Here is a 41,892-nt window from a genome sequence, read left to right as displayed (position 1 = left end):
TCGCCTTCAAGCACATAGGAGAAGATTTCCATGTCGCGGTGGCCGTGGGTGCCAAAGCCCTGGGCGGCGGCAACGCGGTCGTCGTTGATCACCAGCAGGTCGGAGAAGCCTTGCTGGTTGGCATCACGGTAGCTGCCGAACGAGAAGGTGTGGCGCGATTGCAGCCAGCCATGGTTGGCGCGGCCGCGGTGGTCTGCTTTGCGGATTTCGATCATGATGTGTGCCCTTTCGTTCGATGAAATTCATGCAAGGTTTTCAGCGTTTTTGCTGCGTTCCTTGCTGCTATGAATGTAGTTTCTCGCTTTTGGGCCGCTTGTAGATTGAAGGTTTTGGCGATTCATCATCGATAATTTCGAATATGGAATTTTTGGAGTTGCCATGCTCAAACTGTCGCTGGAAGCCATAGAAATCGTCGATGCCATTGCGCGCCATGGCTCGTTTGCCGCCGCCGCCGAGCGCCTGTACAAGGTGCCGTCGACCATCTCCTACGCGGTCGCCAAGCTCGAAGACCAGCTCGGGCTGGCGCTGTTCGTGCGCAACGGCCCGCGCGTGACGCTGACCCCCGCGGGCCAGGAAATGCTCAAGGAAGGGCGCTGGCTGCTGGCCGCGGCGCGCCAGCTCGAGTCGCGCATGCGGCAGATCTCCACGGGTTTCGAGGCCGAGCTGCGGCTGGTGCACGACTCGCTGATTCCCACCAGCGCGTTCAACCCCGACATCTGCGCGTTCGAGGACCTGAACTGCGGCACGCGGCTGCGCATAGGCAGCGAAGCAATGACCGGCACCTGGGAAATGCTGCGCGAAGGCCGGGCCGATCTGATCGTCGCCGCGGGCGAAGGCCCGCCCGGCGGCGGCTACAAGGCCGTGGCCGTGGGCAGCCTGGAGTTCGCTTTCTGCGTCACGCCCACGCATCCGCTGGCAAAGCTGCAGCGGCCGCTGGTGCGCGACGATCTGCTCGAACACACGGCCATCGTCGTGGGCGACGGCGCGCGCTCGTCGGCCGACCGCACCGTGGGCCTGCTGATGGGCCAGCGGCGCATCACCGTGCCCAGCATGCAGGCCAAGATCGCGGCCCAGACCGCGGGCCTGGGCCATGGATTTTTGCCGCGCGCCTGCGTGCGCGCCGACCTGGAGCAGGGCGTGCTGGTCGAGCTGCAGATCGAACAGCCGCGCCCGCCCGAGACATTCTGGCTGGCCTGGAGCACCGAGCGCATGGGCGAAGCGCTCAAGTGGTGGATTCAGCGGCTGGACCGGCCGTTGCTGCCGGGCATACTGCCGTTCTGATCAGCGGCGCAGGCGCAGGATGAGCGCTGCCAGCGCCGTGCCGGTGGCCAGCGCGGTCACGGCCATCCAGCCGAAATGCGCGAACAGCTGGGCGGCGACCGCCGAGCCAACGGCCATGCCGATGAACATTCCCGTGAACAGCACCGCATTGAGGCGGCTGCGCGCCGCGGGGTCCAGGCCGTAGATGATGCTCTGGTGGGCAATCAGCGCGGCCTGTATTCCCAGATCGAAGCCTATCGCGGCTGCGACCAGCAGCCCCAGTTGCGCGCCCGCAGGAATGAAGCCGGCCAGCGCCATGGCCGCAAACGACAGTGTCACCAGGCCTGCGCCCAGCCGCGTCACGAGGGCGGGGCCGTGCTTGTCGGCAATGCGCCCGGCCAGCGGTGCGGCCAGCGCGCCGGCCGCGCCGGCCAGGCCGAACGCGCCCGCTGCGGCCGCGCCCAGATGGAAAGGCGCGCCATGCAGCATCACGGCCAGGGTCGACCAGAACGCGCTGAAGCCTATAGACAGCAGGGCCTGGGCCAGGGTTGCGCGGCGCAGCGCGGGGTGTGCGCGCCACAGCGCTCCCAGCGAGGCGAGCAGCGCAATGTAGGGCAGCTGCGTGGTCACGGCAAAGCGCGGCAGGCGCCGCCAGGCGGCCAGGCCCAGCAAGGCGATGCTCACCGCGGCGGCGGCAAACATCGCGCGCCAGCCCCATTGCTCGGCGACGAAACCGCTGACCACGCGCGACAGCAGAATGCCCAGCAGCAGGCCGGTCATCACCGTGCCCACGACCTTGCCGCGCCGGGCCGCGGGCGCCAGCGTCGCGGCCGCGGGAACGATGTCCTGGGCCAGCGAGGCCGACAGGCCTATGACCAGGCTCGCGGCCAGCAGTGTCGCCAGCGACGGCGCGAGGGCCGCGAGCAGCAGCCCGGCGCACAGCACGGCCGCCTTGCCCAGAATGATGCGGCGCCTGTCGTATTTGTCGCCCAGCGGGGCGAGGAAAAGAATGCCCAGCGCATAGCCCAGCTGCGTCAGCGTGGGCAGCAGGCCCACCGACTGCGTCGAAGCTCCCATGTCGGCGCCCAGCACGCCCAGCATGGGCTGGCTGTAGTAGAGCGTGGCGGCCGCGAGGCCGGCGCCGCTGGCGAGCAGCAGGGTCAGCGACATGGGCAGCGCGGTCGTCGAGGCTGGAGTGGGGTCTGGGCTGGATGCAGGTTGGGCGGACATGGTGGATTCCTGGAAATCGGTGGCGGGAGCCGACAACAAAAGTGTGCCTCGGGAAAACCCTTGTGTTGGCGATGCCCAGAGATTAATCTTTGCGTTCCCGTAATGGAATATGCTTTGTCTGCAATGCACGGTTGCGATAAACGCAAATATGAGTCATGGACAAACTTCAAGCCTTGCGCGCTTTCATAGATGTGGCGCAAACCGGCGGCTTCTCCAAGGCCGCCCAGCGCCGCGGCGTCGCGACCTCGTCGGTCACGCGGCTGATCGACGGCCTGGAGGCCTCGCTCGGTGTGTCACTGCTCACGCGCTCCACGCGCCAGGTCGCGCTGACCGATGCGGGCGCGGCCTATCTCGAGCAGATCACGCGGCTGCTCTCGGACCTTGATGAAGCCGACGCCAGCGTGTCCGACGGCGGCGTCGAGGCCGTGGGCCCGCTGCGCGTGTCGGTGCCGGTCACGTTCGGCCGGCTGTGCCTGGGGCCGCATATCGCCCGATTCCTGCATGGGCATCCGCGCGTCTCGCTGGAGCTGGTGCTGTCCGATGCCTATGTCGATCTGGCCGCGGAACGCATCGATGTCGCGGTGCGCATAGGCGTGCCGGACAACGCGCCCCAGCTGATCGTGCGCGAGCTTTCCGGGCATCACCGCTATGTGGTCGCGAGCCCGCAGTATCTGCGCTGCCACGGCATGCCCGCACAGCCCGCCGACCTGGGCCTGCACGAGTGCCTGCGCTATGCCTACCAATACCAGGCCGGGCCCCAGCGCTGGTCCTTCCTGCGCGCGGGCGAGGAACTGGGCGTGGAGGTCAACGGGCGGCTCGCGGCCAACAGCGGCGACATGCTGCGCGATGCCGCGCTGGGCGGGGCCGGCATTGCCCTGCTGTCGCACTGGCTGGTCGAGGACGACGTGCAGGCGGGGCGGCTGCAGCGGCTGTTCGCGGACTACGAGATCAATCCACGCGAGCACCGCGTGAGCATCCATGCGGCGTATCTGCCCAACCGCCGGCATTCGCGCAAGGTACACGCTTTCCTGGATTTTCTGCAGTCCTGCATCGCGGCCCGGCCGCAGGGCTGACGGCAGCGCCCGGCGTGCAAAGTCGCACGTTCCATGCCGCTATTGGCGGGCGGATATGCAGTGCCCGCCATATGTCGTTAAAGTCATATTCCGAGTCCGTTCCGGACTTCAAGGAATTGCATTATGGCGACCAAGCGTATGCCTGATCCCGCGTCGCTGCCGGCCCCTGCGCCGCTGGCCATGGTCCGTCTCAAGGACTTGCGCAAGAACGCAGGCAGGACCCAGGAAGACCTCGCGCTTGCCCTGGGCGTGGGCCAGGACACCGTCTCCCGGCTCGAGAAACGCAGCGACATGCTGCTGTCCACGCTGCGGCATTACGTCGCCAGCGTGGGTGGCGAGCTGGCGCTGGTCGCGCGCTTTTCCGATCGACCCGCGGTGGTCATAGACCATCTGGGCGAAGACCGGCCCGTCATCCGAGCGCGCAAGCGCGACCTGAGGTCCGCCAAGGACGGCGAACCCTAGCGTTAATCACCTTTGAAATGATCCCCACTCCTTACTATCTCATCGACAAATCCGCGCTGCTGCGCAACCTGCAAACGATAGACCATGTGCGCACCCATTCGGGCGCCAAGGTGCTGCTGGCGCTCAAGTGCTTTGCCACCTGGTCGGTGTTCGACCTGATGCGCGAACACATGGACGGCACGACCTCGTCATCGCTTTACGAGGTCAAGCTGGGCCAGCAGAAGTTCGGCGGCGAGACCCATGCCTACAGCGTTGCCTTTGCCGACCACGAGATCGAGGAAGTCGTTGCCCACAGCGACAAGATCATCTTCAACTCCATTGCCCAGCTCGAGCGCTTCGCGCCGCTGACGCGCGCGCTGCCCCGCGGCCTGCGCCTGAACCCCGGCGTGAGCTGCGCCGGCTTCGACCTGGCGGATCCGGCGCGGCCCTTCAGCCGGCTGGGCGAGGCCGATCCGGCGCGCATCCTGTCCGTGATCGACGCCATCGACGGCGTGATGATCCACAACAACTGCGAGAACCAGGACTTTGCGCGCTTCGATGCCTTGCTGAGCGAAGTCGAGCAGCGCTATGGCGCCATCCTGGGCCGGCTCCAATGGGTGAGCCTGGGCGGCGGCATACGCTTTACCGCGCCCGGCTATCCGCTGGACGCGTTCTGCGCGCGGCTGCGGCGCTTTGCGCAGGACCATGGCGTGCAGGTCTATCTCGAACCGGGCGAAGCCACGGTGCGCGAGACCACGACGCTCGAGGTCAGCGTGCTCGACCTGGGCTTCAACGGCAAGCCGCTGGCCATAGTCGACAGCTCGACCGAAGCGCACATGCTGGACCTACTGATCTACCGCGAGACCGCGGCCATGGGCGACGGCAAGGGCGAACATGTCTACCAGGTCTGCGGCAAGACCTGCCTGGCCGGCGACATCTTCGGCGACGCGCGCCTGGCCAGACCGCTGCAGGTCGGCGACCGGCTGTCGATTGCCGACGCCGGCGCCTACACCATGGTCAAGAAGAACTGGTTCAACGGCATACACATGCCGGCCATTGCCGTGCGCGAACTCGACGGCAGCGAGCGCCTGGTGCGCCAATTCACTTTTGAGGATTACGTCGCGAGCCTGTCCTGAGGCGGCCGACCAAAGCATGTGAACGAAACAGAGGGAGTGATTCAATGAAGCGTAATGTTCTGATCATCGGCGCGGGTGGGGTGGCACAGGTCGTGGCGCACAAATGCGCACAAAACAATGCCCGCCTTGGCCATATCCACATTGCCTCGCGCACGCTGGCCAAATGCCAGGCCATCATCGATTCCATCCATGAAAAGCACAGCCTGCAGCAGCCTGGAACGCTGCAGGCGCATGCGCTGGACGCCATGGACGTGGAGGCGACCAAGTTCCTGATCCGCGCGACCCACAGCCAGATCGTGATCAATGTCGGCTCGCCGTTTCTCAACATGTCGGTGCTCGCGGCCTGCCTGGAGACCGGTGCCGCCTACCTCGACACCGCCATCCACGAAGACCCGCTCAAGGTCTGCGAGACCCCGCCCTGGTACGCCAACCACGAGTGGAAGCGCCGCCAGGCCTGCCGCGATGCGGGCGTGACGGCCATCCTGGGCGTGGGCTTCGATCCGGGCGTGGTCAACGCCTATGCGCGCTATGCGCTGGACCACTGCTTCGACCGCGTCGACTCCATCGACATCATCGACATCAACGCGGGCCGCCACGGCCGCTATTTCGCGACCAACTTCGATCCGGAAATCAACTTCCGCGAGTTCGTCTCCACGGTCTGGTCCTGGGAAAACCGCGCCTGGAAGGCGAATGCGATGTTCGAGCACCGGCGCGACTGGGACATGCCGGTCACCGGTGTGAGCACCACCTATCTCACCGGCCATGACGAGCTGCACTCGCTGTCGCAGCATCTGGACGTGCCCGACATCCGTTTCTGGATGGGCTTTAGCGACCATTACATCAACGTCTTCACGGTGCTCAAGAACCTGGGCCTGCTGTCCGAGCAACCGGTGCGCACGGCGCGCGGTCTGGAGGTGGTGCCGCTGGAAGTGGTCAAGGCCGTGCTGCCCGACCCCGCGTCGCTTGCGCCCGACTACCAGGGCAAGACCTGCATTGGCGACCTGATCAAGGGCCAGCGCGGCGGCCAGCCGCACGAGGTGCTGATCTACAACAGCTGCGACCATGGCGAGAGCTTTGCCGAAGTGGGCAGCCAGGCGATCTCGTACACCGCGGGCGTGCCGGCCGTAGCCGCGGCGCTGCTGATTGCCAACGGCATCTGGGATGTGGGCCAGATGGCCAATGTCGAGGAGCTCGACCCGGTGCCGTTCATCGCGCTGATGAACCGCATGGGCCTGGAAACGCGCATCCGCGATGCGCAGGGCGACCGCCTGCTGGACGCCCAGCTGCCCGAGGAGAAGCTGCGCGCCAACGCGCGCTGAACAGGCCCGGCATGCAAAACGCCCTGACCCCTTGAAGGGGGCAGGGCGCTGCAGCCGGAGCAGAGGGCTTACTGGATCTTCGCGCCCGAGTCTTCGACGACCTGCTTGGAGGCCTTGTAGTCGGCCTTGAACATCTTGTCGAAGTTGGCCACGCTCATCGCCTGGGGCTCTGCGCCCTGGGCCAGGATGGCGTCGCGGATTTCCGGCATGGCCAGCAGGTGGTTGACTTCGGCGTTGACCTTGGCAACGATGGCCGCGGGCGTGCCCGCGGGCATGAACAGCCCGTACCAGGTGCTCACGTCAAAGCCCTTGATGCCGGTTTCGGCCAGCGTGGGGACGTCGGGCAGCGAGGTCGAGCGCTTGGCCGAAGTCACGGCCAGCGCGCGCAGCTTGCCGGCCTTGATCTGGGCAATGGCCGAAGGTACGGACGACACCAGCAGATCGACATTGCCGGCCAGCGCATCCATCAGCGCGGGGTTGGAGCCCTTGTAGGGCACGTGGGTCAGCTGCACCGAGGCGGCTTTTTCCAGCAGCACGCCGGCAATGTGGATGCTCGTGCCGTTGCCCGGCGAGCCGTAGGTGATCTTGCCGGGCTGGGCCTTGGCCGCGGCGAGCACATCGGCCACGGTCTTGTAGGGCGAGTTGACGCTGGTGGCGATCACGACAGGCGTGTAGGCCACATGGGCGACGGGCGTGAGGTCGCGCACCGGATCCCAGGGCAGGTTCTTGTAGAGGTAGGGGCCCAGGACCAGATTGTCCTTCTGGCCCATGACCATGTCATAGCCCGTGGGCGCGGACTTGGCGGCATCGCTGATGCCAATGGTGCCGCCGGCTCCGGCCTTGTTCTCGGGAACCACGGTCCACTTGGTGACTTCGGTGAGCTTGTTGGCCACGACGCGGGCCAGGATGTCGGTGCCTCCGCCCGGGGGGAAGGGAATGACCATGCGGATGGGCTTGGTCGGGTATTCGGCGGCAGGTTGGGCAGCGCTGGCAAAGCTCGCCGTGAAGGCGCAGGCCACGGCAGTGGCGGTAATCAGTGGGCGAAACATGGAACAACAAACTCCGTTGACGGATCGAGAAGAACAGCGGGCCGGACGCGCGCGACAGCTGGTGGCCATCGGGCATCGCAGCCGCTAGCTGAAACAAAATGGGCAGATTCGATGATCGGGGAGGGTGTTTCCGCCATCAATGGGTGTTTGTCTCTAGGTCGTAGAGGGACGGCAAGGCGCAAGGCCATTGCCGTCTCACAGCCCGTGCCATGCACAGCGGGGTTGCCGACTGCGCGATCACCGGCAATGCAGCCGATCTGGTGCACTGCCCTGTGTGGCCCACGGGACGCGGGCTGGGAGCAGGAGCTTACTGCATTTTGTTACCCCGGCGCTTGCAGGCGCGGGGTATAGCAGGCCACGTCAACGGGCCTTTGGTGCCTGTCTTTCAGGCCTGGCGCACATCGGCTACGGCTTCGGCGCCGAAGTCGGCGCGCTGCAGCCAGGCCAGCACCTTGGCCGCGGCCTGCTCGGGTGAATCCAGCTGGTCCTGGGACTTGAGCGCGGCAAAGCGCTGCAGATCGGGAAACGCCGCCGGATCGGCATTGCGCAGCTGGACCTGCATGTCGGTGTCGATCACGCCGGGTGCGAGCGAACACAGTTTGGCGCCATGCGGCTTGAGCGCTTCTTCGAGCGCCACGCAGCGCGTGAAATGGTCCATGCCGGCCTTGGCCGCGCAGTAGGCGGCCTGCGAGGCCATGGCGCGCCGGCCCAGGCCCGAGGAGATGTTGAGCACCTTGCGCTCGGCGGGCCAATGCTCCGTTGCGCCCAGGAAGGCCGCGGTGAGCAGCATAGGCGCCTCGAAGCCCACGCGCAGCGCGGGCGACAGTTCGGCCGCAGTGAGCGACGACAGCGGCGCGATCGGCGGCATCACGCCGGCGTTGTTGATCAGCGTGGCCTGCCGGTATCGGCCCGAAGGCTGTTGCTTGAGCCAGTCGGTCAGCCGCGCCGCGGCCTGGGCCGGGTCGCCGAGATCGACCTGCCACTGCGCCAGCGGGGCGCCCGCGGCCGCGGCTGCGGCGGCAAGATCGTCGTTGGTGTTTCGGGCCAGGCAGATGAGCTGGTGGCCGGGATGCAGCAGCTGCCGCGCCATGGCCAGGCCCATGCCGCGCGAGCCGCCGGTGAGGAAAATCAGATGGGATGTCATGGGGTAATGGTAATGGCGTGGGGGGAACGCAGGTGCAGTAGCGTGCGTCGAGAGGGCTGGGCACAAAAGGAGGACGGTTTCCTGAATGCCGGGGCTTCGACAGGCTCAGCCCGAACGGATTCTTCTCGCGCGCCCCCCATTGTCTTTTGCCATTGACAGGCCGTTCATCGTTTGACGGGCGCGCCCGGCCAAGCGCGGCATGAACGGTTTTCGCCGTTCGCCCTGAGCCCGTCGAAGGGCCGGTATTCCAGAGTCAAACAACCAGGCGACCTACGCCCCCAGATACGCCGCTCTTACCGCATCATTGCGCAGCAGATTGGCCCCGGTGTCCTGCAGCACCACGCGCCCGGTCTCCAGCACATAGCCGCGGTCGGCAATCTGCAGCGCGCGGTTGGCGTTCTGCTCGACCAGGAACACCGTGACGCCGGCCGCGCGTATGGTCTGGATGATCTCGAAGATCTGCGCGATGATCAGCGGCGCCAGGCCCAGCGTGGGCTCGTCCATCAGCAGCAGGCGCGGCTTGGACATCAGCGCCCGGCCTATGGCCAGCATCTGCTGCTCGCCGCCCGACATGGTGGCCGCGCGCTGGCGCGCGCGCTCGCGCAGCCGCGGGAACAGTTGGAAAACATGTTCCATGCCGTCGCCTATCTGCTCCTTGCTCTGGAAGAAGCCGCCCATCATCAGGTTCTCGGCCACCGTGAGATGGGGAAAGACGCGCCGGCCTTCGGGCGAGATCGCAATGCCCTTGCGCATGATCAGGTGCGTGGGCAGTTGCGTGATGTCTTCGCCTTCGTAGACCACGCGGCCGCTGGTCGCGCGCGGCGTGCCGCACAGCGTCATCAGCAGCGAGGTCTTGCCCGCGCCGTTGCAGCCGATCAGCGTCACGATCTCGCCCGGGTGCACTTCCAGGCTCACGTCGTTGACCGCGCAGATCGCGCCGTAGTGGGTGAACACGTTTTCAAGTTGCAGCATTGCCGCCATCAGGCCTCTCCCAGATAGGCCTTGATGACCCGTTCGTCGTGGCGTATGGCCTCGGGCGTGCCCGTGGCGATCGGCTTGCCGTACTCCATGACCAGGATGCGCTCGGAGACGCCCATGACCAGGCCCATGTCGTGCTCTATCAGCAGCACCGCGACATCGTGCTGCTGGCGCAGCTGGTCTATGAGGTGCTGCAGGTCTTTCTTTTCCTGCGGGTTCAGCCCCGCGGCGGGCTCGTCGAGCATCAGCACCTGGGGCTCGGTGATCATGCAGCGCGCGATTTCCAGCCGGCGCTGGTGGCCGTAGGCAAGATTGCCCGCGGGCCGGTTGGCGTAGGTGCGCAAGCCCATGTAATCTAGCCAGTGCAGCGCGTTGTCCAGCGCCTGCTGTTCGGCGCGCCGGTAGCCCGCGGTGTTGAACAGCCCGGCGAGAAACGAGGTGCGCATCTGGCGATGCTGGGCGACCAGCAGGTTCTCGAGCGCGGTCATGGACTTGAACAGCCGCACGTTCTGGAAGGTGCGCACCACGCCGCGGCGCGCGACGTTGTGGCTGCCCAGGCCTGCAATGCTGCGCCCGGCCAGCGCGATGCGGCCCGCGCTGGGCTGGTAGAAGCCGCTGATGCAGTTGAACACCGTGGTCTTGCCCGCGCCGTTGGGGCCGATGATGGCAAACACTTCGCGCGGCTGCAGCGCAAAGCCCACGCTGTCGACGGCCAGCAGGCCGCCAAAGCGCATGCTCAGCGCCTCGACTTCAAGCAGCGGCGCGCTCATGGGCCGACCTCCAGATGGTGGCGCTTCATCGGCAACAGGCCTTGCGGGCGCCAGACCATCATCAGAATCATCACCAGGCCGAAGATCAGCATGCGGTACTCGGAGAACTCGCGCGCCAGCTCGGGCAGCACGGTGAGCAGGATGGCGGCGATGATCACGCCCAGCTGCGAGCCCATGCCGCCGAGCACCACGATGGCCAGAATGAGCGCCGACTCGATGAAGGTGAACGATTCGGGGTTGACTATGCCCTGGCGCGCGGCGAAGAAAGCCCCGCCCAGGCCCGCGAACATCGCGCCCAGCGTGAACGCCGACAGCTTGATCTTCATCGGGTGCAGGCCCAGCGAGCGGCTCGCGATCTCGTCCTCGCGCAGCGCTTCCCAGGCCCGGCCTATGGGCATGCGTATCAGCCGGCTCGAGATCCACAGCGTGACCAGGGCCAGCGTCAGCGCCATCAGGTACAGCGCGATCACCATGTGCAGCGACTGGAACTCGAGGCCGAAGAACTGGTGAAAAGTGGTGCCGCCTTCGGTGCTGGCATTGCGCGTGAGTTCCAGCCCGAACACCGTGGGCTTGGGAATTCCCGAAATGCCGTCGGGCCCGCCCGTGAGCGTGGTCAGGTTGATCAGCAGCAGCCGGATGATTTCGCCAAAGCCCAGCGTCACGATGGCCAGGTAATCGCCGCGCAGCCGCAGCACGGGAAAGCCCAGCACGAAGCCGAACATCGCGGCCATGGCGCCGGCCAGCGGCAGCGCTTCCCAGAAGCTCCAGCCGGCCCAGTGGAACAGCAGTGCGTAGGTGTAGGCACCGACCGCGTAGAAGCCGACGAAACCCAGGTCGAGCAGCCCGGCAAAACCCACCACGATGTTCAGGCCCAGGCCCAGCATCACGTAGATCATTGCCAGCGTCGCGATGTCCACCGCATTGCGGCCGGCGAAGAACGGCCAGGAAACGGCGATCAGCAGCGCGGCCAGCATCAGGCCCTGGCGCTGGCGCTGCGTGGCCGCGGGCAGGGCCGGGCGCTGGATGCGCGGCGCGCGCGCCCAGCCGCGCGCGAGCCAGGGGCGCAGCAGCTGCACCACGAACACCAGCGCGCAGGCCCAGGCGACCGTGGTCCAGTGCGGCACGATCAGCGTGCGCCCGCCCGCGCGCTCCAGGTGCAGGCCGAAGATGGGAATGGTGACCAGCGCCGTGAGCACGGCGGCGATGACTGCGTCGCGCAGGTTGTGCCTAAGCAGGGAAGCCGTCGTCATCAAACTTTCTCCACCTCAGGTTTTCCGAGAAGGCCGGTGGGGCGCACGAGCAGGATCAGCACCAGCAGCGTGAACGCCACGATGTCCTTGTATTCGGAGGAGATGTAGGCCGCGGCCAGCGTCTCGGCCACGCCCAGCAGCACGCCGCCGAGCATGGCGCCGGGAATGCTGCCAATGCCGCCGAGCACGGCCGCCGTGAAGGCCTTGATGCCGGCCAGAAAGCCGATGAACGGGTTGAGCTTGCCCACGGCCAGGGCGATCAGCACGCCGCCCACGGCCGCGAGCACCGCGCCCAGGATGAACGTGAAGGAAATGACGCGGTGGGTGTTGATGCCCAGCAGGTTGGCCATGTGCATGTCCTGAGCGCAGGCGCGCGAGGCCCGGCCCATGCGCGAGTGGCGGATGTAGAGCGTGAGCAGCACCATCAGCACCACGGCGACGACGATGATCATGATGCGCGTATACGGTATGAAGATCTCGAAGCCGCCGCTGCCGCCGCCGAACTGCAGCGCGCCGGGCAGCAGCTGCGGCACAGCCATGTCGCGCGCGCCCTGGCCCAGCGCGACCCAGTTCTGCAGGAAGATCGACATGCCGATGGCGGAGATCAGCGCCACCAGCCGCGGGCTGTTGCGCACCGGTTTGTAGGCCACCTGTTCGACGACGAAGCCGTAGACGCCGGTGATGATGGCCGCAACCACCAGCATCAGGCCTATCACCAGCCATATAGGCACGCCGCCCTGGGTGCCCACGGCTGTCAGCGTGACCAGGCCTACATAGGCGCCGATCATGTAGATGTCGCCGTGGGCAAAGTTGATCATGCCTATGATGCCGTAGACCATCGTGTAGCCGATGGCGATCAGCGCATAGATCGCACCCAGCGACAGCCCGTTGAACAGCTGCTGCAGCAGCTGGGGCAGGAAATCATCCATCGGTCACCACCTTCCGGCAGAAATGACTGTCTGTACCAAGGGCCGCCAGCCCGGCTGCGCGGCCCTTGGTGTGCGTGGCGAAGGCCTTACTTGGCCGCCGCGGTCTTGCTGCCGTCCTTATGCCACTCGAAGACCTGGAAGTCAAAGGCCTTGAGGTCACCCTGCTTGTTCCAGCCCACGGTGCCCAGCGCGGTCTCGAAGTTGGTCTTGTGCAGATGGTCGGCGACCTTGGCGGGGTTGTCGCCCACGGCCTTGATGCTGTCGAGCAGCACCTGCACGGCCGCGTACGAAGTGAGCTGGAACGCGCCCGAAGGGTTGCGCTTCTGGTCCTTGAACGCCTTGACCACGGCCGCGTTCTTGGGATTGGCCGCGAAGTCGGCCGGCAGGGTCACGAGCATGCCTTCGACCGCATTGCCGGCGATGGCGTTGACCTCCGGGTTGCCCACGCCTTCGGGGCCCATCATGCGCACCTTGAGGCCTTGCTCGGCGGCCTGGCGCAGCAGCAGGCCCATTTCGGGGTGGTAGCCGCCGTAGTAGACGAAGTCGACGCCGTTGCTCTTGAGCTTGGTGATCACCGCCGAGTAGTCGCTGTCGCCCGCGTTGATGCCTTCGAACAGCGCGACGTTGATGTTGGCTTTTTTCAGCGCGTCGCGCACCGAGGTCGCAATGCCCTGGCCGTACGACTGCTTGTCGTGCACCACCGCGACTTTCTTGGGCTTGGCCTTCTCGATGATGAACTTGGCCGCCGACGGGCCTTGCTGGTCGTCGCGGCCTATGGTGCGGAAGATGTAGTGGAAGTTCTTGCCGTCGGTCAGCGCGGGCGAGGTCGCCGAAGGCGTCACCACAACCACGCCTTCATTGTTGTAGATGGGCGCGGCGGCAATCGCCGCACCCGAGCACACGGGTCCGACCACATAGCCGATCTTGGCGTTGACCACGCGGTTGGCCGCGACCGGTCCCTGCTTGGGCTCGCAGGCGTCGTCCACCGGAACGAGTTCTATCTTCTTGCCCTGGATGCCGCCCGCGGCATTGATCATTTCGACGGCCGTGGACGCACCTTCCTTGACCATGTCGCCGTACTGGGTCAGCGCGCCCGTGGTCGGAATGACCATGGCAATGCGGATGTTCTGCGCATGGGCCACAGGAAGCAGGCCCGCGGCGACCAGACCCGCAGAGGCGACCAGAACAGACAGGCGAAACGGTTTTTGCATGGCGATCTCCTTGAATGGCGTGTAGGAGTCCCAGCTTATGCGAGCCCGCAAAGCCTGCAATAGGGTATATGCCAGGGGACGAAGCGTGGTGTGTGCGCTTCAGCGTAAATCCGTGCGCCGAGCGCTCGTGTCAGAACGGCGCGGACAGCTCGAATGCGCGCCAGTCGCCCGTTTGCGGGTGGGTCAATCCGAGTTGCTGGGCGTGCAGCAGCAGCCGCGGTGCAGCCGCTGCGATCGGGCCGTCGGCGTAGAGCGCATCGCCCAGGATGGGGTGTCCCAGATGGGCCAGATGCACGCGCAGCTGGTGGGTGCGACCGGTGATGGGTTCGAGCTCGACCCGGGTGCAACCGGGCCAGCCCGGCGGATCGTGGGCCAGCACGCGCCAGCGCGTCTGGCTGGGCTTGCCCGCGGCGTCTATGATGCGCAGCGGCCGGCGCGGCCAGTCGGCCGCAATCGGCGCGTCTATGGTCTGCCATTCGTCGCTGCCGTGGGCAGTCAGGATTCCGTGGACCACGGCCACATAGCGCTTGTGCACCGCGCGCTGCTCGAACGCCAGGCTCAACTGGCGCTGCACCAGCGGCGACAGCGCCATCAGCACCAGGCCCGAGGTCGACATGTCGAGCCGGTGCACGACCAGCGCCTGCGGCCACTGCGCCTGGGCACGCGCGCTCAGGCAGTCCTGCTTGTCCTCGCCGCGTCCGGGCACGCACAGCAGGCCCGAGGGTTTATCGAGCACCAGCAGCGCGTCATCGGCCGCGATGCAGCGCAGTCCTTCGCACATCGCCATCACGTCAATCGCGCAGCGGCTGGTTCATGAGCTGGTCGACGGTGGTGCACAGCTCCTCGACATCGTTGGGCTTGTGGATCAGCGCGCGCGCGCCCGCGGCCAATGCCTCGGCCTCGATTTCGGCCGTGACATAGCCCGAGGCCAGCGCCACCGGCAGGTCGGGGCGGGTGGCGAGCGCGGCGCGCACCAGATCCACACCGCAGAAGCCGGGCATGTTGTAGTCGGTGACCAGCAGGTCGTAATGGGCAGGCGCAGCTTGCAGCGCGGCCATGGCCTCGCGCGGATCGGTGAAGCCGCTGACGTCGTAGCCGCGCCGGCGCAGCAGGCGCTGCACCAGGAACACCAGCGCCTGGTCGTCATCGACATACATCACATGGCGGCGCGGCACGCCGCCGGGCTGCGCGTCGGGCGCGGCAGGCGCGTTGAGTGCCGGGCGGCGCGCTACCGGCGTGGCGATCACCGGCGCCGAACCGCTGGCCACGGGGAAATAGAGCGTAAAGCGGCTGCCTTCGCCGAGAACGCTGGAGACGTCGACCGCGCCGCCATGGGTGCGCATCACGCCATGCACCACGGCCAGGCCCAGGCCCGTGCCCTGGCCCACGGGCTTGGTCGTGAAGAACGGCTCGAAAATGCGCTGCAGCGTGGCGGCGTCGATTCCCGGGCCGTTGTCCTGCACGCTGAGCGCAACATAGTTGGCCAGCGGCAGGCCCAGGCGGTCGCTCAGGCGCTGGTCGGCGAGCGTGAGGCTGGCCGTGACCTGCACCATGCCGCGCGCGTCGCCGATGGCGTGCACGGCATTGGTGGTCAGGTTGAACAGCGCCTGCTCGACCTGGGTCACATCGGCGAGCAGCGGTGGCAACTGGGGCGCGATATGCGAGTGCAGCGCAATTGCCGGCGGCAGCGTGACGCGCAGCAGGCGTTCGGTGTCGCGTATCACTTCGGCGGCCTGTACGGCGCCGCGCTTGGGCGGCTCGTTGCGGCTGAAAGTCAGGATCTGGCGCACCAGATCGCGTGCGCGCCGGCCGGCCTTCTCGATTTCGAGCAGGCTTTCGAGCATCGCGGAATTCTCGGGGCAGTCGGCGCGCGCAAGTTCGACATTGCCCAGGATGGCGCCGACGATGTTGTTGAAGTCGTGGGCAATGCCGCCGGCCATGGTGCCCACGGCCTGCATCTTGTGCGATTCGCGCAGCTGCGCTTCGAGCTCGCTGCGGTGGGCTTCGGCTTTCTTGCGGCTGCTCAGGTCGCGCGCGAACACCGTGGTGGTGGTTTCGCCGCCGCTGTGCTGCACGAAGGCCAGGCTCACCTCGACGGCCAGCTGCTTGCCGCTGGCGGTGCGTGCTTCCATCTCGCCGAGCACGGCCTGGGTGGTCAGCGCGGCGAATTCAAGCGCGCTCGCGGCATCGGGCAGAAAGCGCTCTAGCGGGCTGCCCAGCGCATCCTCGGCGGCGCAGGTGAACAAGGCCGCGGCCGTGGGGTTGAACACCGTGATGCGCTGCGCGCTGTCGACGCACAGGATGGCGTCCAGACTCGAGTTGATCACCGACTCGAGCCGGCGTTCGCTGGCGAACAGCTGGTTGTTGCGCTCCTGCAGCGCCAGGCGCTCGGCCAGCAGCGGACCCTGGTCGACGACGGCGCAGAGGAACTGGGCAATCGGCGGCCCTTTTTTCTGCGGAATCTCTATGCAGGCGATATGCAGGTCGCCGCAGAGGTTGATTTCCGAATTGATGGAGAAGACCACCTCGTGAACTTCGCTGCCGCCGCGTTCGCGCGCTTCCATGAAAGCTTCGCAGACGCGGTCGGCGTGCTTTTCGCTGACCAGCGGCATGAACGACACCAGGATGCGGTCGCGCTCCGTGGGCTGGAAGGCGTTGTGCGCCATGGCATTGGCCTGGATCACCATGTCGTGCTCGTCGAGCACCAGCAGCGGCAGCGGAATGCTCGCGAACAGCGCTTCGAAGCGCTCGGACGCGCTTTCGGCCACAGCCTGGCTGTAGTCGAGCACCTTGTTCTGGATCTCCAGCTCGTGCTGGTAGTTGCGCAGCTCGGCGACGAGCGCGGCCAGCGGCTCCTCGGCAATGGGCTCAAGCACTTCCTCGGTCCACGGCAGAGGCGTCAGATCCTGGGCATCCGGCCCCATGAGGGCGTGCAGACCCAGGGGATCGTCTTTGCGCAGGAGAAAGGACAGGTCGGGACGGCTCATGTGAGGTGGTGCAGTGGCCGTACGCCAGAGGTTGCGCAGACGCCGCGAGTTTAAGCGCGCGCCCGCGGCCTCACAAGCCTGGGGCCAAGTGGGCGGACAATCAGCTCAGGTAAGACTCCAATGGTATGCAACTGCAGTGCAGGTTGCGGTCGCCATGCACGTTGTCTATGCGTGCCACGGGCGGCCAGTACTTGGCGTGGCGCAGCGCGGGCTGCGCAAAGGCCGCCTGTTCGCGGCTGTACGCATGCGGCCATTCGGTGGCCAGCAGTGCGGCGGCGGTATGCGGCGCGTTCTTCAGAACGTTGTCGGTACGCGACACTTCGCCCGATTCTATCGCCCGGATTTCCGCGCGTATGGCAATCATGGCGGCGATGAAGCGCTCGATTTCCTCCAGCGGCTCGCTTTCCGTGGGCTCGACCATCAGCGTGTTGGGCACGGGAAACGACAGCGTGGGCGCATGCAGGCCGTAATCGATCAGCCGCTTGGCCACGTCCTCGGCCGTGACGCCGCTGGTGGCCTTGAAGCCGCGCAGATCGAGAATGCATTCGTGGCCCACGCGTGCGCGCCGGCCTTGCGTCCCGACGTTCATGCTGGGGCTGGCGTACAGCGTGGGGTAGTGCTCCTGCAGGCGACAGCTGATGTAGTTGGCGCTCAGGATGGCGATCTCGCTCGCATGCTTGAGGCCTTGCGCGCCCATCATGCGCATGTACATCCAGCTGATGGGCAGCACCGCGGCATTGCCCAGCGGCGCGGCGCTGACCGCGCCCACGCCCGAATGCAGTCCCGTGCTCGCATGGCCGGGCAGGAAAGGCACGAGGTCTTCGACCACGCAGACCGGGCCCACGCCCGGGCCGCCGCCGCCATGCGGAATGCAGAACGTCTTGTGCAGGTTCAGATGGCTCACGTCGCCGCCGAACGCGCCGGGCGCGGCAATGCCCACCAGTGCGTTCATGTTCGCGCCGTCGACATAGACGCGCCCGCCGTGGCGGTGCACCAGCGCACACAGCTCCTCGACGCGGGCCTCGAACACGCCGTGCGTGCTGGGGTAGGTGATCATCACGCACGACAGCCGCTCGCTGTACTTCTCGCATTTGTCGGCCAGGTCGGCCAGGTCCACATTCCCCTGGGCATCGCAGGCCGTGACCACGACTTCGAGTCCGGCCATCTGCGCGCTCGCGGGGTTGGTGCCGTGGGCGCTCGAAGGAATCAGGCAGATGTCGCGCTGGCCCTGGCCGTTTGCCGCGTGGTAGGCGTGGATGGCCAGCAGGCCCGCGTATTCGCCTTGCGAGCCGGCATTGGGCTGCAGGCTGACGCCTGCATAGCCCGTGGCTTCGCAGAGCCAGGCGCGCAGCTCGGTGTCCAGCTGCCGGTAGCCCGCGAGCTGGTCGGCGGGCGCGAACGGGTGGATCTGCGCGAACGCGGGCCAGGTGATGGGAATCATCTCGCTGGTGGCATTGAGCTTCATGGTGCATGAGCCCAGCGGAATCATCGTGCGGTCCAGCGCCAGGTCCTTGTCCGACAGCGCGCGGATGTAGCGCAGCATCGCGGTTTCGGCGTGGTGGCGCTGGAACACCGGGTGCGTGAGAAAGCGGCTGGTGCGGCGCAGCGCCGCGGGAATGCGCAGCGCCGTGCCGGCTTCGAGCGCCGCGACGTCGGGCAGCGCCTGACCGGGCGCGGCAAATATCTGCCACAGCAGCGCGAGGTCGGCGCGCGTCGTGGTCTCGTCGAGCGCGATGCACAGCGCTTCGGGCGAATAGCGGCGCAGGTTCGCGCCCAGGCCCACGGCGCGCTGCGCCAGCGTCTCGGTGGCCGCACCGGAGTGCACCAGCAAGGTGTCGAAGCTGCCGTGCTCGGCCACTGTGCGGCCCAGCTGCTTGAGACCCTGGGCGAGGATGGCGCAGTAGCGCGCGATGCGCAGCGCGATGCGCGTGAGGCCTTCGGGGCCGTGGTAGACCGCGTACATGCTCGCCACGACCGCGGGCAGCACCTGGGCGGTGCAGATATTGCTGGTCGCCTTCTCGCGCCGGATGTGCTGCTCGCGCGTCTGCAGCGCGAGCCGGTACGCGGGCTGGCCCTGGGTGTCGCGGCTCACGCCCACGATGCGTCCGGGCAGTGCGCGTTTGTAGGCATCGCGGCAGGCCATGAAGGCCGCGTGCGGCCCGCCCGCGCCCATGGGCATTCCCAGGCGCTGGCTGCTGCCGACCACGATGTCGGCGCCCCATTCGCCGGGCGGCGTGAGCAGCGTCAGCGCCAGCAGATCGGTGGCGACGATGAACGCCGCCTGGCGCGCATGGACCTGCGTGGCGTCGGCGCCCAGATACGCGATCCGGCCGTCGGTTGCCGGGTACTGCGTCAGCGCCGCGAAATAATCGCCTTCGAGTGCGCGCTGCCAGGCCGCAGGCGAGTCGGGCACCAGCACTTCTATGCCCAGCGGCTGCGCGCGAGTACGTATGACTTCAATCGTCTGCGGGTGGGTGCCGGCCGAAACGACGAAGCGCCGGCTGGCCGATGCAGTCATGCGCAGCGCCAGCGTCATGGCTTCGGCCGCGGCCGTGGCCTCGTCGAGCAGCGATGCATTGGCGATGGGCAGGGCCGTGAGGTCGCAGACCATGGTCTGGAAGTTGATCAGCGCTTCCATGCGCCCCTGAGAAATTTCCGCCTGGTAAGGCGTGTACGCGGTGTACCAGGCCGGGTTCTCGAGCACGTTGCGCAGGATCACGCCCGGCGTGTGCGTGCCGTAATAGCCCTGGCCGATGAAGCTCTTGAGCTGCTGGTTGCGCGCGGCCAGTTGCTGCAGTTCGGCCAGCGCCTGGGCTTCGCCCACGGCCGGCGGCAGCTGCATGGGCGTGTGCCGCGCGATGCCGGGCGGAACGATTTCGGCGATCAGCGCGGCGCGCGAGGCGGCGCCAACCACCGACAGCATCAACGCTTCGTCAGCCTCGCCGGGCCCGATGTGGCGGGCAATGAATTCGTCGGGGTTTTCGAGGGAATGCAGCGCGGGAACATGGGGCATCGTCATGGCAGGACCTGTGGAAAAGGCTGAAGCAATGGGATTGCCGGGCCACGAAAGCCCGGTCGCGCGGCGCAGTTCCCGCGTTTACGCGCTCTGCGCGAAAGCCGTGTAGGCGGCTTCGTCGAGCAGGCCGTCCAGCTGCGCGGGGTCGCTGAGCTTGATCTTGAAGAACCAGCCGCCGGCCAGCGGGTCGGAATTGGCCAGCGAAGGGTCGTCGCGCAGCGCCTCGTTGACTTCGACGATCTCGCCGCTCACCGGCATGTAGATGTCGGCCGCGGCCTTGACGGACTCGACCACGCCGGCGACATCACCCTGGGCGAAGGTCTTGCCGACTTCAGGCAGGTCGACAAACACCACGTCGCCCAGCGCGTCCTGCGCGTGCACGGTGATGCCCACCACGGCAGCGGCCGGGTCGGCGGCGTTGATCCACTCGTGGTCTTTGGAAAATTGAACGCTCATGAGAACTCCAGGAAAAACAAAAAAGAAAAGCGCAAGGCCGTAGTTCGCACTGTATCCCGTCGGCGGCCTCCCGGGCGTCAGATGACGGACTTCATCCGCGGTAATAGCGGCTGGGAACAAATGGCATGGCCGTGACTTCCATGGGCACGGGCTTGCCGCGCACCAGCGCCTGCAGCCTTGTGCCGGGCGCGGCACTGGCGGATTCCACATAGGCCTGGGCAATGGGCTGGTTGAGCGTGGGCGACAGCAGGCCGCTCGTGACCTGGCCCACCTGCCGGCCGCCGGCATCGAGCAGGGCCGCGGGCTCGCGCACCGGAATGCGCTCGAGCGCGCGCAGTCCCACGCGCTGGCGCGGGCGCAGCGCGGGCTCGGCAATCTGCGCCAGCAGGCGCTCGGCGCCGGGAAAGCCGCCGGCGCGCGCCCCGCCGGTGCGCCGCACTTTCTGCACCGCCCACAGCAGGCCGGCCTCGGCGGGCGTGGTCGTGGTGTCGAGTTCATTGCCATAAAGGCACAGCCCGGCTTCCAGGCGCAGCGAATTGCGCGCGCCCAGGCCCGCGGCAGCGACTTCCGGGTGGTGCAGCAGCGCGCGCGCAAAGGCTTCGGCCATGGGCCCGGGCAGCGAAATCTCAAAGCCGTCCTCGCCCGTATAGCCGCTGCGCGTGATGTACAGCTCGCTGCCTTCCCAGACAAAGGCCGCGCCGTCCATGAACAGCAGCTGCTCGACGCCGGGCACCAGCCGCTGCAGCGCATCCACCGCCAGCGGCCCCTGCAGCGCGAGCAGCGCCTGTTCGCTCAGCGGCGTGATCTCGCAGCGCGCGCCGATATGCGCCTGCAGGTGGGCGAGGTCGGCGTGCTTGCAGGCGCCGTTGACGACCAGCAGGAAATCGTTGCCGCGCTGGATCAGCATCAAGTCGTCGAGCACGCCGGCCTGGTCATTGAGCAGCAGGCCGTAACGCTGGCGGTGCAGCGCCAGGTCCAGCAGGTCCATGGGCATCACGCTTTCCAGTGCGGCCGCGGTGTCGGCGCCGACCAGGCGCAGCTGGCCCATGTGCGAGACATCGAACAGGCTGGCGGCCGCGCGCGTGTGCTGGTGCTCGGCGATCAGGCCCTGGGGAAACTGCACGGGCAGGTGGTAGCCCGCGAAATCGACCATGCGCGCACCAAGTTCGAGGTGCAGCGAATGCAGCGGCGTGGGCAGCAGTTCGCCGGCAGCGGCCTGGGGGAAATGGGGCGTGGGAGGGCTGGTCACGGTGGTCATGGCGTTCTCCGGTCAGGCAGGCGCTGGGCCAGGCCGCAGCGCCATATGCAAATTTCCATTGGCGATAAGCCCAAGCCTACACTGGCCCGCAAGATTCGTGAATTCCCGGAGATTTTCAATGCAACTCACCCTGGGCGATACCCTGTCCTGGCCCGCGCGCTACCTGCCCCACAAGGAGGCGCTGGTCGCCTGGGAGGGCGGCGAGCGCCGCGCCTGGACCTATGCGCAGCTCGACGCCGAAGTCAACCGCCATGCCCATGGCCTGCTGGCGCTGGGCATCGCGCGCGGCGATGTGGTCGCAGCCTTTCTCTACAACACGCCGGCCTTTGTGTTCACGCTGCTGGCCGCGGCGCGCATAGGCGCGGTGTTCAATCCGATCAACTACCGGCTTGCGCCGCAGGAGCTGGCCTTCATCCTGCAGGACGGCAACGCGCGTGCGCTGGTCTTCGAGCGCGAAGTCGCCGAGGTCGTGGCGCGCACCCAGGCCCTGCTGGGCGACGACAGCGCGCGTCCGGCGCACTGGATCTATGCCGATGAAGGTGCGGCCGACGCCACGCCCGAAGGCGCGGGCACGCGCCTGAGCGCGCTGGCCGCGGGGCACGCGAGCGACGCGCCGCAGGTGAGCGTCGACGAGACCGACCCCTGCATCCTGATGTACACCAGCGGCACCACAGGCCGGCCCAAGGGCGTGCTGCACAGCCACCGCAGCAAGCTCGCGCACAACGCGCTGATGCACCAGGTGATGCAGCTGCGCCGCGAGGATGTGGGTTTGTCGGTCGCTCCGCTCAACCATACGGCCGAGCTGCACACCAGCTTCCTGCCGCGGCTGCAGGTGGGCGCGACGCTGGTGCTGCAGCGGCGCTTCGACGCCGCCGAAGCCTGGCGCCTGGTCGAGGCCGAAAGAGTCACGTTCTTCTTCGCCGCGCCGACCATGGTCTCCATGCTGCTGCACGAGCCCACGCTGGCCGCGCGCGACACGCAAAGCCTGCGCCTGGTCGAATACGGCGGCGCGTCGATGGCGCCGCACCTGATACGCGAATGGACGCGCCAGGTAGGCTCGGGCCTGGTGCAGGTGTTCGGCACGACCGAGATGGGGCCTTGCATGTCGGTGCTCTACCCGCACGAGCAGCTGTCGCACGCGGGCTCGGCCGGCCTGCCGGCGCTGAGCCATGACCTGGTCGTGGCGCGCATTCCCGCCGACGGCAGCCCCACCGATCCCGCCCTGCGCTGCGCCGTCGGCGAAGTCGGCGAGATCCTGGTGCGCGGGCCCTGCATGATGGCCGGCTATCTGCACCGGCCCGACGCCAACGCGCGCGCCCTGGCCCATGGCTGGTACCACACGGGCGACATGGGTCATCTGGACGCGGACGGCTATCTGTGGATTCGCGACCGCATGGACTACATGATCAATTCGGGCGCCGAGAACGTCTATCCGCGCGAAGTCGAGGATGCGCTGGTCGAGCACCCTGGCGTGCTCGAAGTGGCCGTGGTCGGCGAGGCCGATGAACGCTGGGGCCAGGTGGTCGTGGCGCATGTGGTGCGCAAGGCCGCCGCCGCTGCCGCTGCCGCCGACGCGGCCGGCCTAGACGCTTTCCTGGTGCATGGCGACCGCCTTGCGGCCTACAAGCGCCCGCGCCGCTATCACTTTGTCGAGTCGCTGCCCAAGACCACCAGCGGCAAGATCCAGAAACATCTGCTGCGCCAGCCGCGTTGAGGTTCGCAGGCTGCAATACCCGGATCAAGGGCTCCTGCATTGGCTGCAGGGGCCTTTTTTTCGGTGTAATGACAGCAGATCAGGGAGGAAGTCATGCCGCTGCCCGCACGCATCTTTGATTTGCACACGCATCTGTTCAACGCGCGCTACCTGCCGCTGGCCAGCGTCATCGCCCATGCGATGGGCCGCGACGCGAGCCCGCTCGCGCGCCAGGTCGCGCGCCTGCTGCAGGCCCTGACGGGCTCGGCGTATGCGGTCGTTCCCGTCGAAGCCGTGTTTTCGCAGGCCACCGACGACACGCTGGAAATCGAGTGCCTGGAGCATATCTGGCGCATGGTCGAGTACGAGCTGCTGCTGGGCACGGGCTCGCTCGCCGCCGTGGAGCAGGGCGTGCTGCCGCAGCTCGAGCAGTCGCTCGAGGCGCCGGTGTTCGATCGCCTGCGTGCCTCGCAATTCATGGACATCCTGCTGACGCTGGACCAGATCGATTACGCGGCCGAAGGCTGGCCCGGGCCGCGTGCGCCCGAAGCCGAGGAGGTCGCAGTGCAGCAGATCCCCGAAATGAACGCCCGCTTCTCGGACTTCCTGCAATGGGCCGAGCGCGTGGTGCGCAAGGCGCTGTGGGTCGTGACGCGGCTCATGGACCCCATGGCCTGGGGTGAAGTCGTCAACTATCCCGCTTTCTTCCTGACCCTGCTGCATTCGGAAGAGCAGCTGCTGCAGAAGCTCTTTGCGAGCTATGGCGCGGGCCTGCCGCCGCTGCAGGCCGCGCACTACCTGATCGACATGCAGATGGCCTATCCCGGACAGGAGGCGCCGTTCTATCCGCTGCAGCCCGTGCAGGAAGACCGCATGCAGGCGCTGCAGCGCGCGCACCCGGCGCGCGTCTTCGGTTTCGCCGCATTCGATCCGCGGCGCGAAGATTGGCATGCGCGCGCGCTGCATTCGCTGGGCAAGGGTTTTGCGGGCTTCAAGTTCTATCCGGCCATGGGCTTCAAGCCCACGGGCAACGACGCGCCGATCCAGGCGCGCGTCGATGCGTTCTTCGACTTCTGCATTGCGCGCGATCTGCCGGTGTTCGCGCACTGCACGCCCGTGGGCTTCCAGACGCGGCTGCGGCTGGGCGCCAACGCCCATCCACGCCACTGGCAGGCGCTGCTGGAGCAGCCGCGCTGGCAGAGACTGCGGCTGTGCCTGGGCCATGCGGGCGGCGGCAACCTGCGCAACGGCGCGCTGCATTCAGCGGGCTGGTTCGCGGTTTCGGACGAGGCCTGGCAGCATGCAGACAATTTTGCGCGCATCGTGAGCGAGCTGTGCACGCGCTATCCGAATGTCTATTGCGAAGTCGGCTACCTGACCGAGTTGCTGGCGGATGACGGTCCCGCGCGCCTGGAGTCCAACCTGCAGCGCGCGCGCGCGGCGCAGCAGCCATTCGAGCTGCTCGACAAGATGGCCTACGGCTCCGACTGGCATATGCCCGAAGTCGTCACGCGCACGCGGCAGTATCTCGAACAATGGCTGGCCCTCATGGAAAAGCCCGCGTATGCGGGCTTTCGCGAGCCGTTCTTCTGGAAGAACGCCTACCGGTATCTGCGCCTGCCTTTGTGAGCTCAGTACGGTTCGGCCTTGACGCGCATTTCGCTGTAGGGAACGATGCGCGAGCCCTTGACCAGCCGATAGCCCCACCAGATCAGCAGGAACAGCGGCAGGCCGATATAGGTCGCGACCACGCCGCCCCAGTCGATGCGGTCCTGGATGAAAGCCTGGTAGTTCTGGCCCAGCGTGATGATCAGGCACAGCACGAAAGCGAAGATCGGCCCGAACGGGAATGCGGCCGCTCGGTAGGGCAGGGCCGCCAGGCTCAGGCCCTGGGCTTCGTAGCCCTTGCGAAAGCGGTAGTGGCTGATGGCGATTCCCAGCCAGGCAATGAAGCCGGTCATGCCCGACAGGTTCAGCAGCCAGATGTAGACCGCCTGGGGGCTGAAGATGTTGGTCAGAAAGCACAGCGCGGCAATCGCCGTCGTGGCCAGCAGCGCCATCAAGGGCACGCCGTTGCGGTTGACGCGCGCGAAGATGCGCGGCGCCATGCGCTGGCAGGCCAGCGTGTAGAGCATGCGCGTGGAGGCATACATGCCCGAGTTGCCGGCCGACAGCACCGAGGTCAGCACCACGGCATTCATCACGGCCGCGGCAGACAGCAGGCCGGCGCGCTCGAACACCAGCGTGAACGGGCTCACGCTGATGTCGCTCACATCGTTGCGCAGCAGCTGCGGGTCGTTGTAGGGCAGCAGCAGGCTGATGATCAGGATGGCAAACACATAGAACAGCAGAATGCGCCAGAACACCTTGCGCACCGCGCGCGGCACGTTGCGCGCCGGATCTTCCGATTCGCCGGCCGCGATGCCGATCAGCTCCGTGCCCTGGAACGAGAAGCCGACGATCATCGCCACGCCGATCAATGCCGCGAAGCCGCCGGCGAACGGCGCGTCGCCCACGGTCCAGTTGGCCAGATTGCCCCAGATGCCTTCGGGCGCGCCGCCTTGCATGATGCCCAGCACCATCAGCAGGCCCAGACCGATGAAGACGATCACCGTCACCACCTTGATCGCGGCAAACCAGTATTCGGCTTCGCCAAAGCCTTTGACCGAAATCGCGTTGAGGCCGAACATCAGCGCCAGGAACAGCGCGCTCCAGACCATGCCGTTGACATCCGGTATCCAGTAGGCCATGACCAGCTGCGCCGCGACCAGGTCGACCGCAATCGTCACCGCCCAGTTGTACCAGTAGTTCCAGCCGAGCGCGAAGCCGAAGCCTTCATCCACATAGCGCGCGCCGTAGGTCGCAAACGAGCCCGAGACCGGCAGGTGGGCAGCCATTTCGCCCAGGCTGGTCATGAGGAAATAGACCATCAGGCCGACAACCATATAGGCGAGCAGCGCGCCGCCCGGGCCGGCCTGGGAAATGGTCGCGCCCGAGGCCACGAACAGGCCGGTGCCGATGGAGCCGCCGATGGCAATCATCGACAGGTGACGCGCCTTGAGGCTGCGGCGCAGGCCGGGCTCGGCCTGCGCGGAAGAGGGAGAAGCGTGGTCGCTCATTGCTTGGTTTCCTGTGCTCCGCTGCGCTGTGCACATGGCAGCAACGCAAAAGGCCGCACTGGCGCGGCCCGGAAAGACGGCATTGTGCGCGATTTGCCCGGCGCAGGCCGCGCCGTTGCAAAAAAACCTAAGCACGATTCAGCGAAACGCAGGCCCCGATGGATTGCCGCTCAGAAGGAGTCATGCAGCGGCGCCGTCAGTCCCGTAGTGTCCGTCGGCGCCATGGGCTCGGCGTATTCATTGATGTCGGTGCCCGTGGCTGTTTCGCTTTCCCAGGTAACGTTCATCAGTTGTAACGAGCTTTCATCGATATCGTCCATGCATTCTTTCCATGCAGTCGCTCTGAGCGCTTCGTTGAGGGTGTGCTGCACTGCGCTCCTGCGCTGTGGATCAAGGCATAGACAGGCATAGTCCATAGCGGTTCGCCCCGCAATGTCCGGGATATACAGGTTCGCCCCCGCGTGCACCAGAACGTCGATTGTGCGGGAATTGCCGGCTGCGGCTGCAATCATCAGCGGGGTCGTGCCGTCGCTGTACGCGCGGGTATTGGGGTTGGCGCCGGGGTAGCCATTGTGCGTCTCCAGCAACGCATTGACGACTTCCGGTGAGCGTACCTCGCAGGCCCGCATCAGCAAGGTGTGACCCCTGCCGTCGTCGGCGTCGCCGCCGTATCCGGCGTCGCGCAGAATTCCTATGATGTCCACCGTGCCCACTTCCACGGCAAGCGTCATGGGGTTGTAGGCTTGGTCCTCGGAGCCGTCGGCCTGCGGGGCTGAATGCTCAGGGATCCATTGCGCCGCGGCCTGCCCAATGCCCAACCTGAAAGCTTCCACCAGCGCACGCCAGCCTTCAGGCTCCGCCAAATCCGGGCACGCACCCGCTTTCAGCATTGCTTCCAGCACCCCAGTATCGGGCGCATCGAGTGCAGGCTCGAGCGCCTGGCGGTTGGCGCCCTCGTTGGGGTCGGCGTTCGCGGCAATCAGGCTGCGTACCAGACGCGCATCTCCCTGCTCGGCCGCATGGGTCAATACGGCCTTGCCGTTGTCATCGACGGCATTGGGATCGGCGCGCGCGGAAAGCAGCAGTTGCGCGGTGTCGGTCAGCTGGTAGACGACGGCCACCACCAAGGCGTCCCGATTCGCGGGATGAGTGAGATCTGCCTTGGCGTCTAGCAGGCTGCGCACCATGCCCGTGTCACGCGATGCGAGCGCCAGCGCGGATTGCCCCAACGCATTGGTGCGGTGCACATCCGCACCAAGTTCTATCAACTTGTCGACCGTGGGCTGGTCGCGGATTTTCACAGCCGTAGTCAATAGATTGTGGCCATTGCCGTATGTGGTGTTGAGGTCCGCTCCGGACGCCACCAGCAATTGGATGATATCGGGGCGCTGGTTAAGCACGGCATACGACAGCGGCGTAAGGCGATGCCCGTCGGGAAGATCGACGCGGGCTCCCAGGTCGATCAGTGTCCTGACCGCTTGGGGTTGATTGCAAACGGTGGCTGCGACCAGGGCGGTGGTGCTTTCCTCGAGGGCGTTGATGTCTGCGCCAGCGTCCAGCAAGCCCTTGAATTCACCTGTGCGGCCTTCGCATGCGGCGTTGATGAGCTTCCGGTTCAAAACGGTGTTGTTGCGGCTCTTTGGCATGATGTTTACAAATTAACTATTGATTTATTATATCAATAGTTAAAAGCTATTACAACAGGCGAAAGACGGCATTTCGCATTGCCGGCGGACCGCAATGCTGTTGCGCGGGAGCAGGGCGGGACGCGCGTGGTCCGCCCTGCGGGCTGGGCCTCAGCCCAGCAGCAAGGCGTCGTCGGCGAGCTTTTCGCCGCGCACCTTCTCGAACATCTTGAGCAGGTCGGGCACGTCGAGGCGCTTGCGCTCCTCGCCGCTGACGTCGAGCACCACCTGGCCCTGGTGCAGCATGACCGTGCGGTCGCCCACGTCAAGTGCCTGGCGCATGCTGTGCGTGACCATCATGGTCGTGAGCTTGGCCTCGGCCACGATACGCGCCGTGAGCTGCAGCACGAAGTCGGCGGTGCGCGGGTCGAGCGCGGCCGTGTGCTCGTCGAGCAGCAGGATGCGCGATGGCTGCAGCGCTGCCATCAGCAGGCTCACGGCCTGGCGCTGGCCGCCCGAAAGCAGGCCAATGCGATCCGACAGGCGCTTTTCGAGGCCCAGACCCAGCGTTGCCAGGCGGTCCTGGAAGACTTCGCGCATTTCGGCACGCACTGCGCGCGTGAGCCGGCGCGACGCGCCGCGGCGCTGGGCCAGCGCCATGTTTTCCTCTATGGTCAGGTCTTCGCAGGTGCCGGCCATCGGATCCTGGAAGACCCGGGCCACGCGCTCGGCGCGCGCCCAGACGGGCAGTGCGGTGACGTCCTGGCCGTGGATCACGATGGAGCCGCCGTCGACGCGCTGGTCGCCCGACACGGCGTTCAGGAAAGTGGACTTGCCCGCGCCGTTGGAGCCGATGACGGTCACGAACTGTCCGGCCGGAATCTCCAGCGACAGTCCGCGCAGCGCGCGGGTTTCGATCGGCGTGCCGGGGTTGAAGGTGAGAACGATGTCTTTTGCACTCAGCATGGGATCTCCGACCGACTTAACGCGGCTTGCGCTTGGACAGCTTCTGCTTGAGCTGCGGGATGACGAGGGCCACGGTCACGAGCACGGCCGTGACCAGGTTCAGGTCCTGCGCCTTGAGGCCGATGAAGTCGCTGTTGAGCGCGGCGGCAATGAAGAAACGGTAGACGATGGCGCCGATCACCACGGCCAGCGTCGCATAGATGATGCGCCGCGAAGGCAGCAGGCTTTCACCGACGATCACGGCCGCCAGGCCGATGACGATGGTGCCAATGCCCATCGAGATGTCGGAGCCGCCCTGGGTCTGCACGAACAGCGCGCCGCCCAGGCCCACCAGGCCGTTGGAGACCGCCATGCCCAGCAGGATCATGCCGCCGGTGTTCACGCCCTGGGCGCGCGCCATGCGCGCGTTCGAACCGGTGGCGCGGATCGCCAGGCCGCGTTCGGTGGAGAAGAACCAGTCCATCGCGAGCTTGGCGATCAGCACGATCGCCGCCAGGATCAGCGGGCGCGCGACGTAGTCGGGCATGCCTTCGGGCTGCAGCAGGGTGAACAGCGTGGCGTCGTTGATCAGCGGCACATTGGGGCCGCCCATGATGCGCAGGTTGACCGAGTACAGCGCGATCATCATCAGAATGGACGCGAGCAGGTCCATGATCTTGAGCTTGACGTTGAGCCAGCCCGTGACCATGCCCGCGGCAGCGCCCGCGGCCGTCGCGGCCAGCGTCGCGAGCCAGGGGTTGGTGCCCGTGGAAATCAGGATGGCGCAGACCGCGCCGCCCAGCGGAAAGCTGCCGTCCACGGTGAGGTCGGGAAAGCGCAGCAGCCGAAACGAGATGAAGACGCCCAGCGCCACCAGGCTGAAGATCAGGCCGATCTCGATGGCGCCAAGAAATGAGAAAAATGACATGGGGAGTGCGGTTGCGCCCGCAGGCTGGGTAAAAACAATGGCAGGTCCGTGCATCGTACGGTACCTGCCATATGGAAGCCCCCACCGGGCTATATACCCGGGTGGTCTTTTATTGAATCACTTGCGCGGCCGACTTGACCAGCGCATCCGACAGCTTCACGCCTTGCTTCTCGGCGGCACCGGGGTTCACGAAAAGCTCCATCTTGGTGCTCACCTCGGGCTTGATGTCGCCGGGCTTCTCGCCCTTGAGGATGCGCGCCACCATGCGGCCGGTCTGCTCACCCAGGTCACGGTAGTTGATGCCGTATGCCGCAACCGCGCCGCGCTTGACGGAGTCGGTGTCGGAAGCAACCAGCGGGATTTTCGCATCCTGCCCGACCTTGACCAAAGCTTCGTAGGCCGAAACCACGTTGTTGTCGGTGTTGGTATAGATTACATCGACCTTGCCGACCAGGCTGCGCGCGGCGCTGCTGACGTCGACCGAGCGCGGCGCGGCGGCTTCTACCAGCGTCAGGCCCAGGGTAGGCAGGAGTTTCTGCATTTCCTTGACCACGACCATGGAGTTCGCTTCGCCCGGGTTGTAGACGATGCCCACGCGCTTGGCGTTGGGCACGACCTGCTTGACCAGCTGCATCTGCTTGTCGAGCGCGAGCAGATCGGACACGCCGGTCACGTTGCCCTTGCTCGGCTCCCAGCTGGGCAGCAGCTTGGCGGCCACGGGGTCGGTCACGGCCGAGAACACCACGGGCACGGCCTTGGTCGCGGCAACCACTGCCTGGGCCGAGGGCGTGGCGATGGCGACGATGGCGTCGGGCTTGTCACCGATGAACTTGCGCGCGATCTGCGCGGCCGTGCCGGTATTGCCCTGGGCGCTCTGGTATTGCCACTTGAGATTCTTGCCGGTTTCAAAGCCCGCATCCTTGAGCGCGGCCTGCACGCCGTCGCGCACCGCGTCGAGCGCGGGGTGTTCGACGATGGCGGTCACGGCCACCGATTTCTGCTGGGCATGCACCGAAGTCATCGATGCCAGGGCCAGGGCCACCGCGCCCAGTGGCGCCAAGGACAGGAATTTCATTTGTATCTCCACCGCTGAATGAATGTTGTGCTCCGAACGAAGCCTCGATTCGAAGTCTACTGCAGCCCAGGCCGCTTGCGAACGAGTCCGACCCCCGAGGTTTCCACGGGACGCGCGCGGCCTGCGATGAAAAAAGGCCTGCAGTGCAGGCCCTTCGTTTACATGCCCGAATAGTTCGGGCCGCCACCGCCTTCGGGCGTGACCCAGACGATGTTCTGCGTCGGGTCCTTGATGTCGCAGGTCTTGCAGTGCACGCAGTTCTGTGCGTTGATCTGCAGGCGCTGGCTGTCGCCGCCCTTGCTTTCGTCGGGCACGAATTCGTAGACGCCGGCCGGGCAGTAGCGGCTCTCGGGCCCTGCATAGCGCGCGAGGTTGATGTCCACGGGCACGCTCGCGTCCTTGAGCGTCAGGTGGGCCGGCTGGTTCTCGGCGTGGTTGGTGTTGCTGATGAACACGCTCGACAGGCGGTCGAAGGTCAGCTTGCCATCGGGCTTGGGGTAGACGATGGGCTGGCACTCGGCCGCGGGCTTGAGGTAGGCGTGATCGGGCTTGTCGCGGTGCAGCGTCCAGGGGATGTTGCCCTTGAGCACGAATTGCTCCAGGCCGTTCATCAGGGTCGCGGTGGTCAGACCCTTCTTGAACCAGGCCTTGAAGTTGCGGCTCTTGTTGAGTTCGGTGTAGAGCCAGCTGTTCTCGAACGCCGTGATGTAGCTGCTCAGTTCGTCGCCCTGGCGGCCGGCCTGGATGGCCTCGAACGCGGCTTCGGCGGCCAGCATGCCGGTCTTGATCGCGGCGTGGCTGCCCTTGATGCGGCTGACGTTGAGAAAGCCCGCGTCGCAGCCGACCAGCGCGCCGCCGGGGAACACGAACTTGGGCAGCGACAGCAGGCCGCCGGCGGTGATCGCGCGCGCGCCGTAGCCTATGCGCTTGGCGGGCTTGATGCCCTTGGCTTCGTCGCCTTCGAGGTAGTAGCGGATGTTGGGATGGGTCTTCCAGCGCTGCATTTCCTCGAACGGGCTCAGATACGGATTCGAGTAGTCGAGGCCCGTGATGAAGCCCAGCGTGACCTTGTTGTCTTCCATGTGATACAGGAAGGCGCCGCCGTAGGTGTCGGCCTTCATGGGCCAGCCCGCGGTGTGCAGCACGAAGCCCGGCTGGTGGCGCGCCGGGTCGATTTCCCAGAGCTCCTTGACGCCCAGGCCGTAGGTCTGCGGATCGCGCCCTTCGTCGAGCTTGTAGCGCGCGATCAGCTGGCGGCCCAGATGGCCGCGCGCGCCTTCGGCGAAGATCGTGTACTTGCCGTGCAGTTCCATGCCCAGCTGGAAGTCGCCCGTGGGTTCGCCATCCTTGCCCACGCCCATGTTGCCCGTGGCCACGCCCTTGACCGAGCCGTCCTCGTTGTAGAGCACTTCGGCCGCGGGAAAGCCGGGGAAGATTTCCACGCCCAGGCCTTCGGCCTGTTCGGCCAGCCAGCGCACGACATTGCCCAGGCTCACGATGTAGTTGCCGTGGTTCTGGAAGCAGGCCGGCAGCAGGAAGTTGGGCGTGCGCAGCGACGACTTCTCGCCCAGGAACACCATGGCGTCGTCGGTCACGGGCTGGTTCAGCGGCGCGCCGAGTTCCTTCCAGTTGGGAATCAGCTCGGTCAGCGCCTTGGGGTCCATGATCGCGCCGGACAGGATGTGGGCACCGGGTTCCGAGCCTTTTTCGAGCACCACGACCGACAGTTCCTGGCCTTTTTCGGCGGCCAGCTGCTTCAGGCGAATCGCGGTGGACAGGCCGCCTGGGCCGCCGCCGACCACGACCACGTCGTATTCCATGGCCTCGCGGGGGCCGTACTGGGCCAGGATTTCATCATTTGTCATCGGGCGTCTCTTTTTGATTCAGATGGGTAGGCGTAACGCGGCGCACCTCGGCCGGGCGCGCTCCAGCAGCGGCTGATTCTATGCGCAGCGCGTGCGCGTTCATGTCACCTCGGATTTTTTCTGCGGCCGCTGTCGCCTCGGAGGCGGTCATTCAGCGCCATCCCTGCGATGCTGGTGGGCATGCCGAATAACCAGGATATCCGATGAAAATTGAAATTCCGCAGAACAAGAAACGGGTCCACGAGCTGCGCTTTCCAGTGCGCTGGGGCGACATGGACGCCATGGGCCATGTCAACAACAGCCAGTATTTTCGCTATATGGAGACGGCGCGCATCGAGTGGATGTGCGCCATCGGCTGTCAGCCGGCGCCGCAAGGCCAGGGGCCGGTGATCGTCAATGCGTTCTGCAATTTCTACCAGCAGCTGGCCCATCCCGACCAGCTGCTGCTGACCACCTATGTCAGCGACCCGGGTCGCTGCACGTTCGAGAGCTGGTGCACGATAGAGCGCGAAAGCCAGCCGGGTTTGATTTGCGCGGCCGGTGGCGCGACCGTCATCTGGGTCGATGCGGCGCTGCAAAAAGCCAGCCCGCTGCCGGATTGGATGCGCGCGCTGGTGAGCGAATGAGCGTCAAGGACCGGCTTTTTTCCTGCCGCGCGGCCTGGGCGCTGGTGCCGGCGGGGTTTCCCGGTCTTCGTCGGGCGCCGTCTTGCCGCTGGGAAAGGCGTTGGTCTGAAAATCGAGCCAGGGGGGATTTTGCGTATACATCAGCGCGATCAGCTCCTTGATCGCGGGGATGTACCAGGAGTCGTCGTTGAGGCGGTGGCTCAGGATGATGGGCGAGGTCGCCTGCTCGTCCTCGATCAGGCGGTAGACCAGGTCGGAGCGCAGCCGGGCCGCGGCCGGCACGATGCACACGCCGATTTCGCAGGCCACCAGCCCGAGCGCGGCCTGCAGCTCGCGCACTTCATGCACCTGGGCCAGCGGCACTGCCTGCTCGTGCAGCAGGCCCAGCACGTGGTCGGCGTAGCTGGGCCGGGGCTCCTTGGGAAACACGATCAGGTGCTGGTTCGCGATCTCGCTCAGCCGCACCGGGCCGCTGCTGGCGGCCAGCGGTGAACTCGGCGCCAGCGCCAGCACCAGCCTTTCCTCGCGCAGCACCGAGCGCGCCACCGAGGTGTCACGCGTCCTGATGCGGCCGAATCCCAGGTCGATGCGGCCCGACTTGAGCTCGGTGATCTGCTGCACAGAACTCAGGTCGACCAGGTGCACGTCGGTGTCCGGATACTTCTGGCGGAACATCCGCACCAGCATCGGCAGGCCGCCGTACAGCGTGGAGCCCACATAGCCTATGGAGATCGACTGGCGCAGGTTGCGACCCGCCTGGCGCATGCCGGTCTTCATCTGATCGACGCGCTGCAGCACCTGCAGCGACTGCTCGTAGAACAGCCTGCCGGCTTCGGTCAGTGCCACGGGCCGGCTGTTGCGCAGTACCAGCTGCACGCCCAGCTCCTCTTCGAGCAGCTGGATCTGGCGGCTCAGCGGGGGCTGGGCGATGTGCATCTGTTCCGCGGCACGCGTGAAATTGCGCGTATTGGCGACGGCGACGAAGTAGCGCAGCTGGCGTAGATCCATAAGGGAAAACGATATGGTTGATGATTTTTAAGCCGTAAGTCATTGTTTTGCAATGCGTGTTCTGTGAATTATATGGAAAAGGTATCGAATTAGATTGATTTGGTGTTGGCGTGCTGTGCGGGGCCAGGATTCCAATGGAGGCATGCAACATTCATCCCGCTTCTCGCAGCCCGGCGCTGTCGCTGCCGCGCCCGTGATCATCGAAAAGGTCGAGACCATGCTGGTCGACCTGCCGACGATTCGTCCCCACAAGCTCTCCATGGCCGTGATGAGCGGCCAGACCCTGATGCTGGTGCGCATCCACTGCGCGGACGGCACGGTCGGGGTGGGCGAAGGCACGACGATTGGCGGCCTGGCCTACGGCGGCGAGTCGCCCGAAGGCATGAAGCTGGCTATCGATACCTATTTCACGCCCCAGTTGCTGGGCGCCAACGCCAACCGCGTGGCGGCCGTGATGGCCGGGCTCGACCGGGGCATACGCGAGAACCGCTTTGCCAAGTGCGCCGTCGAAACGGCGCTGTTCGACGCGCTGGGCCAGCGCGTGGGCCTGCCGGTGTCCGAGCTGCTGGGCGGGCGCCTGCGCGACCAGCTGCCCGTCGCCTGGACGCTGGCGTCCGGCGACACGGCCAAGGACATCGACGAGGCGCAGCGCATGCTGGACCAGCGCCGCCACCGCATCTTCAAGCTCAAGATCGGCCGCAAGCCGGTGCGCGAGGACATCGCCCACGTGGCGGCAATCAAGCAGGCGCTGGGCGAGCAGGCCGTGGTGCGCGTCGATGTGAACATGGCCTGGACCGAGCTGCAGGCCCAGTACGGCCTGGCCGGCCTGGTCGACGCCGGCTGCGAGCTGGCCGAGCAACCCGTGGCCAGCGCCGAGGCCCTGGCCCGTCTCAAGGGCAGGTTCCCGATCGCGCTCATGGCCGATGAATCGCTGATGGGCCCGGCGACGGCTTTTTCCCTGGCGCGCAACGCCGCGGCCGATGTGTTTGCCATCAAGACCGAGCAGTCGGGCGGACTGCAGGCCGCGCAGCAGGTGGCGGCCATCGCCGATGCGGCGCAGATCGAGCTGTACGGCGGCACCATGCTCGAAGGCGCGTTCGGCACCATTGCCTCGGCCCAGGTGTTCTCCACCTTCCGCGCGCTGCAGTGGGGCACCGAGCTGTTCGGTCCGCTGCTGCTGACCGAGGAAATCCTGACCCAGCCGCTGGAATACAAGGATTTCCACCTCACGCTTCCCGCCGGCCCGGGGCTGGGAATCGCGCTGGACGAAGACCGCGTGCGCCACTTCCGCCGCGACCGCACGCGCGTCAGCGTCCCGACCTTTGCCTGACGCCGCCGGCACAGCCAAGCCTTTCAGATCACAACAAACCCCCCGTTCAGGAGACCACGATGAGCACGCAAATCTTTCACACCCCCGAAGTCCAGGACTTTCTGCGACTGGCCAGCGGCCTCGACCAGGCAGGCGGCAATGCCCGCACCAAGGCCATCATCCACCGCATCCTCAGCGACCTGTTCAAGACCATCGAAGACCTGGACATCACGTCCGACGAGTACTGGGCCGGTGTCGCCTACCTGAACCAGCTGGGCGCGCGCGGTGAAGCCGGCCTGTTGTCGCCCGGCCTGGGCCTGGACCGCTACTTCGACATGCGCATGGATGCCGAAGACGCGGCGCTGGGCGTGGCCAACGGCACGCCGCGCACCATCGAAGGCCCGCTGTATGTCGCCGGCGCGCCGGTGGAGCAGGGCTTCGCGCGCCTGGACGACGGCAGCGACGCCAACGGCCACACGCTGATCATGCACGGCACCGTGCACGGCGCCGACGGCCGGCCGCTGCCCGGCGCGACGGTGGAAGTCTGGCACGCGAACACCAAGGGCTTTTATTCGCACTTCGACCCCACGGGCGAACAAAAGCCGTTCAACATGCGCCGCACCATCGTCACCGATGCGCAGGGCCGCTATCGCTTCCAGAGCATCGTTCCCGTGGGCTATGGCTGCCCGCCCGACGGCCCGACGCAGGCGCTGCTCAACCAGCTCGGCCGCCATGGCAACCGCCCCGCGCACATCCACTTCTTCGTCAGCGCCGAAGGTCACCGCAAGCTGACCACGCAGATCAACATCGATGGCGATCCGCTGGTGTATGACGACTTCGCCTATGCCACGCGCGAAGGCCTGGTGCCGCCGCTGGTCGAGCGCAGCGATGCGGACAGCATCGAGCGCAACGGCCTGAGCGGCCCGTTTGCAGAGATCGCGTTCGACATCACGCTCAGCGCGCTGGTCGACGGCGTCGACAACCAGATCGTCGAGCGCGCGCGTCTGGCGGCCTGAAGCCATTGCCCCCAGCCCCATGCGGGGCCTGTCTGCAGCTACCGACCGCGATGGGCATCGCGGCGGATGAACCCACCCCAAGGAAATTCCCATGAACACCACCGCATCAACGGATCGCTACGGTGAAGTCGAAAAACTGCTGGACTCGGCCCTGCAGGACGACAAGGACAGCGGTGTCTTTCGCTGCCGTCGCGACATCTTCACCGACCCCGCGCTTTTCGAGCTGGAGATGAAGCACATCTTCGAAGGCAACTGGGTCTATCTCGCGCACGAGAGCCAGATTCCCGCGGTCAACGACTACTTCACCACCACCATAGGCCGCCAGCCGGTGGTCATCACGCGCGGCAAGGACGGCCAGCTCAACGCCGTGATCAACGCCTGCGCCCACCGCGGCGCGATGCTGTGCCGCAAGAAGCACGGCAACAAGGGCAGCTTCACCTGTCCCTTCCACGGCTGGACGTTCAGCAACACCGGCAAGCTGCTCAAGGTCAAGGACGAGAAGACCACCGAGTACCCGGTGCAGTTCAACACGCAAGGCTCGCACGATCTCAAGAAGGTGGCGCGCTTCGAAAGCTACAAGGGCTTTCTGTTCGGCAGCCTCAACGCCGACGTGCTGCCGCTGGCCGACTACCTGGGCGAGACCCGGGTCATCATCGACCAGATCGTCGACCAGGCGCCCGAGGGCCTGGAAGTGCTGCGCGGCAATTCCAGCTACACCTATGACGGCAACTGGAAGCTGCAGATGGAAAACGGCAGCGACGGCTACCACGTCAGCTCCGTGCACTGGAACTACGCCGCGACCATGGGCCGGCGCAAGGACGGCGGCACCAAGGCGGTCGACGCCAACGGCTGGAGCAAGAGCGTGGGCGGCGTCTACGGCTTCGAGCATGGCCATATCCTGCTGTGGACCCAGACCATGAACCCCGAGGTGCGCCCGGTCTACCACCGCCGCGAGGAGCTTGCCCAGCGCCTGGGCGAGGACACGGCCAACTTCATCGTCGGCCAGACGCGCAACCTGTGTCTCTATCCCAATGTCTACCTGATGGACCAGTTCTCCACGCAGATCCGGGTCACGCGCCCGATCAGCGTCGACAAGACCGAAATCACCATCTACTGCTTTGCGCCCAAGGGCGAAAGCGCCGAGGACCGCGCGCTGCGCATCCGCCAGTACGAGGATTTCTTCAACGTCTCGGGCATGGGCACGGCCGACGACCTGGAGGAGTTCCGCTCCTGCCAGACCGGCTACGCAGGCAAGGCCGCGCCGTGGAACGACCTGAGCCGCGGCGCGCCGCTGTGGGTCGAGGGCGCCGACGAGAACGCGCAGCGCATGGGAATGAAGCCGCTGATCAGCGGCGGGCGCAGCGAGGACGAGGGGCTGTTCGTGTGCCAGCACGACTACTGGGCCGAATCCATGCGCCGCGCGGTGAAGTCCGAGCGCGAAGGAGACCTGTCATGAGCGCGGAACACGCCAGCATCTGCGCCTTCCTCTACCGGGAAGCGCGCCACCTCGACGATCGCGAATGGGAGCCCTGGCTGGCGCTGTATGCGCCCGAAGCCGAATACTGGATGCCCGCCTGGGACGACGACGACAAGTTGACCGAGGACCCGCACCGCGAGATCTCGCTGATCTATTACCCCAACCGCAACGGCCTGGAAGACCGGGTGTTCCGCATCCAGACCGAGCGCTCGAGCGCGTCCATGCCCGAGCCGCGCACCTGCCACATGCTGAGCAATGTGGAAGTGCTTGACGAGCGCGGCGATCAGGTGGACGTGCGCTACAACTTCCACACGCTGAGCCACCGCTACAAGGCGACCGACCAGTTCTTCGGCACCATCTTCGTGACCTTGCAGAAGGACGCGGACGGCAGCTATCTGATCCTGCGCAAGAAGATCGTCCTCAAGGACGACTACATCCGCCAGGTCATCGACATCTATCACATCTGACACGGGGGGATTGACGATGACCAGCTATCGCATCGCGCTGAATTTCGAGGACGGCGTCACGCGCTTCATCGACTGCGGCGCCAACGAAAAAGTGCTTGATTCGGCGTTTCGCAATCGCATCAACCTGCCCATGGACTGCTCGGACGGGGTCTGCGGCACCTGCAAGTGCCGCGCCGAGGCCGGCAGCTATGACCTGGGCGACGAGTACATCGACGAGGCGCTGACCGAGGAGGAGGCCGGCGCCGGCCTGGTGCTGACCTGCCAGATGGTGCCGCGCTCCGACTGCGTGATCTCGGTGCCCATGTCGTCCACGGCCTGCAAGACCGCCACCGCGCAGTTCGCGGCCTCGGTGGCGCAGGTGGCGCGCCTGGGTGATGCGGCCTACGAGCTGGTGCTGGACGCGCCGGACGCGGCGCCGGTGTTCCTGCCCGGGCAGTACGTCAACATCGGCGTGCCCGGCAGCGGCCAGCACCGTTCCTATTCGTTCAGCTCGCTGCCGGGCGCGGGCCGCATGGGCTTTCTGGTCAAGCAGGTGCCCGGCGGGCTGATGAGCTCCTGGCTGCAGGCCGCCCAGGCCGGGCAGGCGCTGGAGATGACCGGTCCGCTGGGCAGCTTCTACCTGCGCGCCGTGACCCGGCCGCTGCTGCTGCTCGCCGGCGGCACCGGGCTGGCGCCGTTTCTCTCCATGCTCGAAGTGCTGGCGCTGAAGGGCACGGACCAGCCCGTACACCTGATCTACGGCGTCACGCGCGACCAGGATCTGGTGCTGGTCGACAGGCTTGTCGAGTACGCCCAGCGCATTCCCGGCTTCACATTCAGCACCTGCGTGGCCGATGCCGCGACCACGCACGAGCGCCAGGGCTATGTGACCCAGCACATGCCGGCCGCGGTGCTGCACGGCGGCGATGTCGATGTCTATCTGTGCGGCCCGCCGCCCATGGTGGACGCGGTGCAGCAGCACTTCAAGTCCGCGGGCATCACGCCGGCCAATTTCCATTACGAAAAATTCACCCCGACCCAGCCGGTCGCGGCCTGAACGGAGACAGTTCCATGAAGACATTCGAAGGCAAGGTGATGCTGATCACCGGCGCGGCCCAGGGCATAGGCGAGCGCGTGGCCGAACTGGCCGCGGCGCAGGGCGCGCGGCTGGCGCTGGTCGACCGCTCGCCGCTGGTGCAGGACCTGCGCGCGCGGCTCGAGGCCCTGACCGACGTGCTGGCGCTGGAGCTGGACCTGGAGCAGTTCGATGGCGCCCAGCAGGCCGCGCAGCGCACCCACGAAAGGTTCGGCCGCATCGACATCCTGGTCAACAACGTGGGCGGCACGATCTGGGCCAAGCCCTACGAGGAATACGCGCCGCAGGAAATCGAGGCCGAGGTGCGGCGCTCGCTGTTTCCCACGCTGTGGGGCTGCCGGGCGGTGCTGCCGTACATGCTCGCGCAGCAGCAGGGCGCCATCGTCAATGTCTCGTCGATCGCCACGCGCAGCGTCAACCGCGTGCCCTACGGCGCGGCCAAGGGCGGCGTGAATGCGCTGACCGCCTGCCTGGCCTTCGAGAACGGCGAGCGCGGCATTCGCATCAATGCGGTCGCGCCCGGGGGCACCGAGGCGCCGCCGCGGCGCATTCCGCGCAACGCGGCCGAGCAGAGCCCGGCCGAAAAGGCCTGGTACCAGCAGATCGTCGACCAGACCGTCTCCAGCAGCCTGATGAAGCGCTACGGCTCGCTGGACGAGCAGGCCGCGGCGATTCTCTTTCTCGCGTCCGACCAGGCTTCCTACATCACGGGCACGGTGCTGCCCGTCGGTGGCGGCGACCAGGGCTGACGCCGCAGCGCTGACAACGACAACAAACAAGCACAACAGGAGACAACATGAAGACATTGGATGTGAACGAGGTGATCGACAACGCGCGTTTCACGCGCTTTCACTGGACGGTGATGTGGCTGTGCGCCACGCTGCTGATCTTCGACGGCTACGACCTGTTCATCTATGGCGCGGTGCTGCCCACGCTGATGCAGCATTGGCAGCTCACGCCGGTGCAGGCGGGTGCACTGGGCAGCTATGCGCTGTTCGGCATGATGTTCGGCGCGTTCATCTTCGGTCCGCTGGCCGACCGCATAGGCCGCAAGAAAGGCATTGCGATCAGCTTTGTGCTGTTCAGCCTGGCGACGTTCTGCAGCGGTTTCGCGGCCACGCCCACCGAGTTCGGCATCTTCCGCTTCATTGCCGGTCTGGGCTGCGGCGGCCTGATGCCCAATGCGGTGGCGCTGATGAACGAGTACGCGCCCAAACGCTCGCGAAGCACACTGGTGGCCATCATGTTCAGCGGCTACTCGCTGGGCGGCGTGCTGTGCGCCGGCCTGGGCATCTACATGCTGCCGCGGTTCGGCTGGCAGTCGATGTTCTTTGCCGCCGCCGCGCCGCTGGCCATCCTGCCCATCGTGCTGTGGAAGCTGCCCGAATCGGTGGGCTTCATGCTGCGCCAGGGCCAGCATGAGAAAGCCCGCGCCACGCTGCTGAAGATGGCGCCGCATCTGGATCTTGCGGACACGCAACTGGTGCAGTCGGGCACCAAGGGCGCGGGCGCGCCCATGCTGGACCTGTTCAAGGACGGACGCAGTCTTGGCACGTTCATGATCTGGCTGTCGTTCTTTTGCTGCCTGCTGATGGTGTACGCGCTGGGCTCGTGGCTGCCCAAGCTGATGGCCAGCGCCGGCTACAGCCTGGGCTCCAGCCTGTCCTTCCTGCTGGCGCTCAATTTCGGCGGCGTGATCGGCGCGATTGCGGGCGGCTGGCTCGGTGACCGTTTCAGCCTGCCCAAGGTGATGGTCGGCTATTTCGCGCTGGGCACGGCATCGATTGCGCTGCTGGGCTTCAACAGCCCCATGCCCATGCTCTATCTGCTGATCGTGATCGCGGGCGCCACCACCATAGGCACGCAGATCCTGCTGTATGCCAACACCGCGCAGTTCTATCCGCTGGCAATCCGTTCGACCGGCATTGGCTGGGCTTCGGGCGTGGGCCGCATAGGCGCGATTGTCGGGCCGCTGCTGGGCGGCTCGCTGATGGCCGCGGCGCTGCCGCTGAAGATGAACTTCCTGGTGTTCGCCGTTCCCGGCCTGGTGGCGGCGCTGGCCATAGGCGTCTTCATGCTGGTCTATCGCGCGCGCGCCGCTGCGCCCACGCTTGCCGCCCAGCCACCCGCGGTCGGTGCGCGCAAGCTGGCCTGAAG

Annotated in this window: 37 protein-coding genes; 15 read left to right on the top strand and 22 right to left on the bottom strand. The window is 66.3% G+C overall.

Features of this window, described 5'->3' with window-relative positions:
- Positions 1-215: pirin family protein (locus RR928_RS10985; protein WP_332682510.1), on the bottom strand; the 215-nt coding region annotated here is incomplete at its 3' end.
- Positions 216-378: 163 nt separating this feature from the next.
- Between RR928_RS10985 and RR928_RS10980 the strand changes: the two genes are divergently transcribed.
- Positions 379-1,281 carry a LysR family transcriptional regulator gene (locus RR928_RS10980; RefSeq protein WP_332534245.1) on the top strand — a complete coding sequence of 301 codons (903 nt, stop codon included), beginning with the start codon at positions 379-381 and terminating at the stop codon, positions 1,279-1,281.
- Here the strand turns inward: RR928_RS10980 and RR928_RS10975 are convergent, their stop codons facing one another.
- Positions 1,282-2,490 (bottom strand): MFS transporter, encoded by a 1,209-nt coding sequence (locus RR928_RS10975; protein ID WP_332682508.1) that lies wholly within the window; start codon positions 2,488-2,490, stop codon positions 1,282-1,284. It lies immediately after the preceding gene.
- Positions 2,491-2,645: 155 nt separating this feature from the next.
- On the opposite strand from RR928_RS10975, the gene RR928_RS10970 reads away from it, so the two are divergent.
- From RR928_RS10970 to RR928_RS10955, 4 genes are all read left to right on the top strand, one after another.
- Positions 2,646-3,563: a LysR family transcriptional regulator gene (locus RR928_RS10970; RefSeq protein WP_332534249.1), complete on the top strand. Its 918-nt coding sequence runs from the start codon at positions 2,646-2,648 to the stop codon at positions 3,561-3,563.
- A 123-nt stretch (positions 3,564-3,686) separates the two neighbouring features.
- Positions 3,687-4,025 (top strand): helix-turn-helix transcriptional regulator, encoded by a 339-nt coding sequence (locus tag RR928_RS10965; RefSeq protein WP_332548382.1) that lies wholly within the window; start codon positions 3,687-3,689, stop codon positions 4,023-4,025.
- A gap of 17 nt (positions 4,026-4,042) precedes the next feature.
- A complete protein-coding gene (locus tag RR928_RS10960; RefSeq protein WP_332534252.1) occupies positions 4,043-5,140 on the top strand; it encodes a carboxynorspermidine decarboxylase in 1,098 nt (365 codons plus the stop codon).
- Between the two features lie 44 nt (positions 5,141-5,184).
- Positions 5,185-6,459, top strand: coding sequence for a saccharopine dehydrogenase family protein (locus tag RR928_RS10955; protein WP_332534253.1), 1,275 nt, complete (start codon positions 5,185-5,187; stop codon positions 6,457-6,459).
- Positions 6,460-6,527: 68 nt separating this feature from the next.
- Here the strand turns inward: RR928_RS10955 and RR928_RS10950 are convergent, their stop codons facing one another.
- From RR928_RS10950 to gcvT, 12 genes are all read right to left on the bottom strand, one after another.
- Entirely contained in the window at positions 6,528-7,508 is a 981-nt protein-coding gene (locus RR928_RS10950) for a Bug family tripartite tricarboxylate transporter substrate binding protein (RefSeq protein WP_332534255.1), read from the bottom strand.
- A gap of 385 nt (positions 7,509-7,893) precedes the next feature.
- Entirely contained in the window at positions 7,894-8,652 is a 759-nt protein-coding gene (locus RR928_RS10945) for an SDR family NAD(P)-dependent oxidoreductase (protein WP_332682504.1), read from the bottom strand.
- 270 nt (positions 8,653-8,922) lie between these two features.
- Positions 8,923-9,633 carry an ABC transporter ATP-binding protein gene (locus RR928_RS10940; protein ID WP_332534258.1) on the bottom strand — a complete coding sequence of 237 codons (711 nt, stop codon included), beginning with the start codon at positions 9,631-9,633 and terminating at the stop codon, positions 8,923-8,925.
- A complete protein-coding gene (gene livG / locus RR928_RS10935; RefSeq protein WP_332682501.1) occupies positions 9,633-10,400 on the bottom strand; it encodes a high-affinity branched-chain amino acid ABC transporter ATP-binding protein LivG in 768 nt (255 codons plus the stop codon). The genes RR928_RS10940 and livG overlap by 1 nt, the downstream gene beginning before the upstream one ends.
- Positions 10,397-11,650, bottom strand: a complete 1,254-nt coding sequence (locus RR928_RS10930) for a high-affinity branched-chain amino acid ABC transporter permease LivM (protein WP_332534260.1) — start codon at positions 11,648-11,650, stop codon at positions 10,397-10,399. The genes livG and RR928_RS10930 overlap by 4 nt, the downstream gene beginning before the upstream one ends.
- Positions 11,650-12,579 carry a high-affinity branched-chain amino acid ABC transporter permease LivH gene (gene livH, locus RR928_RS10925; protein ID WP_332534261.1) on the bottom strand — a complete coding sequence of 310 codons (930 nt, stop codon included), beginning with the start codon at positions 12,577-12,579 and terminating at the stop codon, positions 11,650-11,652. Before livH ends, RR928_RS10930 begins: the two co-directional genes overlap by 1 nt.
- Before the next feature lie 86 nt (positions 12,580-12,665).
- Positions 12,666-13,790, bottom strand: a complete 1,125-nt coding sequence (locus RR928_RS10920; protein ID WP_332534262.1) for a branched-chain amino acid ABC transporter substrate-binding protein — start codon at positions 13,788-13,790, stop codon at positions 12,666-12,668.
- 130 nt (positions 13,791-13,920) lie between these two features.
- Positions 13,921-14,577 carry an RluA family pseudouridine synthase gene (locus RR928_RS10915; protein ID WP_332534264.1) on the bottom strand — a complete coding sequence of 219 codons (657 nt, stop codon included), beginning with the start codon at positions 14,575-14,577 and terminating at the stop codon, positions 13,921-13,923.
- Positions 14,578-14,581: 4 nt separating this feature from the next.
- Positions 14,582-16,777 carry a PAS domain-containing hybrid sensor histidine kinase/response regulator gene (locus RR928_RS10910; protein ID WP_332682497.1) on the bottom strand — a complete coding sequence of 732 codons (2,196 nt, stop codon included), beginning with the start codon at positions 16,775-16,777 and terminating at the stop codon, positions 14,582-14,584.
- Positions 16,778-16,877: 100 nt separating this feature from the next.
- The gene (gene gcvP, locus RR928_RS10905; protein ID WP_332548378.1) at positions 16,878-19,796 is read right to left on the bottom strand and encodes an aminomethyl-transferring glycine dehydrogenase; all 2,919 of its coding nucleotides are present in this window, start codon (positions 19,794-19,796) and stop codon (positions 16,878-16,880) included.
- A gap of 78 nt (positions 19,797-19,874) precedes the next feature.
- Positions 19,875-20,249 (bottom strand): glycine cleavage system protein GcvH, encoded by a 375-nt coding sequence (gene gcvH / locus RR928_RS10900; RefSeq protein WP_332548377.1) that lies wholly within the window; start codon positions 20,247-20,249, stop codon positions 19,875-19,877.
- Between the two features lie 91 nt (positions 20,250-20,340).
- Positions 20,341-21,507, bottom strand: coding sequence for a glycine cleavage system aminomethyltransferase GcvT (gcvT, locus tag RR928_RS10895; RefSeq protein WP_332534271.1), 1,167 nt, complete (start codon positions 21,505-21,507; stop codon positions 20,341-20,343).
- 118 nt (positions 21,508-21,625) lie between these two features.
- On the opposite strand from gcvT, the gene RR928_RS10890 reads away from it, so the two are divergent.
- Positions 21,626-23,221: a long-chain-fatty-acid--CoA ligase gene (locus tag RR928_RS10890; RefSeq protein ID WP_332534272.1), complete on the top strand. Its 1,596-nt coding sequence runs from the start codon at positions 21,626-21,628 to the stop codon at positions 23,219-23,221.
- 93 nt (positions 23,222-23,314) lie between these two features.
- Complete coding sequence (locus RR928_RS10885) at positions 23,315-24,829, top strand: amidohydrolase family protein (protein ID WP_332534274.1); 1,515 nt, start codon at positions 23,315-23,317, stop codon at positions 24,827-24,829.
- A 2-nt stretch (positions 24,830-24,831) separates the two neighbouring features.
- On the opposite strand, the gene RR928_RS10880 is transcribed toward RR928_RS10885, so the two are convergent.
- From RR928_RS10880 to RR928_RS10850, 7 genes are all read right to left on the bottom strand, one after another.
- Positions 24,832-26,319, bottom strand: a complete 1,488-nt coding sequence (locus RR928_RS10880; protein WP_332548375.1) for an amino acid permease — start codon at positions 26,317-26,319, stop codon at positions 24,832-24,834.
- A gap of 170 nt (positions 26,320-26,489) precedes the next feature.
- Complete coding sequence (locus RR928_RS10875) at positions 26,490-27,965, bottom strand: ankyrin repeat domain-containing protein (RefSeq protein WP_332534278.1); 1,476 nt, start codon at positions 27,963-27,965, stop codon at positions 26,490-26,492.
- Positions 27,966-28,115: 150 nt separating this feature from the next.
- A complete protein-coding gene (locus RR928_RS10870; RefSeq protein WP_332534280.1) occupies positions 28,116-28,910 on the bottom strand; it encodes an ABC transporter ATP-binding protein in 795 nt (264 codons plus the stop codon).
- Positions 28,911-28,926: 16 nt separating this feature from the next.
- The gene (locus tag RR928_RS10865) at positions 28,927-29,817 is read right to left on the bottom strand and encodes an ABC transporter permease (protein ID WP_332534282.1); all 891 of its coding nucleotides are present in this window, start codon (positions 29,815-29,817) and stop codon (positions 28,927-28,929) included.
- A gap of 109 nt (positions 29,818-29,926) precedes the next feature.
- Complete coding sequence (locus RR928_RS10860; RefSeq protein WP_332534283.1) at positions 29,927-30,892, bottom strand: ABC transporter substrate-binding protein; 966 nt, start codon at positions 30,890-30,892, stop codon at positions 29,927-29,929.
- A 158-nt stretch (positions 30,893-31,050) separates the two neighbouring features.
- Positions 31,051-32,757, bottom strand: coding sequence for an electron transfer flavoprotein-ubiquinone oxidoreductase (locus tag RR928_RS10855; protein ID WP_332534284.1), 1,707 nt, complete (start codon positions 32,755-32,757; stop codon positions 31,051-31,053).
- The gene (locus RR928_RS10850; RefSeq protein WP_332534285.1) at positions 32,747-32,908 is read right to left on the bottom strand and encodes a hypothetical protein; all 162 of its coding nucleotides are present in this window, start codon (positions 32,906-32,908) and stop codon (positions 32,747-32,749) included. The genes RR928_RS10855 and RR928_RS10850 overlap by 11 nt, the downstream gene beginning before the upstream one ends.
- Positions 32,909-32,960: 52 nt before the next feature.
- On the opposite strand from RR928_RS10850, the gene RR928_RS10845 reads away from it, so the two are divergent.
- Positions 32,961-33,383: an acyl-CoA thioesterase gene (locus RR928_RS10845; RefSeq protein ID WP_332549607.1), complete on the top strand. Its 423-nt coding sequence runs from the start codon at positions 32,961-32,963 to the stop codon at positions 33,381-33,383.
- A 3-nt stretch (positions 33,384-33,386) separates the two neighbouring features.
- Here the strand turns inward: RR928_RS10845 and RR928_RS10840 are convergent, their stop codons facing one another.
- Positions 33,387-34,391: a LysR family transcriptional regulator gene (locus RR928_RS10840; RefSeq protein WP_332534289.1), complete on the bottom strand. Its 1,005-nt coding sequence runs from the start codon at positions 34,389-34,391 to the stop codon at positions 33,387-33,389.
- A gap of 142 nt (positions 34,392-34,533) precedes the next feature.
- On the opposite strand from RR928_RS10840, the gene RR928_RS10835 reads away from it, so the two are divergent.
- The 7 genes from RR928_RS10835 to RR928_RS10805 all read left to right on the top strand — a co-directional run bounded on the left by RR928_RS10835 (position 34,534) and on the right by RR928_RS10805 (position 41,890).
- A complete protein-coding gene (locus RR928_RS10835) occupies positions 34,534-35,721 on the top strand; it encodes a muconate/chloromuconate family cycloisomerase (protein WP_332534291.1) in 1,188 nt (395 codons plus the stop codon).
- A gap of 59 nt (positions 35,722-35,780) precedes the next feature.
- Positions 35,781-36,716, top strand: a complete 936-nt coding sequence (gene catA / locus RR928_RS10830; protein WP_332534293.1) for a catechol 1,2-dioxygenase — start codon at positions 35,781-35,783, stop codon at positions 36,714-36,716.
- A 91-nt stretch (positions 36,717-36,807) separates the two neighbouring features.
- Positions 36,808-38,172 (top strand): Rieske 2Fe-2S domain-containing protein, encoded by a 1,365-nt coding sequence (locus RR928_RS10825; protein ID WP_332549605.1) that lies wholly within the window; start codon positions 36,808-36,810, stop codon positions 38,170-38,172.
- On the top strand, positions 38,169-38,660 hold the full coding sequence (benB, locus tag RR928_RS10820) for a benzoate 1,2-dioxygenase small subunit (RefSeq protein WP_332549604.1): 492 nt from the start codon (positions 38,169-38,171) through the stop codon (positions 38,658-38,660). Before RR928_RS10825 ends, benB begins: the two co-directional genes overlap by 4 nt.
- A gap of 16 nt (positions 38,661-38,676) precedes the next feature.
- Entirely contained in the window at positions 38,677-39,696 is a 1,020-nt protein-coding gene (gene benC, locus RR928_RS10815; RefSeq protein WP_332534298.1) for a benzoate 1,2-dioxygenase electron transfer component BenC, read from the top strand.
- 14 nt (positions 39,697-39,710) lie between these two features.
- Complete coding sequence (locus RR928_RS10810) at positions 39,711-40,484, top strand: 1,6-dihydroxycyclohexa-2,4-diene-1-carboxylate dehydrogenase (RefSeq protein WP_332534300.1); 774 nt, start codon at positions 39,711-39,713, stop codon at positions 40,482-40,484.
- A gap of 47 nt (positions 40,485-40,531) precedes the next feature.
- Positions 40,532-41,890 (top strand): MFS transporter, encoded by a 1,359-nt coding sequence (locus RR928_RS10805; protein WP_332534302.1) that lies wholly within the window; start codon positions 40,532-40,534, stop codon positions 41,888-41,890.
- The last annotated feature ends 2 nt before the right edge of the window (positions 41,891-41,892 follow it).

The sequence above is a fragment of the Comamonas sp. genome (assembly GCF_036666375.1).
Classification (GTDB): Bacteria; Pseudomonadota; Gammaproteobacteria; order Burkholderiales; family Burkholderiaceae_C; genus Comamonas.
This window is presented reverse-complemented; position numbering and strand designations above follow the sequence as displayed.

Excerpts from the sequence above, each read along its gene's own strand:
- RR928_RS10845 (WP_332549607.1), top strand. The coding sequence starts at position 32,961 with ATGAAAATTGAAATTCCGCAGAACAAGAAACGGGTCCACGAGCTGCGC.
- livH (WP_332534261.1), bottom strand. The coding sequence starts at position 12,579 with ATGGATGATTTCCTGCCCCAGCTGCTGCAGCAGCTGTTCAACGGGCTG.
- RR928_RS10980 (WP_332534245.1), top strand. The coding sequence starts at position 379 with ATGCTCAAACTGTCGCTGGAAGCCATAGAAATCGTCGATGCCATTGCG.
- RR928_RS10930 (WP_332534260.1), bottom strand. The coding sequence starts at position 11,650 with ATGACGACGGCTTCCCTGCTTAGGCACAACCTGCGCGACGCAGTCATC.
- gcvH (WP_332548377.1), bottom strand. The coding sequence starts at position 20,249 with ATGAGCGTTCAATTTTCCAAAGACCACGAGTGGATCAACGCCGCCGAC.
- RR928_RS10940 (WP_332534258.1), bottom strand. The coding sequence starts at position 9,633 with ATGGCGGCAATGCTGCAACTTGAAAACGTGTTCACCCACTACGGCGCG.
- livG (WP_332682501.1), bottom strand. The coding sequence starts at position 10,400 with ATGAGCGCGCCGCTGCTTGAAGTCGAGGCGCTGAGCATGCGCTTTGGC.
- RR928_RS10890 (WP_332534272.1), top strand. The coding sequence starts at position 21,626 with ATGCAACTCACCCTGGGCGATACCCTGTCCTGGCCCGCGCGCTACCTG.
- RR928_RS10965 (WP_332548382.1), top strand. The coding sequence starts at position 3,687 with ATGGCGACCAAGCGTATGCCTGATCCCGCGTCGCTGCCGGCCCCTGCG.
- RR928_RS10850 (WP_332534285.1), bottom strand. The coding sequence starts at position 32,908 with ATGACCGCCTCCGAGGCGACAGCGGCCGCAGAAAAAATCCGAGGTGAC.
- RR928_RS10950 (WP_332534255.1), bottom strand. The coding sequence starts at position 7,508 with ATGTTTCGCCCACTGATTACCGCCACTGCCGTGGCCTGCGCCTTCACG.
- RR928_RS10910 (WP_332682497.1), bottom strand. The coding sequence starts at position 16,777 with ATGAGCCGTCCCGACCTGTCCTTTCTCCTGCGCAAAGACGATCCCCTG.
- RR928_RS10955 (WP_332534253.1), top strand. The coding sequence starts at position 5,185 with ATGAAGCGTAATGTTCTGATCATCGGCGCGGGTGGGGTGGCACAGGTC.
- RR928_RS10840 (WP_332534289.1), bottom strand. The coding sequence starts at position 34,391 with ATGGATCTACGCCAGCTGCGCTACTTCGTCGCCGTCGCCAATACGCGC.
- catA (WP_332534293.1), top strand. The coding sequence starts at position 35,781 with ATGAGCACGCAAATCTTTCACACCCCCGAAGTCCAGGACTTTCTGCGA.
- RR928_RS10865 (WP_332534282.1), bottom strand. The coding sequence starts at position 29,817 with ATGTCATTTTTCTCATTTCTTGGCGCCATCGAGATCGGCCTGATCTTC.
- RR928_RS10810 (WP_332534300.1), top strand. The coding sequence starts at position 39,711 with ATGAAGACATTCGAAGGCAAGGTGATGCTGATCACCGGCGCGGCCCAG.
- RR928_RS10825 (WP_332549605.1), top strand. The coding sequence starts at position 36,808 with ATGAACACCACCGCATCAACGGATCGCTACGGTGAAGTCGAAAAACTG.
- RR928_RS10855 (WP_332534284.1), bottom strand. The coding sequence starts at position 32,757 with ATGACAAATGATGAAATCCTGGCCCAGTACGGCCCCCGCGAGGCCATG.
- RR928_RS10835 (WP_332534291.1), top strand. The coding sequence starts at position 34,534 with ATGCAACATTCATCCCGCTTCTCGCAGCCCGGCGCTGTCGCTGCCGCG.
- RR928_RS10885 (WP_332534274.1), top strand. The coding sequence starts at position 23,315 with ATGCCGCTGCCCGCACGCATCTTTGATTTGCACACGCATCTGTTCAAC.
- RR928_RS10875 (WP_332534278.1), bottom strand. The coding sequence starts at position 27,965 with ATGCCAAAGAGCCGCAACAACACCGTTTTGAACCGGAAGCTCATCAAC.
- RR928_RS10805 (WP_332534302.1), top strand. The coding sequence starts at position 40,532 with ATGAAGACATTGGATGTGAACGAGGTGATCGACAACGCGCGTTTCACG.
- gcvT (WP_332534271.1), bottom strand. The coding sequence starts at position 21,507 with ATGACCACCGTGACCAGCCCTCCCACGCCCCATTTCCCCCAGGCCGCT.
- benC (WP_332534298.1), top strand. The coding sequence starts at position 38,677 with ATGACCAGCTATCGCATCGCGCTGAATTTCGAGGACGGCGTCACGCGC.
- RR928_RS10945 (WP_332682504.1), bottom strand. The coding sequence starts at position 8,652 with ATGACATCCCATCTGATTTTCCTCACCGGCGGCTCGCGCGGCATGGGC.
- RR928_RS10880 (WP_332548375.1), bottom strand. The coding sequence starts at position 26,319 with ATGAGCGACCACGCTTCTCCCTCTTCCGCGCAGGCCGAGCCCGGCCTG.
- RR928_RS10960 (WP_332534252.1), top strand. The coding sequence starts at position 4,043 with ATGATCCCCACTCCTTACTATCTCATCGACAAATCCGCGCTGCTGCGC.
- RR928_RS10920 (WP_332534262.1), bottom strand. The coding sequence starts at position 13,790 with ATGCAAAAACCGTTTCGCCTGTCTGTTCTGGTCGCCTCTGCGGGTCTG.
- gcvP (WP_332548378.1), bottom strand. The coding sequence starts at position 19,796 with ATGACGATGCCCCATGTTCCCGCGCTGCATTCCCTCGAAAACCCCGAC.
- RR928_RS10870 (WP_332534280.1), bottom strand. The coding sequence starts at position 28,910 with ATGCTGAGTGCAAAAGACATCGTTCTCACCTTCAACCCCGGCACGCCG.
- RR928_RS10975 (WP_332682508.1), bottom strand. The coding sequence starts at position 2,490 with ATGTCCGCCCAACCTGCATCCAGCCCAGACCCCACTCCAGCCTCGACG.
- RR928_RS10860 (WP_332534283.1), bottom strand. The coding sequence starts at position 30,892 with ATGAAATTCCTGTCCTTGGCGCCACTGGGCGCGGTGGCCCTGGCCCTG.
- benB (WP_332549604.1), top strand. The coding sequence starts at position 38,169 with ATGAGCGCGGAACACGCCAGCATCTGCGCCTTCCTCTACCGGGAAGCG.
- RR928_RS10970 (WP_332534249.1), top strand. The coding sequence starts at position 2,646 with ATGGACAAACTTCAAGCCTTGCGCGCTTTCATAGATGTGGCGCAAACC.
- RR928_RS10915 (WP_332534264.1), bottom strand. The coding sequence starts at position 14,577 with ATGGCGATGTGCGAAGGACTGCGCTGCATCGCGGCCGATGACGCGCTG.